Origin of the sequence: Xanthomonas sp. D-99 (genome assembly GCF_017746145.1) — a bacterium.
In the GTDB taxonomy this organism is placed as follows: Bacteria; Pseudomonadota; Gammaproteobacteria; order Xanthomonadales; family Xanthomonadaceae; genus Xanthomonas; species Xanthomonas cissicola.
The window spans coordinates 1-56105 of the sequence record NZ_JAGHWU010000007.1 but is presented as its reverse complement, the minus strand read 5'-3'; the positions used below and the strand labels follow the sequence as shown (position 1 = coordinate 56105).

General features: G+C 65.0%; 53 protein-coding genes and 1 pseudogene. 30 read left to right on the top strand and 24 right to left on the bottom strand.

What is annotated here, in order from left to right:
* Nucleotides 1-159: 159 nt before the first annotated feature.
* The gene (locus J7360_RS03930; RefSeq protein ID WP_057659139.1) at nucleotides 160-441 is read right to left on the bottom strand and encodes a hypothetical protein; all 282 of its coding nucleotides are present in this window, start codon (nucleotides 439-441) and stop codon (nucleotides 160-162) included.
* 535 nt (nucleotides 442-976) lie between these two features.
* On the opposite strand from J7360_RS03930, the gene J7360_RS03925 reads away from it, so the two are divergent.
* Complete coding sequence (locus J7360_RS03925; RefSeq protein WP_033481013.1) at nucleotides 977-2260, top strand: sigma-54 dependent transcriptional regulator; 1284 nt, start codon at nucleotides 977-979, stop codon at nucleotides 2258-2260.
* Nucleotides 2257-2499 carry a hypothetical protein gene (locus J7360_RS03920; RefSeq protein ID WP_042805821.1) on the top strand — a complete coding sequence of 81 codons (243 nt, stop codon included), beginning with the start codon at nucleotides 2257-2259 and terminating at the stop codon, nucleotides 2497-2499. The genes J7360_RS03925 and J7360_RS03920 overlap by 4 nt, the downstream gene beginning before the upstream one ends.
* Here the strand turns inward: J7360_RS03920 and J7360_RS03915 are convergent.
* Nucleotides 2493-2873, bottom strand: a complete 381-nt coding sequence (locus J7360_RS03915; protein WP_007965127.1) for a response regulator — start codon at nucleotides 2871-2873, stop codon at nucleotides 2493-2495. The two genes, J7360_RS03920 and J7360_RS03915, sit on opposite strands and share 7 nt — an antisense overlap.
* Nucleotides 2874-3082: 209 nt before the next feature.
* Between J7360_RS03915 and J7360_RS03910 the strand changes: the two genes are divergently transcribed.
* The 3 genes and pseudogenes from J7360_RS03910 to J7360_RS03900 all read left to right on the top strand — a co-directional run bounded on the left by J7360_RS03910 (nucleotide 3083) and on the right by J7360_RS03900 (nucleotide 7649).
* Nucleotides 3083-6625, top strand: coding sequence for a CheR family methyltransferase (locus J7360_RS03910; protein WP_209033301.1), 3543 nt, complete (start codon nucleotides 3083-3085; stop codon nucleotides 6623-6625).
* Between the two features lie 222 nt (nucleotides 6626-6847).
* Nucleotides 6848-7046: pseudogene (locus tag J7360_RS03905) on the top strand (hypothetical protein).
* 30 nt (nucleotides 7047-7076) lie between these two features.
* Entirely contained in the window at nucleotides 7077-7649 is a 573-nt protein-coding gene (locus J7360_RS03900; RefSeq protein WP_057659142.1) for a hypothetical protein, read from the top strand.
* 138 nt (nucleotides 7650-7787) lie between these two features.
* On the opposite strand, the gene J7360_RS03895 is transcribed toward J7360_RS03900, so the two are convergent.
* The 3 genes from J7360_RS03895 to J7360_RS03885 all read right to left on the bottom strand — a co-directional run bounded on the left by J7360_RS03895 (nucleotide 7788) and on the right by J7360_RS03885 (nucleotide 9753).
* Nucleotides 7788-8126: a hypothetical protein gene (locus J7360_RS03895; protein WP_057659144.1), complete on the bottom strand. Its 339-nt coding sequence runs from the start codon at nucleotides 8124-8126 to the stop codon at nucleotides 7788-7790.
* 82 nt (nucleotides 8127-8208) lie between these two features.
* The gene (locus J7360_RS03890; RefSeq protein WP_042805823.1) at nucleotides 8209-9108 is read right to left on the bottom strand and encodes a manganese catalase family protein; all 900 of its coding nucleotides are present in this window, start codon (nucleotides 9106-9108) and stop codon (nucleotides 8209-8211) included.
* A gap of 138 nt (nucleotides 9109-9246) precedes the next feature.
* Nucleotides 9247-9753 carry a ferritin-like domain-containing protein gene (locus tag J7360_RS03885; protein ID WP_007972952.1) on the bottom strand — a complete coding sequence of 169 codons (507 nt, stop codon included), beginning with the start codon at nucleotides 9751-9753 and terminating at the stop codon, nucleotides 9247-9249.
* A 483-nt stretch (nucleotides 9754-10236) separates the two neighbouring features.
* Here J7360_RS03885 and J7360_RS03880 point away from each other — a divergent pair, with 483 nt between their 5' ends.
* A complete protein-coding gene (locus J7360_RS03880; protein ID WP_022560070.1) occupies nucleotides 10237-10431 on the top strand; it encodes a hypothetical protein in 195 nt (64 codons plus the stop codon).
* Nucleotides 10432-10746: 315 nt separating this feature from the next.
* On the opposite strand, the gene J7360_RS03875 is transcribed toward J7360_RS03880, so the two are convergent.
* A complete protein-coding gene (locus J7360_RS03875) occupies nucleotides 10747-11961 on the bottom strand; it encodes an FAD-dependent oxidoreductase (protein WP_057659147.1) in 1215 nt (404 codons plus the stop codon).
* Between the two features lie 306 nt (nucleotides 11962-12267).
* Between J7360_RS03875 and J7360_RS03870 the strand changes: the two genes are divergently transcribed.
* From J7360_RS03870 to J7360_RS03855, 4 genes are all read left to right on the top strand, one after another.
* A complete protein-coding gene (locus tag J7360_RS03870) occupies nucleotides 12268-13572 on the top strand; it encodes a histidine kinase (protein WP_057659149.1) in 1305 nt (434 codons plus the stop codon).
* Nucleotides 13569-14345 (top strand): LytTR family DNA-binding domain-containing protein, encoded by a 777-nt coding sequence (locus J7360_RS03865; protein WP_209033299.1) that lies wholly within the window; start codon nucleotides 13569-13571, stop codon nucleotides 14343-14345. Before J7360_RS03870 ends, J7360_RS03865 begins: the two co-directional genes overlap by 4 nt.
* Nucleotides 14346-14522: 177 nt before the next feature.
* Entirely contained in the window at nucleotides 14523-14894 is a 372-nt protein-coding gene (locus J7360_RS03860; RefSeq protein WP_005926727.1) for a hypothetical protein, read from the top strand.
* 308 nt (nucleotides 14895-15202) lie between these two features.
* Nucleotides 15203-16798 carry an APC family permease gene (locus J7360_RS03855; protein WP_057659154.1) on the top strand — a complete coding sequence of 532 codons (1596 nt, stop codon included), beginning with the start codon at nucleotides 15203-15205 and terminating at the stop codon, nucleotides 16796-16798.
* A gap of 183 nt (nucleotides 16799-16981) precedes the next feature.
* Here J7360_RS03855 and J7360_RS03850 read toward each other — a convergent pair whose 3' ends face one another.
* Nucleotides 16982-17656, bottom strand: a complete 675-nt coding sequence (locus tag J7360_RS03850) for a hypothetical protein (RefSeq protein ID WP_209033307.1) — start codon at nucleotides 17654-17656, stop codon at nucleotides 16982-16984.
* A gap of 410 nt (nucleotides 17657-18066) precedes the next feature.
* On the opposite strand from J7360_RS03850, the gene J7360_RS03845 reads away from it, so the two are divergent.
* Nucleotides 18067-19050 (top strand): oxygenase MpaB family protein, encoded by a 984-nt coding sequence (locus J7360_RS03845; protein WP_176215055.1) that lies wholly within the window; start codon nucleotides 18067-18069, stop codon nucleotides 19048-19050.
* A gap of 200 nt (nucleotides 19051-19250) precedes the next feature.
* Here J7360_RS03845 and J7360_RS03840 read toward each other — a convergent pair whose 3' ends face one another.
* From J7360_RS03840 to J7360_RS03820, 5 genes are all read right to left on the bottom strand, one after another.
* Nucleotides 19251-21320, bottom strand: coding sequence for a M13 family metallopeptidase (locus J7360_RS03840; RefSeq protein ID WP_209033305.1), 2070 nt, complete (start codon nucleotides 21318-21320; stop codon nucleotides 19251-19253).
* A gap of 148 nt (nucleotides 21321-21468) precedes the next feature.
* Nucleotides 21469-22164 (bottom strand): glycosyltransferase, encoded by a 696-nt coding sequence (locus J7360_RS03835; RefSeq protein ID WP_057659161.1) that lies wholly within the window; start codon nucleotides 22162-22164, stop codon nucleotides 21469-21471.
* Nucleotides 22165-22535: 371 nt separating this feature from the next.
* A complete protein-coding gene (locus tag J7360_RS03830) occupies nucleotides 22536-23531 on the bottom strand; it encodes an aldo/keto reductase (RefSeq protein ID WP_022560061.1) in 996 nt (331 codons plus the stop codon).
* 139 nt (nucleotides 23532-23670) lie between these two features.
* Nucleotides 23671-24240: a flavodoxin family protein gene (locus tag J7360_RS03825; RefSeq protein ID WP_007972966.1), complete on the bottom strand. Its 570-nt coding sequence runs from the start codon at nucleotides 24238-24240 to the stop codon at nucleotides 23671-23673.
* Between the two features lie 296 nt (nucleotides 24241-24536).
* Nucleotides 24537-25433: a LysR family transcriptional regulator gene (locus tag J7360_RS03820; RefSeq protein WP_007965151.1), complete on the bottom strand. Its 897-nt coding sequence runs from the start codon at nucleotides 25431-25433 to the stop codon at nucleotides 24537-24539.
* A gap of 106 nt (nucleotides 25434-25539) precedes the next feature.
* Between J7360_RS03820 and J7360_RS03815 the strand changes: the two genes are divergently transcribed.
* From J7360_RS03815 to J7360_RS03800, 4 genes are all read left to right on the top strand, one after another.
* Entirely contained in the window at nucleotides 25540-25950 is a 411-nt protein-coding gene (locus J7360_RS03815; protein ID WP_022560059.1) for a DoxX family protein, read from the top strand.
* Between the two features lie 28 nt (nucleotides 25951-25978).
* Nucleotides 25979-26797 carry a class III extradiol ring-cleavage dioxygenase gene (locus J7360_RS03810; protein WP_057659162.1) on the top strand — a complete coding sequence of 273 codons (819 nt, stop codon included), beginning with the start codon at nucleotides 25979-25981 and terminating at the stop codon, nucleotides 26795-26797.
* A gap of 207 nt (nucleotides 26798-27004) precedes the next feature.
* Entirely contained in the window at nucleotides 27005-28249 is a 1245-nt protein-coding gene (locus J7360_RS03805) for a putative DNA modification/repair radical SAM protein (RefSeq protein ID WP_003489593.1), read from the top strand.
* A 297-nt stretch (nucleotides 28250-28546) separates the two neighbouring features.
* Nucleotides 28547-29983: a UdgX family uracil-DNA binding protein gene (locus tag J7360_RS03800; RefSeq protein ID WP_209033297.1), complete on the top strand. Its 1437-nt coding sequence runs from the start codon at nucleotides 28547-28549 to the stop codon at nucleotides 29981-29983.
* 502 nt (nucleotides 29984-30485) lie between these two features.
* On the opposite strand, the gene J7360_RS03795 is transcribed toward J7360_RS03800, so the two are convergent.
* Nucleotides 30486-31043 carry a fasciclin domain-containing protein gene (locus J7360_RS03795; RefSeq protein WP_005922001.1) on the bottom strand — a complete coding sequence of 186 codons (558 nt, stop codon included), beginning with the start codon at nucleotides 31041-31043 and terminating at the stop codon, nucleotides 30486-30488.
* A 696-nt stretch (nucleotides 31044-31739) separates the two neighbouring features.
* Between J7360_RS03795 and J7360_RS03790 the strand changes: the two genes are divergently transcribed.
* The 3 genes from J7360_RS03790 to J7360_RS03780 all read left to right on the top strand — a co-directional run bounded on the left by J7360_RS03790 (nucleotide 31740) and on the right by J7360_RS03780 (nucleotide 35378).
* Complete coding sequence (locus J7360_RS03790; protein ID WP_057659189.1) at nucleotides 31740-33377, top strand: Na+/H+ antiporter; 1638 nt, start codon at nucleotides 31740-31742, stop codon at nucleotides 33375-33377.
* Between the two features lie 298 nt (nucleotides 33378-33675).
* Nucleotides 33676-34620 carry an ABC transporter ATP-binding protein gene (locus tag J7360_RS03785; RefSeq protein ID WP_046832524.1) on the top strand — a complete coding sequence of 315 codons (945 nt, stop codon included), beginning with the start codon at nucleotides 33676-33678 and terminating at the stop codon, nucleotides 34618-34620.
* Nucleotides 34617-35378 carry an ABC transporter permease gene (locus tag J7360_RS03780; RefSeq protein WP_007963059.1) on the top strand — a complete coding sequence of 254 codons (762 nt, stop codon included), beginning with the start codon at nucleotides 34617-34619 and terminating at the stop codon, nucleotides 35376-35378. Before J7360_RS03785 ends, J7360_RS03780 begins: the two co-directional genes overlap by 4 nt.
* 416 nt (nucleotides 35379-35794) lie before the next feature.
* Here J7360_RS03780 and J7360_RS03775 read toward each other — a convergent pair whose 3' ends face one another.
* Nucleotides 35795-36058 (bottom strand): DUF3297 family protein, encoded by a 264-nt coding sequence (locus J7360_RS03775; protein ID WP_022560054.1) that lies wholly within the window; start codon nucleotides 36056-36058, stop codon nucleotides 35795-35797.
* Between the two features lie 165 nt (nucleotides 36059-36223).
* Between J7360_RS03775 and J7360_RS03770 the strand changes: the two genes are divergently transcribed.
* Nucleotides 36224-36775, top strand: a complete 552-nt coding sequence (locus J7360_RS03770) for a hypothetical protein (RefSeq protein WP_007963056.1) — start codon at nucleotides 36224-36226, stop codon at nucleotides 36773-36775.
* Nucleotides 36776-37068: 293 nt separating this feature from the next.
* Here the strand turns inward: J7360_RS03770 and J7360_RS03765 are convergent, their stop codons facing one another.
* The 6 genes from J7360_RS03765 to msrB all read right to left on the bottom strand — a co-directional run bounded on the left by J7360_RS03765 (nucleotide 37069) and on the right by msrB (nucleotide 41604).
* Nucleotides 37069-37353 carry a DUF4031 domain-containing protein gene (locus J7360_RS03765; protein WP_057659166.1) on the bottom strand — a complete coding sequence of 95 codons (285 nt, stop codon included), beginning with the start codon at nucleotides 37351-37353 and terminating at the stop codon, nucleotides 37069-37071.
* An 8-nt stretch (nucleotides 37354-37361) separates the two neighbouring features.
* Complete coding sequence (locus tag J7360_RS03760; RefSeq protein WP_057659191.1) at nucleotides 37362-37946, bottom strand: hypothetical protein; 585 nt, start codon at nucleotides 37944-37946, stop codon at nucleotides 37362-37364.
* Nucleotides 37947-38182: 236 nt separating this feature from the next.
* Nucleotides 38183-39340, bottom strand: a complete 1158-nt coding sequence (gene motB / locus J7360_RS03755; RefSeq protein ID WP_057659168.1) for a flagellar motor protein MotB — start codon at nucleotides 39338-39340, stop codon at nucleotides 38183-38185.
* A gap of 10 nt (nucleotides 39341-39350) precedes the next feature.
* Nucleotides 39351-40205 carry a flagellar motor stator protein MotA gene (motA, locus tag J7360_RS03750; protein ID WP_003489127.1) on the bottom strand — a complete coding sequence of 285 codons (855 nt, stop codon included), beginning with the start codon at nucleotides 40203-40205 and terminating at the stop codon, nucleotides 39351-39353.
* A gap of 97 nt (nucleotides 40206-40302) precedes the next feature.
* Complete coding sequence (locus tag J7360_RS03745; protein ID WP_022560050.1) at nucleotides 40303-40791, bottom strand: MliC family protein; 489 nt, start codon at nucleotides 40789-40791, stop codon at nucleotides 40303-40305.
* Between the two features lie 348 nt (nucleotides 40792-41139).
* Nucleotides 41140-41604, bottom strand: coding sequence for a peptide-methionine (R)-S-oxide reductase MsrB (gene msrB, locus J7360_RS03740; protein ID WP_057659193.1), 465 nt, complete (start codon nucleotides 41602-41604; stop codon nucleotides 41140-41142).
* Nucleotides 41605-41835: 231 nt separating this feature from the next.
* On the opposite strand from msrB, the gene J7360_RS03735 reads away from it, so the two are divergent.
* Nucleotides 41836-42264: a hypothetical protein gene (locus J7360_RS03735; protein WP_057659170.1), complete on the top strand. Its 429-nt coding sequence runs from the start codon at nucleotides 41836-41838 to the stop codon at nucleotides 42262-42264.
* Nucleotides 42265-42327: 63 nt separating this feature from the next.
* On the opposite strand, the gene J7360_RS03730 is transcribed toward J7360_RS03735, so the two are convergent.
* Nucleotides 42328-42807, bottom strand: coding sequence for an Lrp/AsnC ligand binding domain-containing protein (locus J7360_RS03730; protein WP_007963043.1), 480 nt, complete (start codon nucleotides 42805-42807; stop codon nucleotides 42328-42330).
* Nucleotides 42808-42955: 148 nt separating this feature from the next.
* Here J7360_RS03730 and J7360_RS03725 point away from each other — a divergent pair, with 148 nt between their 5' ends.
* Together J7360_RS03725 and alr are read left to right on the top strand one after the other, a co-directional pair.
* Nucleotides 42956-44245: a D-amino acid dehydrogenase gene (locus J7360_RS03725; protein ID WP_057659171.1), complete on the top strand. Its 1290-nt coding sequence runs from the start codon at nucleotides 42956-42958 to the stop codon at nucleotides 44243-44245.
* On the top strand, nucleotides 44245-45345 hold the full coding sequence (gene alr / locus J7360_RS03720; RefSeq protein ID WP_209033295.1) for an alanine racemase: 1101 nt from the start codon (nucleotides 44245-44247) through the stop codon (nucleotides 45343-45345). The genes J7360_RS03725 and alr overlap by 1 nt, the downstream gene beginning before the upstream one ends.
* A 325-nt stretch (nucleotides 45346-45670) precedes the next feature.
* On the opposite strand, the gene J7360_RS03715 is transcribed toward alr, so the two are convergent.
* Complete coding sequence (locus tag J7360_RS03715) at nucleotides 45671-46246, bottom strand: DUF3016 domain-containing protein (RefSeq protein ID WP_057659176.1); 576 nt, start codon at nucleotides 46244-46246, stop codon at nucleotides 45671-45673.
* 248 nt (nucleotides 46247-46494) lie between these two features.
* Between J7360_RS03715 and J7360_RS03710 the strand changes: the two genes are divergently transcribed.
* The 5 genes from J7360_RS03710 (at nucleotide 46495) to J7360_RS03690 (ending at nucleotide 51424) form a co-directional block, all read left to right on the top strand.
* Nucleotides 46495-46941, top strand: coding sequence for a hypothetical protein (locus tag J7360_RS03710; protein WP_057659178.1), 447 nt, complete (start codon nucleotides 46495-46497; stop codon nucleotides 46939-46941).
* Nucleotides 46928-47218: a hypothetical protein gene (locus J7360_RS03705; RefSeq protein ID WP_057659180.1), complete on the top strand. Its 291-nt coding sequence runs from the start codon at nucleotides 46928-46930 to the stop codon at nucleotides 47216-47218. Before J7360_RS03710 ends, J7360_RS03705 begins: the two co-directional genes overlap by 14 nt.
* Before the next feature lie 105 nt (nucleotides 47219-47323).
* Complete coding sequence (locus tag J7360_RS03700; protein WP_209033293.1) at nucleotides 47324-49360, top strand: ATP-binding protein; 2037 nt, start codon at nucleotides 47324-47326, stop codon at nucleotides 49358-49360.
* 329 nt (nucleotides 49361-49689) lie between these two features.
* A complete protein-coding gene (locus tag J7360_RS03695) occupies nucleotides 49690-49998 on the top strand; it encodes a DUF3247 family protein (protein WP_022560040.1) in 309 nt (102 codons plus the stop codon).
* An 88-nt stretch (nucleotides 49999-50086) separates the two neighbouring features.
* Nucleotides 50087-51424 (top strand): sorbosone dehydrogenase family protein, encoded by a 1338-nt coding sequence (locus J7360_RS03690; protein WP_057659184.1) that lies wholly within the window; start codon nucleotides 50087-50089, stop codon nucleotides 51422-51424.
* 437 nt (nucleotides 51425-51861) lie between these two features.
* Here the strand turns inward: J7360_RS03690 and J7360_RS03685 are convergent, their stop codons facing one another.
* Nucleotides 51862-52122 carry a hypothetical protein gene (locus tag J7360_RS03685; protein ID WP_074053337.1) on the bottom strand — a complete coding sequence of 87 codons (261 nt, stop codon included), beginning with the start codon at nucleotides 52120-52122 and terminating at the stop codon, nucleotides 51862-51864.
* Between the two features lie 280 nt (nucleotides 52123-52402).
* Nucleotides 52403-52921, bottom strand: a complete 519-nt coding sequence (locus tag J7360_RS03680; protein ID WP_244667752.1) for a hypothetical protein — start codon at nucleotides 52919-52921, stop codon at nucleotides 52403-52405.
* A 286-nt stretch (nucleotides 52922-53207) separates the two neighbouring features.
* Here J7360_RS03680 and J7360_RS03675 point away from each other — a divergent pair, with 286 nt between their 5' ends.
* The 3 genes from J7360_RS03675 to J7360_RS03665 all read left to right on the top strand — a co-directional run bounded on the left by J7360_RS03675 (nucleotide 53208) and on the right by J7360_RS03665 (nucleotide 56024).
* Nucleotides 53208-54275 carry a class I SAM-dependent methyltransferase gene (locus J7360_RS03675; RefSeq protein ID WP_209033291.1) on the top strand — a complete coding sequence of 356 codons (1068 nt, stop codon included), beginning with the start codon at nucleotides 53208-53210 and terminating at the stop codon, nucleotides 54273-54275.
* Nucleotides 54272-54988: a pseudouridine synthase gene (locus tag J7360_RS03670; RefSeq protein WP_057663019.1), complete on the top strand. Its 717-nt coding sequence runs from the start codon at nucleotides 54272-54274 to the stop codon at nucleotides 54986-54988. Before J7360_RS03675 ends, J7360_RS03670 begins: the two co-directional genes overlap by 4 nt.
* A gap of 232 nt (nucleotides 54989-55220) precedes the next feature.
* Nucleotides 55221-56024, top strand: coding sequence for a hypothetical protein (locus J7360_RS03665; RefSeq protein WP_244667751.1), 804 nt, complete (start codon nucleotides 55221-55223; stop codon nucleotides 56022-56024).
* The last annotated feature ends 81 nt before the right edge of the window (nucleotides 56025-56105 follow it).

Here is a 56105-nt window from a genome sequence, read left to right as displayed (position 1 = left end):
CGCGTGCCGGCACGTGTTGCCAACAACAAGCGTGCGCCCATCACGCGCGGAAAAGATTGACCTAGCGCACCGTGGGACATCTTGCCTTTCCCTAGAACCCCGCCGCGATCACGGCAGGCGTGCACCGCACCAATCAAGCGAGCCCAACCTATGGGCACATCATCTTTGGCGTAGGTGACGCAGGCAACGCGGCGCCAGCCAATCGGCGAGCACGGCATTCATCGAGCCAGGGGTGAGGCACAGCGCATCGCGCACGGCCTTGATCGCGTCTGCATCGGTCAGGTTGGGGCGCGCGTTGTATGCCGCGCAGACTGCCCGGATCGTGCCTTCGGGAACGCCGTCGAATGCGTAATAGCCAAGTTGGCCTCGGCGGTGCTCGCCACGCCAGTAATCCAATTCGGTTTGCACATCGGCCTGCACGGGCGCCGAGATTGCGTGCATGGGACACCTCACTCGCTGGATCGGGCGAGTGTTCGCCGCACCCTGGAAGGAAGGCGTGAGCGCGTTGTGCACGCCCTCTCCACGGGCGGTGCGTAGGCTGTGGGTAACCCAGCAGGCCCAATGCGGCTTCCTGACGGGTTCATGCGGCGCCATGGTGGCGTCGGCTTACGTCAGCCCCGGCTGATATCCTGGCCCCGATGCAGGCACGCAAGCGAGCTCAGCCAGCGCTCGATCGAGACGGCACCCGTCGTTGGACTGGCGCGACTGCCGCGGCAAACCTTGCACTCCTTGGCGTTTCGACATTCTCGATACGGCGACCCACCCAGAGCGTGACGCTTGGCACTGGCGCAATCGAGCGCTTCCATGCGTACTTCGCCCACAGCCATCAGGGCGGGCTCGACTGGGGGAAGAGCGCCGCACCATTCACAGAGCGTGACAGCAGCAGGCAATTTCCGATGTGGTGTGTCATCGCATTTCGCGCGGCCGTCACAATTCTCAACTGAACATGTATCAGTCATTGCGGACAGAAGCGCTCATGGACCGTCTTTCCTGCGCCATCATCGACGACGACGTGGAGTTCTGCGATCAGGTGGTTGAACTTGCCACCGATAGCGGCTTCCATGCCAAGGGCATTCACACCCTTGGCGAAGCCAGCCGCTGGCTGGACAGCAACTTTCCCGACCTGTTGGTGGTGGATGTTGGCCTGCCAGACGGCAGCGGCTTCGATCTGATCGAACGGCTCGACCCGGACCACACCCCGCAGATCGTTGTGGTCTCGGGCGATTACGCGCGCGAAACCCAGGGCCGCGCGCAGCAGTTCGGGGTTAGCGAATTCTTGACCAAGCCGTTCGCGCCCGAACGCCTGGAGCGGGTGCTCGGGGGACTGCGCGAAGCGCAACAGGGCAACCTGGGCATCGTCGGCAACAGCGACAGCATCGTGATGCTGCGCAAGGACATCGTGCGCGTGGCGCCGACCGATCTGAATGTACTGGTGACCGGCGAAACCGGCACCGGCAAGGATCTGGTGGCGCGCGCCATCCACCGTGTGTCCGGTCGCCGCGGCCGCTTCGTACCGGTCAATTGCGGGGCCATTCCGGAAGAGTTGCTGGCCAGCCAGTTGTTCGGCCACGAGCGCGGTAGCTTCACCGGCGCCGACCGTCGGCATGCCGGGTTCCTGGAGCAGGCCGCAGGCGGCACGCTGTTCCTGGATGAGATCGGCGAGATGCCCAAGCGGCTGCAGGTGTATCTGCTGCGGGCGATCGAATCGCGCAGCTTCATGCGCGTGGGCGGCAACGAGGAAATCGCACTGGATGCGCGCGTGGTGGCAGCCACCCATCAGCACGTGCAGCGCGAGCAGGCGGTGCTGCGCGAAGACCTGTTCTACCGTCTCAACGAATACCCGATCCAGGTGCCGCCGCTGCGCGAGCGCCGCGGCGATGCGCGCCTGCTTGGCTTGCGCGTGATCGACGAGCTCAACGCCAAATACGGCAGACGCAAGTTGCCGACCAAATCGCTGCTGCGCTACCTGGCCTACCACGCCTGGCCGGGCAACGTGCGCGAGCTGCGCTCGTTTATCCACTATCTGTATCTGCGCTCCGATGGCGATCTGTTGAGCGCTCCGGAGGTGGAGCAGACCGTGCCGCAGGCCGATCAGGACGGCTTGCTCATTCCTGCCGGCTGGACCATGCGCCAGGCGGAAGACGCGATGATCGAATCGGCACTGGCGCGTACGCGCTTCAACAAAAAGGCCGCCGCGCGCGAACTGGGCATCAGCGTGCGCACCTTGCATAACCGGCTCAGCGACAAGGATGCGGAGTGAGCGACGCACCGCGTGGGCAGCGGCGCGAGTTGCTGCACCAATTGCGCAACCGTCTCAACGTGATGGGCTTTGCCTTGTATGCGTTGCGCAACGAAACGTCCAAGCCACTGGAAACGCTGCGCACGGCGCATCAGTCCGCCGTCGAACTGCTCAACCAGCTTGGCGAGCAAGAGCGCGCCCTGCAGCAGCCCGGCGTGGAACCGGGCGATAACGCCCAGCCCGCCTGCGCCGATCAGTGACTGGCCGTCTCGCTCTGGTGGCTGAGCAAGCTGGTGATCGTGCGCGGGTTATAGGGCTTCATGCAGTACGACAAATGCGCAAAGCGCTGCGGCAGCGTATAGCGGTCGTAGCCGGAGCAGAACGAAAACGGCACGCCGCGCTCCATCAATGCATCGGCGACCGGAAACACCGCCTGGCCGCGCACGTTGACATCCAGCAAGGCGCCATCGATGGCCTGACCCGACGCGACCAGCGAGAGCGCGTCGGGTACATTGCCGACCGGTCCAACGACGCTGACGCCGGCTTCCACCAACAAGTCGTTGAGCGATTCGGCCAGCAGGTAATCGTCCTCGACAACAAGAATGCGGCGGCCGATGAGTGCAGTGTCGTACATGACAGGCTCCAGAGCAGCGGCGTTTCAGACAGCGCGCGCAAGCATGGTGCTCGCAAGGCAGGTTAACGCGGCGCGTAAGCAGACGCTTCCAAGACCGGTCTCTGCAATGTGCGCACGTGAGGGGAGTGCGTGCCGCATGGCAGTCCGCCGTGCTTTACGCGATCATTGCCGATTGCGCTTGAACCCGGCGCTGCGACGATAGTGCCGCCATGACCGACGACGAAACCTCCACCAACGACATCGCCACGGATGCGAACACGCAGCCGCCCTTATTCGTGCTCGGCGTGGGCGCCGCCGGCATGGACGCCGATCGCCTGGCAGAATTGCTCGATGCGATTGCTGGCGCTTCGAATCTGGCCATCATGCTGCTGCTGCGCGACCGCCAGTTATTGGACCAGGCGCGTCTGCGCGAACTGCTTGGCAGGCAGGCCACCCTGCTGTCGGTGCCCGGTGATGGCGACCGGCTGCAACCGGGGCGCTTCTATCTGCCGCCGGCCGATACGGTCGTCACGCTGGAAGAAGGCCGCATCCGCCTGCGCGCCTTGCCGGGGGGCGAGAGCGACCACGGGCTGATCGACAGCTTCTTCGTCTCGATGGCGCACGATCAGGACGGCAATGTGATCGGCCTGATCATGGGGCGCTTCGATGGCGACGGCACGCTGGGGACCGCGGCGATCCGCGAGTGCGGCGGTCTGGCGCTGGCCGTGGACGATGCCGCACTGCATGGGCTGGACCTGCGCAGCGCCAGCAACCCGGCCGCCATCACCGACGACATCCTGCCGCTGCCACAAGTCGCTGCGCGTATCGCCGCGCACATGCAACGCCACCATGGCTTCGGTCACCCGGAGCCAAAGGGTGTGCGCAATGGCAACGAGAGCGACAAGCTCAGCCAGGTCGCCGCCATCCTGCGCAATACCACCGGCCACGATTTTCATGGCTACAAACGCGCCACCTTCCTGCGCCGCGTGCAACGACGCATGCAGGTCGCGCAGGTGGAAACGCTGGAGCAGTATCTGGAGGTGTTGCGCAATCGTTTCGACGAGCCGTTGCAGCTGTTCAACGACCTGCTGATCGGCGTGACCAAGTTCTTTCGCGACCGTCGCGAGTTCGAATTCCTCGAGCAACAGGTGATTCCGCGGCTATTTCAGGGCAAGCACACCGGGGACAGCCTGCGGGTGTGGGTGCTGGGCTGCTCGACGGGCGAAGAGGCCTATTCGCTGGCGATGCTGCTGCGCGAACACGCCGAAACCCTGGACACCGCGCCACGTATCCAGATCTTCGCCAGCGATATCGACGGGCGCGCACTGGCCACTGCGCGGGTGGGGCGCTATGCCTCCAGCATCGTCGGTGAAGTTGCGCCCGAACGGCTGCGGCGCTGGTTCGTCAAGGAAGGCGACACCTATGTGGTGAGCAAGGAGTTGCGCGAGCTGTGCGTGTTTTCCCAGCACAGCATCGTCAAGGATCCGCCATTTTCGCGGCTGGATATGGTGTCGTGCCGCAATCTGCTGATCTATCTGGATGCCGAATTGCAGAATCGGGTCATCCCGATCTTTCATTTCGCCATCCGTCCGGGCGGTTATCTGTTCCTGGGCAATGCCGAAAACGTCTCGCGGCACGCGCAATTGTTTACCCCGGTGGAGCGGAGCTTTCGGGTCTTCCAACGCATCGATGCCGACAGCAACGTGCACGCAACCTTTCCGACCATGCAAATTGCAGTTGCCGGCAGGGCGCCTGCCCCGCCGGTACAGCAGCGTAGCCCCAGCAACGCACTGGTACGCGCTGGGGAGCGCATCGCCGACCGTTACGCGCCAGCGTATGCGGTGCTGGACGAGCAATTCGAGGTGCTGCATTTCTCCTCGCAGGCCGGGCGCTTCATCCGCCCTGGCGGCGGCACGCCCAGTCTCAACCTGCTCAACCTGATCCATCGCGATTTGCGCCTGGACTTGCGCAGCGCGCTCAGCCGCGCCGAACGCGACCGCTCGCCGGTGCACGTCAAGGGCATCCAGGTGCACGAAGACGCGGCGACCTGGGCGGTGAACCTGTTCGTCGAACCGACCGCCGACTCGGAAGTGCCGCGCGGCTACGTGGTGCTGTTCCAGGAAGTGGAAGCGCGCGAACCGGTGGAGCTACCCGCACCAGACGACAGCGTGCACGACGATGGTCATGTGCAGGTGCTGGAGAACGAGCTGCGCATCACCCGCGAGCGCCTGCAATCGATGATCGAAGAGCTGGAGAGCACCAACGAAGAGCTCAAGTCTTCCAACGAGGAATACCAGTCGCTCAACGAAGAACTGCAGAGCGCCAACGAGGAGCTGGAAACCTCCAAGGAAGAGCTGCAATCGGTCAACGAGGAAGTGACCACCGTCAACGGCGAACTGGCCCATCGCGTGCAAGAGCTGGCGCATGCCAACAGCGATCTGAAAAACCTGCTGGAAAGTACCCAGATCGCCACCATCTTCCTCGACAACGAATTGCGCGTCACCAATTTCACCCCGGCCGTCACCGACATCCTGCCGCTGGTGGAAAGCGACATCCAGCGCCCGATCAGCCACATCAAGCTGCATGTGGATTACGACGAACTGCAGGATGATGCGCGGCGGGTGATCCGCACCCTGGCGGTGCTCGATCGCGAGGTCGAAAACCCCACCACGCGTGCGCGCTACATGGTGCGCGTGCTGCCGTATCGCACCGTGGACAATTTCATCGGTGGCGCGGTGCTGACCTTCATGGACGTCACCCCGCTCACGCGCGCCGAGCGTGCGCTACGCGGTAGCGAGCAACGCCTGCGCACCTTGATGGAAGGCATCCCGCAGCTGGTGTGGCGCTCGCTCGATGGCGGCCGCTGGACCTGGTCCAGCCCGCAATGGTCCAGCTACACCAGCCAGAGCGATGCCGATAGCCTGGAGCTGGGCTGGTTGCAGGCGGTGCACCCGGACGATCGCGAGCTAACCATGAATGCCTGGCTGGGGAGTGCGTCCAGCGGCGGGCTGGATATCGAACACCGCCTGTTCAATGCGGCCGAACAAGGCTATCGCTGGTTTCATACCCGCAGCGCTCCGGTACGCGACGAACGCGGCCAGGTGCTGGAATGGCTGGGCACCTGCACCGAATCGGACAACCTGCGTCGCCTGCAGGAAGAACAGCGCGTCTTGGTGGCCGAATTGCAGCACCGCACGCGCAACCTGATCACGGTGGTGCAGTCGGTGGCCAGACAGACCGTGCAGACCACCCAGAGCATGCCCGAGTTCGCAGTCAAGTTCGACGACCGGCTCGCGGCGTTGTCGCGGGTGCAGGTGCTGCTGTCGCAATCGGACAATATGCCCACCACCATCGGCGCCTTGCTGCGTATGGAGCTGGATGCGTTGGGGGCAGAGCCGGATCAAAAACGCATCGTGGTGGAAGGCCCGAACGTGGCGCTGCGCAAATCCACCGTGCAGACGCTGGCATTGGCGCTGCACGAACTGGCGACCAACGCACTCAAGCACGGCGCCCTGGCGGTGGACACCGGCACCTTGTCGATCCGCTGGGAGGTCGTCTCCGGCAGCGATACGCCTGCGCGCCTCAAGCTGTTGTGGATCGAAGAAGGCGGCAGTAATCAGCTGCACAACGACCGTGATGACGTCAGCGGCTTCGGCCGCCGGCTGATCGAAAAGGCGTTGCCGTACAGCCATGGCGCGCAGACGCGCTACGAGCTCAGCGATACGCGCCTGGAATGCGAAATCCAGCTGCCGCTCAATCCGGAGAACGGGTGAGTTGGATCGCAAGGCGTTGGGGCTGCAGGGACATGGCCGTTGGAGCGCAGTGTGTGCACATGCACAGCCCGACACACGCTGCGATGCGCAGGTCTGAGTGCCGGGCATGCGGCCTGAGCGACGATGAAGACGTGCGCAACCATCCAGACCGCTAGTGAAAGAGCGCTGTACCGCATGCAAGACGCGTGTGCATTGCGTGCGGTTCTCTCACAGCAAACTCTGCTGCACGTACTTGTGCATCTGACAAACTCGCGTTGCGCTATACACGCACAGCCCACGGAAAATACTGCGCGATGGTGCAGATCCTGCGGCCTATTCGGCTTTCGCCGTGCGTGTTGCGCAACTGAAGCTGCGTGAAACTCTTGCAGCGCCGACCTTTGCCAAAGTCAAAAAGTTGGCGCGCATTGTGCGTAACCACTGAGGTCATCGAGATGCACACAGTGGAGTAGTCATGATTACGCGCATTCTTCAGTTGTCCGCCCGCGTGGCGAGCAATGCCTGGGTCGAGGTCGGCGTGGGCGCCGATGCCGACATCCTGGTCGCCGACCGTGGCGGCAAACGCGAGGAGCGCGCGACTTTCGGTCGCCGCGCACCGGGGCAGCAGCGCTCGATCCATTTGCAGGAGCCCGGGGGATTGGGTGGCGTGGATCTGGCCATCTGGGAAACCCAACGCTGCGCCATTCCGCTGTGCGGTTTCGTCTGCACTGCATCGGCAGACGGCACCACTGCCGCGACCTGGTTGAGCCAGGATGGCAGTGCGGTGCATGCCGCCGGATTGCGCAACGTGATGGACATCGGCGGACGCCTGCAGATGGGGTTCTCGTTGCTCGTTGCCTCATCGGCGGCTATGCCCACCTACCGGCCGCTGTGTCTCGACGCCGACCTGAGCAAGTGGCTGCACATGGGCGGCGCAGAAGCCATGCGCCATCTCATGCCCTGGCGGCTGGAACGCTGCGCCGCTGCAGCAGGCGTGCGGCCGGAGTGGGCGAGCGAAGCGGCCTCGGCGCGGATCGCACGGGTGTGAGCGCGCGCGTCACGCAGCCAAAAAGAAGGGGCCCAGCGGGCCCCTTCATCGTTTCGGTAGTGCTGATGGATCGGGATTGCCGCTTGGTGGCCAGCACGCCACGAACAGATCATAGACCGCCGGCAAGTACGCGATCGCTCAATTGTTCTGGGTGTCCTCAGCGCTGTCATCCAGCGCGCGTTGCTGCGCGTCGATGTGCTGCTGCTTGCCGTAAGTGCCGCTCTGGCCGAAGTTGGGTTGGGTGCTGCCATCGCGTTCCGGGTGACCGTCGGGTTCGCCTTCGCCCAAGCTGCCGCCGCGGCCATGACCGCGTTGATGCAACGCTTCCGGCGCGCCGTCACGCGGCGGCTGTGCGTCGTGGGTCTGGACCGCCGATGGATCGTTGCGGCCCCGGCCATCCACCGATGCGTCTGGACCGTTGCCGCGATAAGCGGATTGACGTTCATCGTGCGTGTCGAGTCTGGATTTTTCGTTCATGCCAACTCCTGTGCAGTGCAATGAAAAAGCCCGGAGCGTGATGGCCCCGGGCTGGTGACGGGTGCAACTGCACCCATCGGGTTTAACGCTGGATATCGCCGGTAGTGGAACCGGCACCCGGGCCTGCACCCAGATCCGCACCGGTGACGCGGTCCAGCTCGGGATTGGAGAGCAGGCGTTCGGACATGGCATCCAATGCCGCGGTCTGCGTAGCATCCAGCGCAACCGTGGCAGAGCCGTCGCCACCATCGACGGCGGCCTGCGCCTCGCGGTCTGCCACCACCTCCCACTGCTCGCCGGCATTCCAGGGGCCGATCGTGTCGCCCTCGCCCTGCGAGGTGTTGTAGTACTTGTCGGTGAAGCGCGGGTCGCCCGGCAACTTGCCCGGCGGGAAGTTCGGCCCGATCGAGTACAAGGCTTTTTCGAACGATTTCTGGTGCGCCACTTCGCGCGTCATCAAGAAACGCAGCGCATCCACGATGCCCGGATCGTCTGTGACGTTGATCAGGCGCTCATACACCAGCTTCGCACGCGCTTCGGCCGCGATGTTGGAGCGCATGTCGGCCGTCGGGCAGCCAATGCTGTCGACGTACGCCGCCGTCCACGGCACGCCGCTGGAATTGACCAATGCCGGGCCGCCGCCATACAGAATCTGCTGGGTATGGCTGGTGCTGTTCTGGGTCATGTTGCGCATCTCCATGGCTTCTTCCATGCCCTCGGAGAGCACCGCCTTGGGCCCCTTGTTGAGCATGGCGATGATCGAGCCGATGATTTCGAGATGGCTGATCTCTTCGGTGGCGATGTCGAACAGCAGATCCTTGCGGCCCGGATCGTCTTCGCCCAGTGCCTGAGTGAAATAGCGCATTGCAGCGGCGAGTTCGCCCTGCGGTCCGCCGAACTGTTCCAGCATCAACGTCGCCAGATCCGGATTGGGCTGGGCGACGCGAACGGTGTACATCAAACGCTTGTTGTGCATGAACATGGGTGGTGCTCCATGGCTGGTGCCCGGCAACTACGACCACTCAGGGAGCGGGCAGAAACGTGGGGCTTTGGCTTTCGGGGGGATGCCCGCAGGGATATGCAAGCGACGCAGGACAACGGTGCCGTCCTGCGCAGTGACTCAGGCGGCCTTGCTGGCCTTGGATGCCTTCTGGTTGCCGCCTTGCTCGGCGAGCAGGGTCAGCTTTTCGTCGGTGGCCTTTTCTTCTTCCAGCGTGGCAAGCAGCAGCGGCAATGCATCGGCATAACCGAGTTGCTTGGCGATGGCGGCAATGGTGCCGTACGAGGCGATTTCGTAATGCTCCACCTTCTGCGCGCCGCCGATCAGTGCCGCATCGCGCACCGGGCCGGCCTCGATTTCATCGATGACCTCGCGGCTTTCTTCCACCAGGCCTTCCATCGCAGCGCATTTGATGCGCTTGAGCTTGATGCCCAGAATCTCGACGACCTGGTCGATGCGTTCGATCTGGCCTTGGGTTTCTTCCAGGTGAGTTTCGAAGGCCTGCTTCAGTTTCGGCTCGGTGGCCGCACGCGCAAGACGCGGCAGCGACTTGGTCAGCTGCTTCTCGGCGCTGTAGATGTCCGACAGTTCGTGGATGAAAAGGTCTTCGACAGTCTTGATCGCCATGTGTGGCTCCTTTGGTTGGTCAGAGGGTGGGTCGCTGCGGTTCGCCGTGTCGGTGGAGATGCCTTGATGAGCTCGCGTTGCACGCCTGCGAACAAACGTGCCGATGCATCACGTACCACGACTTCGAAAACGCCAAGCTGCGGCTTGCTCTTCCGCGGAGCGGAATTGCGAGCACTTCACCTGACCTTTCAAAATGCGCCGTTTCCATCGCTTCGATCTCCAGGCGGTACCGCGTGGTCGCTACGCTAATCCCGCGAGTGTTAGCGGGATTGGTGGAAACGGTGATCCCGATGCGATGGCGACCTGTGCCGTGATGCAGGCCGCGCTCGCTGCGTGCGCGATGAAAGGCGATTCAATTGGCGCGCCTACTACAGCGATTGCATGTGCACGAATGTGGCGGCGCATCTGCATCGCTGCGCCTCCTGCACCGACTCACGTCGATGCGGTACAACGGTGATCGATTTTTTTTGCGAGGCCCGTGCGATGACGCCGCTGGACAAACCCTTACGTCGCCAACTGCAGATCGGCGAGCAGGCATATACCCTGATCATCGATCCGCAAGGTTTGAAGTTGGTCGAGAAAGGCAAGCGCAAGGGCGTGGCCTTGCGCTGGGAGGAGCTGGTCAGCGGCGACGCCGCGCTGGCCAGTGCATTGCAGGCTTCGCTTGAAGATCGTTAGGGTGGCGATGCCGAGCAGCGTCTGGAGCGGCGAATGCAACGAGTGCGTGCATCGCCTGGCGGGCGCGGCTGGTGCTCGGTGCGCTCGCGCATACGCTGCGGTCCGCTTGCGCCGTCCACGCCGACCTGAAGCGTGCTTGATAGGTTGTTGACGCTGCCTGGGCGCCGATCGATCTTCCCTCGAGCAGAACACGTGCGATGGTTGGCCCGGTACGACCACCTGCAGTGCTGGCCTTCGGTAGCGGCCACTGCACACCACTGCCAGCACAGATGCCCTCTGCAATCGGCACGCAGGCCACTATCGCGCGCGCATCGCTCAGCGTGTGGCGAACAGCCGCGCCAGTTCGCGCACCGCCGCTTCCGATGCGGCGCGGTCGGGCGTGCCGTCGGCATTATTGAAGTCGTGTGCGCCCTGCGCCTGCACCAACAATCCGTCGCGTCGCGGCACGACGTTGAGATTGTGGCCGCGCCAGACCAGACCATAGGTGACTTCCGGTTGCGGGATCAGGCGCGCGGTCTGCCCGCGCACCGGAATCACGCTGTCGTCGCCCAGCAAGGCACGCGCACCGTAGCCAGTGGCGTTGATCAGGATCTTCTCGCGCAGATCGCCGAATTGGCGCGGATGCTCGAACTCGCGCGTGTAGAGCTCGCCACCTGCCTGCAGAAAGTCATCCATCAACAACCGCGCATAGGCGCTGAGGTTGAAGGTGAGCTGGCTGTAGCGGCGCACGAACGGCACCGGAAATGGATGACCACCGGGCGCCACCGGCTGCGAGCGCGGGCCCAGATCATCGAGCAGTTCGCGCTCCAGCGGCGGATAGTCCGGCTCATGCGCTTCGGCAGAGGCGATAGGTTGATCGAAGGGCACATCCGAGAGCACATAGCCATCGCGCCATTCAATCGGCTCGCCGGGCAGGCCCAGCAAGGTCTGATAGCGGCGAAACGACGTGCGCGCCATCGCTTCCCAGCGCGTCTTGAAGTCTGCGGTGGCGTACTCGCTGGTGCACACGCGCGAATCCGGCGACCACACGCCGGTGGCATAGAACGAGCGCACATCCGGCAGGCGCTCGCGCGCGTAGATGCGCACACGCAAGCCGGCGCGCTGCGCCACCAGGGCGGTGGTCAAGCCGATTGCGCCACAGCCGATCACCGCCAGCTCGCGCGCAGCCGGGTCGGCCGCACGCACCAACCGTAATGCCTGTTCGGCGGCACCCCACGAGAGCGACCACCCGCTGCCGCCATGCCCGTAGTTGTGCACCACCGTCTTGCGCCCGAGACGCTCGGCTTCGATCCGCGGCCCCTGCGCGCGGAACGGCCGCGTGCAGCCGTTGATGGCGATGATGCGATCGACCGAAGCGCGCATCGGTGCCAATGGCGGGGTCGCCGCGAACGGCGCAGGCAGACCGTCCGGTGGCGCCGCCGGCAGCGTCGTGGGCGGCATGGCGAGCGTCTTGTCGGTTGCTGCCCAGCTGGCGGTGGAGGCTGCCGCCAGCGCAACGCCTGCGCTGCGTAGAAAATGACGACGATGCATGCAACTCCCTTAGGTGGTGTGGTGGGTGATGTGGTCGCCATGATGCGGCTCGCCACCCCTGCGGATGCACGCTGCGGCCATCCACATGTGCTGTCTGCCCGGGCGGCAACCGAGCGCGGCCTGCGCAGGGCCGGCATGCGTCCAGCATAGCGCGCGCATCTGCCACGGCCGTGGCCCAGCACCATGGTTTCGCACCGCAATCCTGGCGCTTGATGCCGCGCTGACGGCCATTCGTCGCCCGGGGCTTTCGCAGTGGCGTGCGCCGGCTATGCTCGCTCCCGTCCCATCCCAACGAGCTGCCTGCCTGTGTCTGCCAGTGTTTTCCTGATCGTACGCATCGTGTTCGCCTGGGCCGCCGCGTTGGTGGTGGCAGGGATCATGTGGACGCAGTTGTTCGGGTCCATCGGCCCGATCTTCGCGTTGGCCTGTATGGTCTTGCTGACGCTGGCGTTGATGAGTTCGGTCACCCATGTGCGGCGTGTGCGCCTGATCGCCGATCGTCTGGACCACACCACCTTGTCCACCCGCCAGCGCCGCCAGATCGAAGTGCCGCTGGATGTACAGGCCAGCTTCGCGGTGATGGAAGAGGCGGTGCGTGCGCTACCGCGTGTGCAGGACATCGAATGCGCGCCGGGCAGCCTGCTGATTCGTGCCAAGGTGCGCCGCATCGACCCGTACGCAGGTCGCCAGCCGTCGCGCTGGAACCTGTTCGCGCGCTTTGCCATCACCCACAACCAGATCCTGGCGACGATCGCGCCGGGGCAGGGCACCAGCAGCGTCACCGTGTTGTGCGAGCCCGACGCTGGCGCCTGGGTGGATCTGTTCGCGGTGGACGAAGGCAGCAATTACGAAAACGCCGAAGCGATCAATCGCGCGGTGGTGCGCCGGGTCGGCGAGCAGCGTCGCGACGAACAGGCCGCCGCCGAGCAATCGGTCATGGAAAAGGAACTGGCCGTGGCGCGCCTGAATCTGCTGCATGCGCAGGTCGAGCCGCACTTTCTCTACAACACCCTGGCCAGCGCACAGGTGCTGGCGCGCACCGACCCGCCGCGCGCCGAGATCATGATCGGCCATCTGATCCAGTACCTGCGCAGCTCGCTGCCCAGCGCCGACGGCGCCATCGCCACCCTGGGCGAAGAACTCGAACGCACCCAGGCCTACCTGGAGATCCTGCGCATCCGCATGGGCACGCGGCTGGCCTTGCAGGTGGAAGTTCCCTACGAACTACGGGCGCTACCGCTGCCGTCGATGATGTTGCAGACGTTGGTGGAAAATGCGATCAAGCACGGGCTGGAAGCCAAGCCCGGTGGCGGCACCGTATGGATCCTGGCGCGTCGCCACGATGACCATGTCACGCTCACCGTGGCCGACGACGGCCAGGGCTTCAACACGCACAGCCACGGCACCGGCATCGGCTTGAAGAACCTGCGCGAGCGCTTGCAGCTGATCTATGCCGGCAAGGCGAGCTTTGCCATCGTGTCCAACTTCCCCAGCGGTGTGGCGGCCACCTTGAGCCTGCCGCTGCCGACGCAGTTTGGTGCCGCGCCATCCCCACCACCGTTGCCCACTGCGGCCGCAAACGCCGCAAACGCCTCACGGGTGCGGGCATGAGCGCGCTGCGCGCCGTGGTTGCCGAAGACGAGGCCTTGCTGCGGCAGTCGTTGCTGACGCTGCTGGCCGAGGTGTGTCCGCAGCTGCAGATCGTGGGCTATTGCGAGGACGGCGCCAGCGCGCTGGAGACCATCGCCGCGCAGCAGCCGGACGTGGTGTTCCTGGATATCCGCATGCCCGGCCTCACCGGCATCGAGGTGGCGCGTGCGATGCGCGAGGTCAGCCCGCGCAGCCAGGTGGTGTTCGTCACCGCCTACGACCAGTACGCCATCGATGCGTTCGAACACGGCGCGGTGGACTATCTGCTCAAGCCCATCGGCCGCGAGCGCCTCCAGGCCGCCTGGCAGCGGGTGCAACAGCGCGCCGCCGCCGGCCAGCCGGACGGCGCGCTGGTGGAGGCCTTGCTGCAGCGGTTGTCGGCACGCCCGGCTGCTGCCCGTCACACGCCGCCGCTCGCCTGGCTGACCGCCAGCAGCGGACGCGAGACGCGCCTGATCGCGCTGGACGAGGTGGCGTATTTCCAGGCCGATCAGAAGTACACCACGGTGATGACTGCCGCCGGCGAAGCGGTGTTGCGCACGCCATTGCGCGAACTGCTGGATGTGCTGGATCCGCAGGTGTTCAAGCAGATCCACCGCTCCACCATCGTCAACATGAAAGCGGTTGCCTCGGTGGTGCGCGAGGACACCGGCAAGGGCCGGCTGGCGCTACGCGGCCGCAGCGAAACGCTCACCGTCAGCCAGCCGTTCATGAGCCTGTTCCGCGGCATGTAAGTGCGGCGAGCAACACGTTGCGTGCAGCCGTCATGCCGATCAGAGCGGCGCGCGCTGAACTGGCGTGCGCGCGCGAGTGCGACACCCGATTTCGAACACCGTCCGTACCGCCCGAACCTGCACGGTTTGCTGGACGCGCTGACTCCCCCGATTGCATCGACTGAAAGGACTTCCTCCATGCGCCTGATCGCCTCCCTGGTGTACTGCCTGCTCGCCCTGGCCGGCTGCCACGAACGCAATGGCACCACCTCGATCACCCGCGCCACCGACGATGGCCGCGATGTGATCTTCAGCAAGACGCTGACCACCGCGACCGCCACCAACGTGCAGTGCCTGGCCAGCAACTCCGGCCACTGCTACTACCTGATCTACGAAGAACAGTGCGCGACCGGCGGCGCCGACGACACCGCCAGCGCACCGACCTGCACCCGCAAGACCCTGGATAGGTTTGCGCTGACGCCGGGGCAGGTGCGCGAACTCCATGGCGTCTCGGGGCAGACGCATACCTGCGTGGATACCGCCGCACCACGTGCCGATTGCCACGGTTGAGGCCAGCCGACAAACCGTGGCGGGCAGGCGTCGGGTGAGCGCAGGCGGCACAAGGGGCCGGAGTGCATGAGCGGTAGGTGCCAATGCCAAGCACCGGCCGTGCCCGCGTGGCGGTGAGTGCAGCCTTTTGTCCGTTTCCTCGGGCGGCGCGGCTAAGATGCGCGCACCTGCCCTGCGCCATCGCGCCGGCGAGTGACGCCTGACCAAAAACTCCGGCAATCCTGAATACGCACTGACGGCAAGCGGTCGCTTCTGCGATCATTGCCGGCTTGTTGCCGGTTCACGGCGTCCTCACTGCCAGGCTTCTCATGTCCGAACACTCGCTACGCCGCGACGTTGGCCCCTTCGCCCTCATGCTTACCGGCCTGGGCTCGATCATTGGCTCTGGTTGGTTGTTCGGCGCCTGGCGCGCGGCCGGCCTGGCCGGCCCTGGTGCGATCTGGGCCTGGGTGCTGGGCGCAGCGATCATCACCACCATCGCGCTGTCGTATGCCGAGCTGGGCGCCATGTTCCCCGAATCCGGCGGCATGGTGCGCTACAGCCACTATTCGCACGGATCGCTGGTGGGCTTTATTGCCGGCTGGGCCAACTGGATCGCCATCGTCTCGGTGATCCCGGTCGAGGCCGAGGCCTCGGTGCAGTACATGGCGTCCTGGCCATGGGCCTGGGCGCAGGGCTTGTATGTGCAGGCGCCCGGAGGGGCAGGTGAGCTCTCGGTGCCCGGCCTGCTGATTTCGGCGGTGCTGGTGCTGGTGTATTTCTTCCTGAATTTCTGGAGCGTCAAGCTGTTCGCGCGCTCCAATACGCTGATCACGGTGTTCAAGCTCGTGGTGCCCGCGGCGACCGGCGTGGCGCTGATCGCCAGCGGCTTCCACAGCGAGAACTTCGGCGTCGGCATCCACGGCGATGCGCACGTGCTCGACCTGGCCGCGGTGCTCACCGCAGTGGCCACCGCCGGCATCGTCTTCAGCTTCAACGGCTTCCAGAGCCCGGTGAATCTGGCTGGCGAAGCGCGTAACCCCGGGCGCAGCATTCCGTTCGCCGTCTTGGGTTCGATCGCGCTGGCCACGGTGGTGTACGTGATCCTGCAGGTGGCCTACATCGGCGCCGTGCCGCCGGATCTGCTGGCCAAGGCCGGCTGGCACGGCATCGATTTCCGCTCGCCGTTCGCCGAACTGGCCATCATCGTCAACCTGCATTGGTTGGCGATGCTGCTGTACATCGATGCATTCGTCAGCCCCAGCGGCACCGGTATCACCTATACCGCGACCACTGCACGCATGGTCTACGGCATGGAAAAGAACGGAACCATGCCGGCCGTGCTGGGCAAGCTGCACCCGGTCTGGGGCGTGCCGCGCATGGCGATGTTCTTCAACCTGGCCGTGTCGTTCGTGTTCCTGTTCTTCTTCCGCGGCTGGGGCACGCTGGCGGCGGTGATCTCGGTGGCCACCATCATTTCCTACCTCACCGGTCCGATCAGCGCGATGGCGCTGCGTCGCCATGCACCGGAGCTGCATCGCCCGCTGCGCATCGCTGCGCTGCCAGTACTGGCTGGCGTGGCCTTCGTGATGGCCACCGAACTGCTGTACTGGGCGCGCTGGCCGCTGACCGGCGAGATCATCCTGCTGATGGTCGTGGCGCTGCCGGTGTACTGCTATTACCAGGCCAAGCAGGGCTGGCCGGACCTGCGCCGCAACCTCAAGGGCGCGGCCTGGATGATCTGCTACCTGCCCACCATCGCCCTTGTCTCGTGGGCCGGCAGCACCGATTTCGGTGGCCACGGCTACCTCAGCTACGGCACCGATCTGGTCGTGGTCGCCGTAGTGGGCGCGGTGTTCTACGTCTGGGGCGTGCGCAGCGGCTGGCGGACTCCCTCGGTGGAGAAGGCGGTTGCGCAGGCGTGAATGGTCACCGTGTCGGGCGCGCTGCCAGGCGCCGGCGCCCGTCAACCGGCTGGCAGTGATCGCTGGGAATCAACAACAACGGCCGGTGCAGTGCGCACCGGCCGTTGTTGTTTGCAGCGGAATCAGTGCTGCAGGCAACGCGTTTCCGTCAACGGCGTCGCTGCATCGCCACGGCGGCCCTGGTCAGGAATTGACCACCAGCCGTGGCGCGCCATCGAAGCGGTCGAGGTCGCGCAGCAGTTCGGTATAGCGGCGCAGGCGGCCCATTTCGCGCATGTTGACGATGTCCTCGTGGCGCAACTCGCGCTTGGAGGTGACCTCCTGCTTGTAGCGCAGCACCTCCGGATAGCGGCGCGTCATGTCCAGCGCGTCGGCAACGCACTCGACCGAGTCTGCATCCGGCGTCACCCGTGCGCGGCTGTTGAAGGCGCGTAGCCAGCGCTCGAAACCGGCGCTGTGGTCGAACAGATCGGCGATGTACCACATCACGAACAGGATCGACGCCCAGGAGGTGAAGATGATCACCACCCGGCTGAAGGTCAGGTGGTAGTCGTTCTGCCACAGCTGGTGCGTGATCACGCCCAGCAATATCAGCGAAATCGCCTGCCAGCCGATGATCGAGGCGATCACCCACTGCTTTTTGGCCACCTTGAGCAACGAAAGCTCTTCGTCGAGCTGCGCGTCGGTCTTGTCGCGCCAGTGAGCCACCTGCTCGTCGAAGGAGAGCCGATGGAGTGCGTTGTCCTGCAATAGCAGGCCTAAACCCTGGAACAAAGCGATCATGACAAGCTCCTGACGGATGGCTGGTACGAACGACTTGCTGCACTGGCCGTGGCCGGTGCCCTGGAGCGTCCGCAACGTGCTGGCCAAGCAGTGCGTCGACGGACGGTCTTAGTTCTAGCACTTTCGCTGTGCATGGCAATGCCCCAAGCCAAGCGCCGGCCGCGCAATTCTGCGCAGACGCGCACAAATTGCTGAATTCAGGCGGATTTGCTGCAATGCCGCCACCGCGTGCCTGCGCTGGGCCTTCGATCTTGCTGCACTGCACACTCGGCGCTGCGGTAATTGCCGGGTTCACGGGGGATGGCAGGCTGGCTTGCCGGACACGTTCGGAAGGTAGGCGTTGGGGCGACGCCGGGCCCGCTTGTAGAAAGATCAGGGGGGACTGCCCGAGTGGTCAGTACCCACCCAGATGCCAGGTCGCCCTCTTCCGGCGCCGCGGTCACGATGCCCGTCCGCATCTGGTCGCCGTCGCGACTCATGAGTGGATGCTGGTTTGCGCGACGCTGATCTGGCGTTGCAGATGCGCTGCGTATCATGGCCGCATGTCAGCCGTCCTGCGCACTCTCACCGCCCCCGCCGCCAAACAGATCCATCGCTGGGTGCTCGATGCGTTTCCGCGTGGCCAGAGCACCATCGAATACGACCAGCCGCTGGGCGACCCGGGCATCTTCGGGCCCGACAGCATCACCTGGCGCATCCATTCCGAATTTCCGGGCATGTTGTCCGGCGGCCTGTGCGCATTGATGTTGCAGTTGTTGCATCCGCGCGCGCTGGCCGGGGTCTACGACCATTCCAACTTCCGCACCGATTTGATCGGGCGGCTGCGGCGCACCACCAACTTCGTCGCCGGCACCACCTACGCACCACGTGCGGAAGCCGAACAACTGATTGCGCGCGTGCGCAAGATCCACTCGCATATCCGCGGCCACACCGCCGACGGCGTGCCTTATGAGGCCAACGACCCGCAGTTGCTCACCTGGGTGCATGTCACCGAGGCCTACGGGTTTTTGCAGGGATGCCGGCGTTATTGCCGCCAGGTACCTGCTGCCATCGCCGATCGCTATTACGACGAAGCGCGACGCGTGGCTGAAGCGCTGGGCGCTGCCGATGTGCCGGCCAGCGAGGCGCAGGTGGATGCATATTTCGCATCGGTCCTGGGAGAGTTACGCATGGACGCGCGCTCGCGCGAGGTGCTCGACATCCTCACCAGCATCCAGCTGCCAGTGCCCGCCGCGGGCCTGTCGCGCGGGGTATTTCTCGGCGCTGGCACGGCCTTGTTGCCCGGCTGGGCCAGCGACATGCTCGGCCGCACCGCCGCCCAACGCGCGCAGGCGCGCGCATCGGCACGGTTGCTGCGCAGCCTGTCGCCGCTGTTCCGCACCGCCTTGCGCGACGGACTGTCTGCGCGGGCATGCAGGCGCATGCAATTACCGCCGGCAATGCTGCTGGAGTGGCCTGACAGCGTGTAATGGTGGTGGGCCGGGTTGAGCGGGTGTTCTGACGTGCGCGCTGGTAGCGCGCGATAGGCAATCGCTCATCGCGCCGTTTCTTCAACGTCGCCCACGAGATGGGTGCACTTCGCCACAACCCGGCATGCACTACCGCGTGCCGCGACAAACAGCGCCGCAGACACCAGCTCCACTGGCGCTGCATCGACCACGACCCGCACCTACCAGATCTTGACCCGCTGCTCCGGCGCCAGATACAGCTGCTGATCCTGTGTCACATCGAAGGCCGGGTACCACGCATCCAGGTTACGCACGGTTTGCGCGCGGAAGCGGCCAGGCGCATGCACGTCGGTGAGCAGAGCATTGCGCAGTGCCGCGTCGCGGTACTTGCCGCGCCAGGCCTGCGCAAAGCCCAGGAAAAAGCGCTGATCCGGGCTAAAACCATCCAGGGTCTGGGGCTGCTTGCCCTGCAGCGACAACTGGTAGGCATCGTAGGCAGTGGCCAGGCCGGCAACGTCGGCGATGTTTTCGCCCAGCGTCAGCTTGCCGTTGACCGACAAATCGTCGAACGGTTGGTAGGCGCTGAACTGCGCAGCCAAGGCATTGCCGGCGTTCTCGAATTTTTTCAGGTCTTGCGGCGTCCACCAGTTATGCAGCTCGCCGTGTTCGTCGAACAGCGCGCCCATGTTGTCGAAGCTGTGGCTGATCTCGTGCCCGATCACCGCGCCGATCGCGCCATAGTTCACCGCATCGTCGGCGGCGGGGTCGAAGAAGGGCGGTTGCAGGATCGCCGCCGGGAAGATCAGGCGGTTTTCCAGTGGCACGTTCAGTGCGTTGACCTCCTGCGGCAGCATGTACCACTCGCGATGATCGACCGCCTTGCCCAGCTTGGCCAGGTTGCGGCGGTATTCGAATACCTCGGCGCGCTGCACATTGCCAAGCGCATCATCGCGGCGCACGTCCAGCCCGCTGTAGTCGCGCCAGGTGTCCGGGTAGCCGACCGCCACCGTCAAGCCGGCGATTTTCGCCTTGGCATGCTGCTTGGTTTGGGCACTCATCCACTCCAGTGCGTCGATGCGTTTGCCGAACGCGGTGAGGATGTTCTTGACCATCTCTTCGGCACGCGTCCTGGTCTGCGCGCTGACGTACTTCTGCACGTAGCGCTTGCCGACCGCCTCGCCCAATGCGGCGTTGGTCGCGTCGATGCCGCGTTTCCAGCGCTGGCGCTGCTGCGGGGTGCCTTCCAGCGTGGTGCCGTAAAACGCGAAGCGCTCGTCGGCGAAGGCTTTGGACAGATACGGCGAGGCGCGGTCCAGCGCGCGGAAGCTCAGATAATCCTTCCAGGTCTGCAGTGGCTCGGACTGCACCAACGCCGACAACCCGCTCACCGCGCGCGGCTGCCATACGATGAAATCCTGCTGTGCGTTGAGCCCGGCTGCCTCGAAGAACACCGCCCAGTCCAGGCCTGGCGCGTTGCGCGCAAAATCGGACTGCTTCCAGGCATTGGCGCCAGCCTGCACATTGTTGGTTTGCTCAGGGGTCGCGTGCACGCGCGCCATGGCGACCTCCAGTGCCAAGATGCGCTCGGACCTGGCGGGCGCATCATCGATGCCGGCCAGCTCCAGCAACGCGACGATGTGCGCGCGGTAGGCCCCGCGCAGCTGCGCCATGCGCCCGCCGTCCAGGTAGAAACTGCGCTCGGGCATGCCCAGACCGCCTTGCACCAGATAGGGCACGTAGCGGCCTGGATGATGCAGGTCCTGCGATACCCACAGGCCGAACAGCCGGTCGGTATGGAAATTGGTGGCGTTGAGCAGATCGACATCGGCACGCAACTGGCCGCCCAAGGTGCGCGCCAGGGCCTGCTTGTCGTCGAGCTGGGCGATCGCCTCCAGTTCCGGTTGCACCGGGCGCACGCCCTTGGCCTCGATGCTGGCTTCGTCCATGTAGGCGGCGTAGTAGTCGCCGATCTGCTTGTCTTCGCCGGTGACGCGGTCGTTGGCGGCAGCGCCTTCGATGATGTCGCGGCTATGCCGCTCGGTCTCGATGGCGATGGAAACGAAACTGTTGAAGCTGGAGCGATCTTCCGGAATCTGCGTGCGCTTGACCCAGTTGCCGCTGGCGTAATCGAAGAAGTCGTCGCCCGGCGCCACGCTGCGATCCATACCGGTCACATCGAAGCCGAAATCGCCGAGCTTGGGCTTGCTGGGGGGCAGCGCTGGGTGCGTGCTCTCGGCCGGTGTCGCGCCATCGCGGTGGCATGCGGCGGCGGTCAGCAGCGCGGCAGACATGGCGGCGATCAGGACGGGGCGATGCAAAGAAGCCATGCGGCGCAACTCGTATACCTAAACAGACAGCACAGTGTAGTGGCCTGCGGTGTCAGGTGCCGCTTCGAGGACGGGTTCCACCACCGATCGCGGCGGTGCGGACACGCTCGGTTCAGCGCCGGCGCTGATACCAGAAGCCGAGCGCGTCGCGGGTCTGCAGCATGCGCCGCCCGCGCCACAGAAACCGCAACAGCAGGCCGAGGTGCTCGCGCTTGGAAAAGCTGCGCAGCTTGCGGTCGGAGGTGTGCACGGTCTGGCGCAGGATCACAAAGCGTCCGCAGCGCGCCAGTGCGCGACTCAGTGCCACATCTTCGCCAGCGTAGTAACGCGTGTCGAAGCCCCCTGCACTGACGAAGGCCGCCCGCGTGCAGAACAGGAAACACCCGGGCGCAATGCCGGAAACGCGGAAAAACCAGCCAAAAAACGCCTGCGCCACGCGCTCGGACCACACCCGCTTGCCTTGCAGATGCACCCGCGCACCGCCGCCTACCGCACCGGCATCGAGCGCAGCCAATGCTGCGCCAACGACGTGCGGGTTGATCGAGGTATCGGCATCCAGAAACAGCAGGCGCTCGCCTTGCGCGGCCTGTGCGCCGGCATTACGCGTTGCGGCGATGTGGCGCAACTGCACCTCCAGCACCTGCGCGCCATGGCCGCGTGCGATGGCCGCCGTGGCGTCTTCGCAGGCATCGGCCACCACGATCACTTCATAGTCCAGCTGCATGGCCTGCGCGCAGGCATGCAGGCACTGCAGCGTGTCGCCGATCACGGCAGCCTCGTCATGGGCGGGAATTACGAAGGACAGCATGGGGCACGATGCGTGTGAGCTGCAGCCAGTGTGCAAGGGGCAGCGAAGCGGGAGTGTGAGCAGGGGCGCTCGGCATCCAGTCTGCGCGATCGAACGAGCACTGCGGGACAGACACGCAGTGATCCACCGCAGGTATGACACCTGGATGGCCGCAGTGGCGCGTAGCAAGCTCCACGGGTGGCGACGCATTGCCGCAACGCTGGCTGCGGCACTGGGAAGGCCAACGGCAGACCGCAAGGCGATTGCGCTCACCGCCATGCGGACGCGGCCGTGCCCGGAATCGGCATGTGCCACGTGCGTACACTCCGGTTCCGAGCGCGCCGTCCGCGCTCACCTGGCAGCGCCCGCTGCCGAAGGCCGGGCAGCACGGCTCAGCGGTTGACCGCGCCCATCATCGCTTCCGGGTAGCGCGTGCCAGCCGCAGCCTGCGGCGGGAAGATGGCATCGATGCGGGCCAGCTCGTCGGGCATCAGGGCCACATCCAGCGCAGCGATGTTTTCTTCCAGATAGGCCAACCGCTTGGTGCCGGGGATCGGAACCAGGTCCTGGCCCTGCGCCAGCACCCAGGCCAGCGCCAGTTGCCCGGGCGTGATGCCCTTGTCGGCAGCAATGGCCTTGACCTGTTCCACCAGCTGCAGGTTGCGGGTGAAGTTATCGCCCTGAAAACGCGGCGAATGGCGGCGGTAATCGTCGGCGTCGAAATCGTCCGGCGACGAAAACGCGCCGGTCAGAAAACCGCGCCCCAGCGGCGAGTACGGCACGAACCCGATGCCGAGTTCGCGCACCGCGGCGAACACGCCGTTGTCTTCCGGCTCGCGCGACCACAGCGAATATTCGGTCTGCACCGCGGTGATGGGATGCACGGCATGCGCGCGGCGAATGGTGGCTGCGGCCGCTTCCGACAAACCGAGGAAGCGCACCTTGCCTTGTTCGACCAGGCGCGCCATCGCCCCCACGGTGTCTTCGATGGGCACATTGGGGTCGACGCGGTGTTGGTAATACAGGTCGATATGCTCCACGCCCAGCCGGCGCAGGCTGGCTTCGCATGCGGACTGCACATACGCCGGACTGCCGTCGATGCCGCGCACCGACGGGTCGTTGGGGTCGAGCTTGATGCCGAATTTGGTGGCCAGAAACACTTCATGCCGGCGCGAGGCAATCGCCTTGCCGACCAGCACTTCATTGGTGTGCGGGCCGTACATGTCGGCGGTGTCGAGCAAGCTGATGCCACGATCGAGCGCGCGGTGGATCACCGCGATCGAGGCGGCCTCGTCGCTGCGGTCGCCATAGAACGCGCTCATTCCCATGCAGCCAAGGCCCAGGGCCGAAACGGTGGGGCCGGAACGGCCAAGCGTGCGGGTTTGCATGGTGGGGGACTCCGTGCAGCAAAAGGTCGGGGAACAATGGCGTGAAAGGCGTTAGCGCGATGTGGCCCACGCGCTAACGCACAGCCCGCGCAGATCGGCAGGCCATGCTGCGATCTGCTCGGGCTGGTGTGCGGTGCAATCAGCCCTTGAGCTTGGCGGCCACTTCGGCCACGCGCTTGCCGAACAGCTTGGCCGTTTCCAGGTCGCCGCTACGCGGCGCTTCGTCCGGCGAGGCATCCGATGGCGAGATGGCCAGCGCACCACCCCAACCGCCAGTCCAGTTCACGTCCTGCGGACCATGCGCCTTGGTGTTGGCTGGCGGCAGCCCGGTGCCCACCCAGATCTGGCCATGCTGTTGCGACAGGGTCCACAGATACTGGATGGTGGCGGCCTTGTCGCCGTTTGCCGATGCCGAATTGGTGAAACCGGCGGCGACCTTGTCCTTCCAGGCCTGCGCAAACCACGGCTTTGAGCTGGCATCGGCAAATTTCTTGAACTGCCACGCCGGGCCGCCCATGTAGGTGGGGCTGCCATAGATGATGGCGTCGGCGGCACCGATGGCGTCCCAGGCATCGTCGGGCAGGTTGCCGTCCTGGTCGATGCGGTACAGCGTGGCTTGGCCAACGCTGGCTGCGCCTGCATGCACGGCTTCGGCCTGCTTGACGGTGTGGCCGTAGCCGCTGAAATACACAATGGCGATCTTGCTCATGGGCACTCCTGTTGAACGGGGAGCCGGATTGTGCGCACACCGGTCGCGACAGCAGAATGACCACGCACGGGACGAACTGTTGCCGCGGTCGTTGCTGAGGCCTGCTGGAGCTTATGCCCCTGTCGACGTGTTGAGTGGGGGTCAGCGCGCGTGGCTGCCTCATGTAGCCCAGATCCAGTTGTGATGTCGGTGTCTGGAGACAGGTGTCGGCCTGCGCAGACTGAACCCGAATCCCGAATCCCGAATGTGTGCACGCGCAGCTGGAGCGAGGTATTTCCTCGCCTCGCCCTCAACCTTCAACCAGCCCCCGGCGCGGGCATGTTTTCGACCAGGTAATCGATAAAGCTGCGCACCTTCGGCGCCAGATGGCTGCGGCTGGTATAGACCGCAAAGATGCCGATCTCGCCGAGTGCGTATTCGGGAAGAATGCGTACCAGACGCCCTGCGGCGATGTGCGGTTCGGCCAGAAAATCCGGCTGCATCACGATGCCTTGCCCGGCCAGCGCGGCAGCGTTCAACACATGCCCGTTGTTGGCGCGCAGGCCGCCGTGCAGGCGCACGTCGATATCGCCGTCCGGCCCCTGGAAACGCGCGTCATCGCCGTTGGGCGAGTAGTGATAGAGCAGGCATTCGTGGCCAGCCAGATCGGATGGGTGCTGGGGTGTCCCGGCACGCGCCAGATAGGCCGGCGATGCACATGCCAGGATGCGGACCTTGCCCAGCTGCCGGGCGATCAACATCGGCGCCGGCTGGCGGGTGATGCGGATGGCGACGTCGAAGCCTTCTTCGACCATGTCGACCAGACGGTCGGACAGCGACAGGTCCAGTTCCACCTGCGGGTAGCGTGCGCGAAAGCCCGGCAGCAATGCGCCCAGACGCTCGATGCCGTAGCTCACCGGGGCGTTCACCCGCAGCATGCCGGCCGGCTCCAGCGCTTGCGCGCCAATGGTGGCTTCCAGGTCGTCCAGATCGGCCAGCAGCTGCAGGCAGCGCTGGTAGTAGGCGCTACCGGCACTGGTCAGGCTGACCCGGCGGGTGGTGCGGTTGAGCAGGCGGGTGCCGAGCCGCTGTTCAAGCGCGGCAACCTGGCGGGTAACGCTGGCAGTGGAGCGGTCCAATGCATCGGCGGCGGCGCTGAAGCCGCTGCGCTCGGCCACGGCAGTGAACACGCGCATCGCATCGAGGGTATCCATGGCGGCTCCGATTGTTTCTTTTGCCGAAATAAATTATCTGAAGCACGCGTATTTATCAGATTTGTGTAAGGAATAGGCTGTAGCGGTCCTCAACGGAGCCCGTCGCATGGCAACTGCCCCCGCATCTCCACGCACCGCCGCCTATGGCACCGCCTTGCTGCGCATCAGCCTGGGCGTGCTGTTCCTGGTGCATGGCCTGACCAAACTGCTGGTGTTCACTCCAGCCGGCACCGTGGCGTACTTCCAGTCGCTCGGCCTGCCCGGCGCATTGGCCTACGTCAGCATGGCGCTGGAGCTCGGCCTTGGCGTTTCGCTGCTGTTGGGCCTCTATGCGCGCTGGGTAGCCCTGCTGGGCGTGCCGCTGTTGCTGGGCACGATTGTCAGCGTGCATGGTGCCAACGGGTTCGGTTTTTCCAATCCGGGCGGCGGCTGGGAATACCCGGCGTTATGGGCGGTGCTGCTGATCGTGCAGGCGCTGCTCGGCGACGGCGCGTTCGCGTTGAAGCCATCGCGCTGAGCCTGTCTTCATCCATCAAGGAGCGTCGATGACCCGCTTGCCCTCCCTGTATATCTCGCACGGTTCGCCGATGACTGCGCTGCAGCCGGGGCAGGTCGGCGAGCGCCTGGCCGACCTGCGGCACGCGTTGCCGCGGCCGCGCGCCATTGTGGTGGCGAGCGCGCACTGGCTGGGCCGTCGCCCGCTGGTCAGCGGTGCGCTACGGCCGCCCACCATTCACGACTTCGGCGGCTTCCCGGCGCCGTTGTATGCGCTGGAGTATCCGGCGCCCGGCGCGCCGGCATTGGCGCAGCAGATCGTGCGCCGGCTGGAGCAGGCCGGCCTGCATCCGCAGCTGGACCCGCAGCGCGGCTTCGATCACGGTGTCTGGGTGCCGCTGCGCCTGCTGTATCCGGATGCCGACATCCCGGTGGTGTCGCTGTCGATCCAGCCCGAGCTGGGACCGGCGCACCAGTTCGCGGTGGGCCGTGCGCTGGCGCCGTTGCGCGATGACGGCGTGCTGGTGATCGGCTCGGGCAGCATCACCCACAACCTCCACGACTTCCGCCACGGCTACAGCAGCGAGCGCGAAGCGCCATACGTGCGGCCCTTCATCGAGTGGACCGAACGCAAGCTGCTGCACGACGACATCCCCGCGCTGCTGGACTACCGCCGCCAGGCGCCGCATGCCGCACGCGCGCATCCCAGCGACGAGCACTGGCTGCCGCTGTACGTGGCGATGGGCGCGGCCGGCGACGACCGGCTCGGTGCGCAGCGCATCGACGCCGGTATCGATGCCGGCTTTCTGGCCATGGATCTGTATCGCTTCGACGGCCCTGCAGCGGCGGCGGACCCGGTCGCGGCATAGCGCCGGGTGCGGACGTGGGCGCATCGGCATGTTTCAGCCAAGAGCTGCAGTGCCGATTGGGAAGGTTGTAGGCGCAGGTTCGGTAGCAGCGGGTTCGCATGCAGTCGCGCGCTGCCGGATCGTGCCAACCCGCAGCGCTCTGAAGCATTCACGATCAGGTGCAGGCGAGTCTCATAGGCTGAGACGCCCCCGCTGCATGCTGCCCGCGTGAAAATCCTCGACAAGCTTGCCGTCCTCGCCGACGCCGCCAAATACGATGCCTCCTGTGCTTCCAGTGGCGCCAACAAGCGCAACTCGCTGGGCACCGGCGGCATCGGCAGCACCGAGGGCATGGGCATCTGCCACTCGTACACGCCCGACGGCAGATGCGTGTCGCTGTTGAAGATCCTGCTGACCAATTTTTGCATCTTCGACTGCGCGTACTGCGTCAATCGCGTGTCCAGCAATGTACGCCGTGCGCGCTTCACGCCGGAAGAAGTGGTCACGCTCACGCTGGACTTCTACAAGCGCAACTACATCGAAGGCCTGTTCCTGTCCAGCGGCATCATCCGCAACTCCGACTACACCATGGAGCAACTGGTGGAAGTGGCGCGGCAGTTGCGCGAGGTGCACCATTTCGCCGGCTACATCCATCTCAAGACCATCCCGGATGCGGCCCCGGAGTTGCTGGCGGCGGCCGGACGCTATGCCGATCGCTTGAGCATCAATGTGGAGTTGCCCACCGAACAGGGCCTGACGTTGCTGGCGCCGGAAAAAAGCGTGGGCGGCATTCGCTCGGCGATGGGCGAGCTGCGCTGGCGCATCGAAGAAAACCAGCTCGAACGCAAGGCTGAAACGGTGCGCCGTGCCAAGCCGCCACGCTTCGCGCCGGCCGGGCAGAGCACGCAGATGATTGTCGGCGCCGACAATGCCAACGACCGCAGCATCCTGGACACCAGCCACAACCTCTACGGCAATTACCGCATGCGTCGGGTGTACTACTCGGCCTTCAGCCCCATCCCGGATGCCTCGTCCAAGCTGCCGCTGCAGGCACCGCCCCTGCAGCGCGAGCACCGGCTGTACCAGGCCGACTGGTTGCTGCGTTTCTACGAGTTCAGCGTGGAAGAAATTGCGCCGGCGCAGTCCAGCGGCATGCTCGACCTGGACGTGGACCCCAAGCTGGCCTGGGCATTGCGCAACCCCGAGCGCTTCCCGGTGGACTTGAATGCGGCACCGCGCGAAATGCTGCTGCGCGTACCGGGCCTGGGCACGCGCAACGTGGAGCGCTTGTTGTTGTCGCGCCGGCATGCGCGCTTGCGCGTTGGCGACCTGGCGCGGCTGCGCGTACCGATGAAAAAGCTGTTGCCGTTCGTGAGCGTGCTCGATCACCATCCGCGTCAGCGCCTGGACGATCCGGTCAGGCTGCGTGCGCAGTTGGCGCCTGCGCCACGGCAGGCGAGTCTGTTCGACTGAGCATTTCCCGCCCGCAACGATGCCGCGTCCTTCTTCCACTGGCACGGTGTCCTTCTTCATGCAGCAGAAGGGCCAGAAGCGCGGATGACGGCGCGCGGGCGCCGCGCGGTGGTACCGATAAACGTCGCTGTTGACGCGAGCCAATGCCAGCGTTCGCAAATCCCCAATCCCAATCCCAATCTCCGCTCAATCGCATCTGACCCCGCCAGCGCAGGTACCGTGCATGCTGGTAACGGCATTGCGCGGCCATACGGTTCCGAAGCGCATGTCGGCACCCCTACAGGAGCAAGGCAGACGATGTTCAGCGCCGAGGTGGAACCCGCGTGGAGTTTTGAAGCATGGCGTGCATTGGCGCGGGCAGGCTGGTGTGCGCAGGTGGAGCCGGACGATGTGGCCTGGAATGGCGGGGCGCAGGGCGGCTTGTTGATGGGGCAGGGACTGTTGGCATTGCCGGCCGTGGTGCCACCACCGCGGGTCTCTGCAGATTTCATGCAGTTGGCGGCCTCGGTGCTGTGTCACCGCGACCCGCAACGGCACGCCGTGTTGTATCGCTTGCTGTGGCGCGTTGCCTCTGGGGAAAAAGCCTTGCTGGAGCGCGCCACCGATGTGGATGTGCACCGGCTACGGCAATGGCAAAAAGCGGTGCAGCGCGATGCCCACAAGATGAAGGCCTTCGTGCGCTTTCGTCGCCTGCCCGGGGAAGAAGAAGACTTCGTGTCCTGGTTCGAGCCCGAGCACTGGATCGTGGATCGCGTGGCGCCGTTTTTTGCGCGCCGGTTTGCCGGCATGCGCTGGGCGATCCTGACCCCGTACCGCAGCGTGCGATGGGATGGGCAGGCGTTGACCTTCGGCGAAGGCGCGGTGCGCACCCAGGTACCCGCCGACGATGCGCAGGAGACGCTCTGGCGCACGTACTACGCGCATATCTTCAACCCGGCGCGGCTCAACCCGACCATGATGCGGCAGGAAATGCCGCAGAAATACTGGAAGAACCTGCCCGAAGCCACGCTGTTGCCGGAGCTGATCCGCGATGCCGGCGTGCGTGTGCGCGAGATGGCCGAACGCGCGCCCGAGCCGGTACGGCGACGGGTGCCGGCGGCACCTGCGCCATTGCCTGAAGTGGCAACCCAAAGCCTGGCGCAGTTGCGCACTGCCGCACGCGATTGCCGGCGTTGCGAACTGTGGCAGCCGGCAACGCAAACGGTGTTCGGCGAAGGACCCGACGATGCGTCGGTGATGGTGATCGGCGAGCAGCCGGGCGATGAAGAGGACTTGAGCGGTCGTCCGTTCGTCGGACCCGCCGGGCGCCTGTTCAACATGGCGTTGGGCGAGCTGGGTGTGGACCGCGAGAAGTTCTATGTCACCAATGCGGTCAAGCATTTTCGTTTCGAGCAGCGCGGCAAACGGCGGCTGCATCGCAATCCGGAGCGCACCCATGTGCAGGCCTGCAGCGGGTGGTTGCAGGCCGAGCGGGCGCAATTGCGTCCGGCGCAGATCGTCTGCCTGGGCGCGACTGCGGCGCAAGCCGTGTTGGGAAGCCGCTTCCGATTGATGCAGCAACGCGGGCAATGGCAGCGTCTGGACGACGGCACGCCGGTATTGACCACGGTGCACCCGTCCTGGGTATTGCGCCAGCCATCGACGGATGCGCGCGAAGAAGGGTATCGTGGATTTGTCGAAGATCTCCGTCGGTTGCTGGATCCACCGCCGCCGTCCAGCGATCAGTCGAGATAGGGAAATAGCGCGCCACACGGGCAAAAAAATACGCGTGCAAGGGCACGCGCACGGTGTCGGAGAATCGGGACACCAAGCGGAGCCACCGGCAGGCCGGTCACTCCCTCACCGCCGTTTGGCGGTTTGATTGCGACCGCTGGAGGCTGGCTCGCGCGACGTACAGCATGATCGAACCACGCCTTGCCTGTGCTGGTGCGCTCGCAGATCAACGGCCATCCACTGCAGATCCGTGACATGGCATTGCTGATCAACTAGCGACAAACAGAACCGACCGGACAGTCGTCAGGCGCTGCCTCCTGGTAGGCAACGTGTGTGTCGATGCCGAGCAATGTCTGCGTTTGACAAGCGCTCGCCGCGTCGACGGCCAATGTCTTCAAAAATAGCGCCTCCCATGCCTTGACGCGCTGCATGAAAGCGCTGCGCCATCGGCGGAAAAATCGCATTCCGCCGATGGCAGTGTGCGTGCGTCAGCAACGACGCGTCGCGGTGCGACTGCAGGCCATTACGGCATCAGCACCTTGTCCACCACGTGGATCACGCCATTGCTCTGGATCACATCGGCGATGGTGACGTTGGCGGTGTTGCCCTTGACGTCGGTGATGGTGACCTTCTTGCCATTGAGCTTGGCGGTCAGCGGCTCGCCCTGCACGGTGGTCAGCGTGGCGCTACCGCCACCGGCCTTGATCTTGGCGATCAGCGAGGCCGCATCCACCTTGCCCGGCACCACGTGATAGGTGAGCACCTTGGTCAGGGTCGGCTTGGATTCGGGCTTCAGCAAGGTGTCGACGGTGCCGGCCGGCAGTGCCGAAAACGCCGCATTGGTCGGTGCGAATACGGTGAACGGGCCCGGACCCTTCAGCGTCTCGACCAGGCCGGCCGCTTTGACGGCAGCCACCAACGTCGTGTGGTCCTTAGAGTTGACCGCGTTGTCGACGATGTCCTTGGTCACCAGCATCGGCGCGCCGCCAACGGTCGGATTGGACGCAGCATAGGCGGGGGCCAGGGCGCTGGTCAGGGCAATGGCGGTGGCAACGGCAAGCGACTGGAATGAAGTCTTCATGAGGCATCGATCCTTTTGGGTTGGCGATCGCCTGGATGGCAACCGTAGCGTCAATACGCGCCTGCGAAACCGCCGGATGCATCACGCTGTTTTGACATTCATCACCGCGTTCGGCGTGGTGACGGTGGCGTCACAGGGGAGTGCAAGCGCCGGTGCACGAGTGAGGCCAGGACCGGCGCGATACGACGCCGATCGCTGCGTCCCGCTCGCGCATCACCTGTGGCCATAGCGCGATGGCGAGGACCGCTCCAAGGAAACAGCGGCACACCGCAACGTCCCATGCATGCTCTCGGGTCGACCGGATCGACTGTTCACGCACGCTCCGGCCGGCGTAGACGGACCTGTGTCAAGGGTGTCGGCGGCGATTGCGAAACACCCGTGCATACGTTGTTGCATCGTCCTTCCCTGCTTCCGCCGCAGCCGCTCTCCATCGCGTCGATGCGCGACCGGTCTGCCGCAGCATACGCGCTTGGACATCGTCATTGCGCCTGCCTCCATTTGCCAGCGTATCGGGCACCGGCCAATTGAACCGAACCGCAACAACCCTGCCGCATCGCCCCACATGCCAAGGTGCGGGGCAATGCTGCGGTTTTCATCACCGGGTGCAACACGGTATGGTCCGGTAGGTGCGTTGTTGTGCGTCGCAATATGCGATGCCGCATGTGCGGCCGCTTTTTTTTTCATTCCGGGTTCTTCATGCATTCGATCGATGTCGTCCTCGCCATGTTGCTGGCGGTCGCGGCCAGCGGTTACCTCATCCGCATCCTGCCGTTTTCGCTGCCGTTGCCGTTGGTCCAGATCGCGCTGGGCGCGGTAGTCTCCGGCGTTTTCGATGCAGGGCACGAGCTGGAACCGGAGCTGTTCTTCCTGTTGTTCCTGCCGCCCCTGTTGTTCCTGGATGGCTGGCGCATTCCCAAGCAAGGCTTGTTCCGCGACAAGGCGGCCATTCTGGAACTGGCGTTGGGGCTGGTCATCTTCACCGTGATTGGCGCCGGCTTCTTCATTCATTGGCTGATACCGGCAATGCCGCTGGCCGTGGCATTCGCGCTGGCGGCGATCATTTCGCCGACCGATCCGGTGGCGGTGTCCTCGATCGCCTCCAAGGTGCCGATTCCCAAGCGCCTGATGCACATCCTGGAAGGCGAGTCGCTGCTCAACGACGCCTCGGGCCTGGTGTGTTTCCAGTTCGCGGTGGCGGCGGTGCTGACCGGGACCTTCTCGGTGGCGGCCGCTTCGCTGACCTTTCTGTGGGTGGCGCTGGCCGGCCTGGCCCTGGGCGTGGCGACGACCTTTGGGTTGAGCCGCATCCAGGCCTGGATCTGGCGGCATTTCGGCGAGGAGCCCGGTTCGGCGATCCTGGTCAACCTGCTCACCCCATTTGCAGCGTATCTGCTGGCCGAAGCCTTCCACGCCTCCGGCATCCTGGCCGCAGTGGCCGCCGGCATCACCATGAGCTACGTGGAAATGGCCGGCAATGCACCGGGCAATATGCGCCTGCAGCGTTCGGCGGTGTGGGACACGGTGCAGTTCACCTTCAACGGCATCATCTTCGTGCTGCTGGGCGAGCAGTTGCCGGGCATCCTGGACGGTGCGGTGCGCAGCGTGCAGGAAGCCGGCCACCTCAATCCATGGTGGCTGGCGGTGTACGTGGCCACCATCAGTCTCAGCTTGATGGCGTTGCGTTTTGTGTGGGTGTTCCTGTCGTTGCGCTGGAACATCTTCAAGGCGCAGCGGCGTGGCGAAGCGCATGTCAGCCCGCCGTGGCGCATCGTGGTGGCGGTGTCGCTGGCCGGCGTGCGCGGTGCGATCACCCTGGCTGGCGTGCTCACGCTGCCGTTGATGCTGGAAGATGGCTCACCCTTCCCGGCCCGCCAGTTGGCGATCTTTCTGGCGGCCGCGGTCATTCTGGTGTCGTTGCTGGTGGCCAGCGTCGCGTTGCCGCGGCTGTTGCGTGGGCTGGAGCTGCCCGAAGAAGAAGACGAGCAGCTCAAGGAAGATCTGGCCGTGAAAGCCGCTTCGCAGGCAGCGCTGGATGCCGTGGAAAAGCTGCGCCAGCGGCTGGTGGAAGACAGCAAGCATGCCGAGCGCTACAACGCGGCGGCCAACCAGGTGAGCCAGCGCTATCAGCGCAAGCTCGGCGCGGTGGACATGGCCGAGACCGATCCGGAAGAGGCGGTTGCCTACGAAAAGGCGCTGCGCCAGTTTCGCCATGCGGCATTGGTGGCCGAGCGCAATGAGTTGTTCAAGCTTGCGCGACGACGCGAGATTTCCGACGACCTGTCGCGACGGCTGGTGCGCAACCTGGATCTGATCGAGTCGCGCAAGCGCGCTTGAGCGCGCTGATGTGCGCGTGAATCGGGAGTCGGGATTGGGGAATCGCAAGAGCCACGGCGGTTGCCGTGTTTGGGTAGGAGCGCACCTGGGCGCGATGGGGCGTTGGTGGGAAAGCCCCATCGCGCTCAGGCGCGCTCCTACATAGAGATACGCCAACACCGAGATGCAGCGTGCGTGCGCAGCACGGTTCGTTCACGCTCCTGCGCGCGTGTCGGGAGACACCATCCCACCCGCACTGCTGCCATTTTCATGGCGCACCGCCTACCCTGTGGCGCTTATCGTCATTCGCGTCGGACCCATGACTTCGATCGTTTCCATCCAGGGCTTGAGCAAGACCTACGCCGGCGGTTTCCAGGCGCTCAAACAGGTGGATCTTGAGATCCGGCGTGGCGAGATCTTCGCGCTGCTCGGCCCCAACGGCGCTGGCAAGACCACCTTGATCAGCATCATCTGCGGCTTGATCAACCCCAGCACCGGCAGTGTGCTGGCCGACGGGCACGACATCGTGCGCGACTACCGCGCCGCGCGTGCCAGCATCGGCCTGGTACCGCAGGAACTGGCCACCGATGCGTTCGAGACGGTGTGGGCCACGGTACGTTTCAGTCGCGGGCTGTTCGGCAAGCCGGCCAATCCGCGATATCTGGAAACCATCCTGCGCGAGCTGTCGCTGTGGGAGAAACGCAACAACAAGATTTCCACGCTCTCCGGCGGCATGAAGCGGCGTGTGCTGATCGCCAAGGCGCTTGCCCACGAGCCGCGCATTCTGTTCCTGGACGAGCCCACGGCCGGTGTGGACGTGGAGCTGCGTCACGACATGTGGCAGATGGTGCGGCGGCTGCGCGAGCAGGGCACCACCATCATCCTGACCACCCACTACATCGAAGAGGCCGAAGACATGGCCGACCGCGTCGGTGTCATCAATCGCGGCGAGCTGGTGCTGGTGGAAGACAAGCACACGCTGATGCGCAAGCTGGGCAAGAAGCAGCTCACGCTGAGCCTGCAGGCGCCGTTGCAGGCGTTGCCCGCCGCGCTGGCCGATCTGCCGCTGGAGCTGTCGGCCGACGGCAATAACCTGATCTACACCTTCGACACCCAGGCCGAGCAGACCGGCATCGGTGCCTTGCTGCGCCGGCTCAACGAGCAGGGCATCGATTTCAAAGACCTGCATTCCAGCGAAAGTTCGTTGGAAGAGATCTTCGTCAACCTGGTGCATGGCGCACGTCAGCAGGAGGTGCGCGCATGAACCTGCATGCGATTGCAGCGATCTACCGCTTCGAAATGGCGCGCGCTTTCCGCACGCTCACCCAGTCGATCGCCTCGCCGGTATTGTCGACCTCGCTGTACTTCGTGGTGTTCGGGGCCGCGATCGGTTCGCGCATGGGCGATATCGACGGCATCAGCTACGGCGCCTTCATCATTCCCGGCCTGGTGATGCTGTCGCTGCTCAACGAGAGCATTTCCAACGCCTCGTTCGGCATCTACATGCCGCGCTGGGCCGGCACCATCTACGAGGTACTGTCCGCGCCGGTGGCGTGGTGGGAGATCGTGATCGGCTACGTGGGCGCGGCGGCGACCAAGTCGGTGATGCTGGGGTTGTTGATCCTGCTGACCGCACGGCTGTTCGTGCCGTATGAGATCGCGCACCCGGTGTGGATGCTGGGCTTTCTGGTGCTCACCGCGCTGACCTTCAGCCTGTTCGGTTTCATCATCGGCATCTGGGCCGATGGTTTCGAAAAACTGCAGGTGATTCCGCTGATGGTGGTGACGCCGTTGACCTTCCTGGGCGGCAGTTTCTATTCGATCAACATGCTGCCGCCGTTGTGGCAGAAGGTCACGCTGTTCAACCCGGTGGTGTATCTGATCAGCGGCTTCCGCTGGAGTTTTTACGGCAAGGCCGATGTGCATATCGCAGTGAGCACCGGCATGACGTTCCTGTTCCTGCTGGTGTGCCTGGGCATCGTGGCGGCGATCTTCCGCAGCGGTTACCGGCTCAAGGCGTGAGTGAGGGATGCAATGGTTTGGTTGGCCGCATCCTGGTGGACGCCGGCAGGTGTCCAGGTAAGGCGCTGAGTGGGTCGAATGCGCGGTGCCCTCACCGTTCGCGGGACACGCCGTAACCCCGTTCCGTAGGGGCTCGATGGCGGTATCCATCATGCCGCCAACGGTCCCGCAATCGGCAAGGACATCGCACCAGACAGTTCCTGGCGGCTTTATGGAAAGCATCGCGCACCGACCAACTTGACTGGTCCTTGCCCGCCCACCGTCGCGGGACACTTGGCGGCATGGATGCCGCTACGGAGCTTACAAGGACCTACTTTCAGCGTGTCCGGCGACGGTGGGCTGCGAGGGCCCTGCGGCCAGGGCACAGATCAGCCGACCTGCAGCAGCGTTGTGCGAAGTCGTGTTGTCCGCTGTTTTTACTCGGCAGCCTTGGCGCCGTCCTTGGTGTCCAGGTAATAGGCCACCACTTCGCCCTTGATCTTCATCGTCATCGGGTTGCCGCGACGGTCGCGCGCCTTGCCGACCTGCACCTTGATCCAGCCTTCGCTGACCGAGTATTCCTCCACGTTGTCGCGTTCGACACCGTTGAAGCGCACGCCGACGCCGCGGTTGAGGGCATCGGCATTATGGAACGGGCTGCGTGCGTCGATGGCCAGGTGATCGGGAGGGGTATCGCTCATGGGAAAGGCGTCATGGCGGCCGGGATAGCCGTCTTCGGCCGCACAGGATACGGGCCTGCGCCGGGAAGACCAGCCCCGGCGACGCGGTGACGTGCGCCAATCGGTTTGCTTGCGCGCCGTCAGGCCTCACACTTCCGCCCCTGCACTCCAGCAAACGAGACCGCAATGCCTGACAACAGTGCCGACTACGAAGACGACGAAGGCCTGCAGCCCGAGGGCGACGAAGACGATGTGGATGACCATCCGGCGCGGGTGTGGAACCTGCTGATGCTGATCAACCCCGGCGACGAGGACACCGCGTTGGCCCAGTTCGACGCCTGGCGCGAAACGCAGGCCGAGGCCGATCACGACGCAGGCGACGACGCCTGGTTGTGGGCGCTGAAGGACGCGATCGACTGGCGCTCTGGCTTTTATGTGGACTGGAAGGACGCCGATGCGTTCATCGCCGCCATCGACGAGCTCAGTGCGCGCTGGAACCTGCGCATCGACTGGGGCGGCGACCTAGACGACGAAGATTTCGCTGGCAACCTGGAGGTCCCCGATCTGATGGCGGTGGCATTCGATCGCCTGCGCGAGCACGGCTACTCGCTGTGGAACTGGAACACCGGTGGCGATGCCTACGCCGGCTGGATTGCGCTCAGCCGCGACGACGACGCCATGCTGGCGCTGACCTCGTTGCTGGGGGTGGAAGTGCGGCTGGGGAATGAGGCGTTTTGAAGGCTGGGATTGGGGATTCGGGATTCGCAGGAGCGGTCTGTGGGTGTGTAGGGCGTGTCGAGCCGTGGTGGTGCGCGCTCCTCGGCAGCACGCCCAGCGCGTGCTGCCGGTAGGGTCGGCCGCGCAGGCATGGTCCACGGCCCGGCGATTGCCACGTAGCAGCGTGCCTGCGCGCGACGGGCGTTACCGGGATGGCTGCTCGCGCTCGGGCGCGCTCCTACAACGGCGAGCCGCCAATCAGGCTGCGGCCACCGCCGTTGCGACTCCCTCATCCCCACTCTCCAATCCCCGCCTCACGGCATCTCGCCCCGCGCCTGCGCACGCGCATTGGCGATCAAGGCCTTGAGCAGTGCGCGGTCGGTGTGGCGGGAGATGGGAATGGCGCCGTGGGCAATGGCCTCAAGGCGGAGCGGTGCGGGCACGTCGTAGTGCGCACCGCTGAGTTTGTTCTGGAAGGCGCGGCGGGGAATGCCCAGCCGCGCCGCCATCGTATGCAGCTCGTCCAGCGTATCGCCGAGCAGGTGCGCCCAGCGCTGATCGCGCCACAGGTGCACCGCATCGTCGACATAGACGGCCACCGGCCGGGTCAGGCCTTCTTGGACTTCTTCGGCTTCTTGCCGTCGCTGGCGCCGTCGGGCTCGTCCGCCGCAGTGTCGGAAGCCTCGTCGCTGGCGTCTGCCGCAGTGTCGGTGGCGCTGGCAGTGTCGTCTTCAGCCACGTCGTCAGCACCGGCCTCGGTGCCGGCGTCCTCTGCTGCGTCTTCCGCGTCGCCGTCTTCATCCGCATCGGCGTTCTGGAACTCGGACACCAGCTTGGTCAGGTATTCCTCGGCGGTCTGGCCTTCGTCGGCGGCCAGGTCGTCGATCATCTGCTGCAGCTGGGTCGAATATTCCAGCGAAATGGTCTTGCCTTCGGCTTCCTGCAGGTTGGCCAGGTGCTTGAGCATGGCCAGCATCGGGACCGGGTTGTCGGCGCTGCCCATGGTCTGGCCGCCGATCGACAACATCCACTCGCTGCCACCCTGCAGGCCGATCGCGGCGACCACGCGGCCATCGGCGTCCTGCAGCACGGCATGGTTGGTGACCTGGGGCGCCTGGCCCAGACGGACGAAAGGGCGCTTGGGCTGCTGCTTCTTACGCTTGTCGCGCTTGGCTTTGGAATTGCGGGACACGGTGTTCTCGACGCTGGGAATGGCCGGCCATTCTAGAGCGTGCGCCGCACGATGCGATGCGTAGCGGAGTTGGCCCGTGGATGCGGCCGGGCGGCCGGGACGCACCGTCTTCGCAGGCACCGACCGAGGAGCCACCACCAGTACGCCAAGCCCGAACAACCGCAGGCCATGTTCCCGGGGGCGATTTCCTGGCGAATCCCAATCGCCGCCTGCGCCTCCAGGCCCCCCGCCCCGCGTTACTGCTTCTCCACCGCCGCTTCTGCCGCTTTGGCGAGCGCCGTGGCAGAGGCCACCTGCGCGCTGGAAGACATGCGTGGTCCTGCCGGACGCGCAGCAGCAGTTCCTGCCGATGCCAGGGCCGGAGCCGGGGTCGCAGCTGCGGCAGCGGCAACGGGCGGGGCCGTGGCTGGTTTTGCGCCTTCGGCAGGCGTCCCCACGGTGGCGGTGCCGGTGGCCGCGGCGCCGCTCAGATCCGGCACCTGGGTGTCGGCATCGTGCAGCGATTTGCCCAGGGCCACGCCTTGTCCGGCGCCGGCCAGGGCCGCGTTTTCGGCGTCCTGGGTCATCACCACGATACTGATGCGGCGGTTGATCGGGTTCTGCGGATCGGTCTTGTCGAACAGCACCGACGAGGACAGCCCCACCACGCGCGTCACCTTGGCATCGGACATGCCCCCGGCCACCAGGGCGCGGCGCGCGGCATTGGCGCGGTCGGCGCTGAGTTCCCAATTGGTGTAGCCGGCATCGCTGCTGTAGGCGGTGGTGTCGGTATGACCGGTGATGCTGATGTGGTTGGGTACCTGATTGATGAAGCTGGACAGCTCGCGCAGGATCGCCATCGTATACGGCTTGAGTTGGTCGCGGCCGATGTCGAACATGGGGCGGTTCTGCTTGTCCACGATCTGGATGCGCAGGCCATCGGGCGTGAGGTCCAGCAGCAACTGGTCCTTGAACGGCTCCAGCGCCTGGCTCTTGTCGATGGCCTCCTTCAGATCCTGCATCAGCGCTTCCAGGCGCTTCTTGTCCTTGGCGCGGCTGTCCACGTCGGTATCGGCCGCGTTGTCGCGCTTGCGGCCCATTTCGTCTTTCTGCCCCTTGGCCATGTCGGCGGTACCGCCGAGCTTGATCATCGAGGTGCTGGCGCCGCCGGGTCCGTTCATGCCGGGCGAAGGCGCCGGCGATTTGCCGGACAGCGGGCTGGGGTTGCGGAAGTATTCGGAGATCGCCGCGCGCTGTTCCTTGGTGGTGGCCGCCATCAGCCACAGCACCAGGAAGAAGGCCATCATCGCGGTCACGAAGTCGGCAAACGCCACCTTCCAGGCGCCGCCATGATGGCCGCCGCCCTGTACCTTCTTGACCCGTCGGATGATGACGGTGGATTTGGCCTCGGCCATGACCGTGGCCCTACTTGATCGTCTTCAGGTGCGTTTCGAAATCGCCGAAGCTCGGACGCACATTGGAGGGCAGGGTCTTGCGCGCGAATTCCAGCGCAATCTTCGGGTTGTAGCCACGCAGGCAGGCCAGCAGCGCGGTCTTGACCGCTTCGTAGATGCGCCCGTCCTGCTCGGCACGCGCTTCCATCGCCGCCGACAACGGCGAGACGAAGCCATAGGCCAGCAGGATGCCGAGGAAGGTGCCCACCAGCGCGGCGCCGACATGGTGGCCGATCTCTTCGATCGGCCCGCCGATCGAGCCCATGGTGATCACGATGCCGAGCACCGCCGCCACGATGCCGAAGCCGGGCAGGCCGTCGGACACCTTGCTCAGCGCATGCGACGGCGCCAGGGCTTCGTGATGGTGTTTTTCCAGTTCCAGTTCGAGCAGCGGTTCCAGCTCGTGCGGCTCGATGTTGCTGCCGATCATCAGGCGCAGGCAGTCGGTGATGAAATCCAGCAGGTGATGGTCGGCCACTACCTTGGGGTAGTTACCGAAGATGGTGCTGTCCTGCGGCTTTTCGACATGGTCTTCCAGCGCCATGAAGCCGTCGCGGCGCGCCTTGTTCAACAGCTCGTAGATCAGGCTCAGGGTGTCCTTGTAGTCGTCGGACTTGTACTGCGGGCCCTTGAACACGCCCATGATGCCGCTGAGGGTTTCCTTGACGATCTTGCCCGGCGTGCTGACCAGGAAGGCGCCCAATGCCGCGCCACCGATGATCATCAACTCGTACGGCTGCCACAGCGCGCCCAGCTTTCCGTGCGACAGCACGTAGCCGCCGAGGACGCTGACGATGACGACGATGAAGCCAACGATGATGAGCATGGCGCAGCCGGAAGCAAACTGGGGTTGCTAGTGGTTTCGGCTTGCGCGGCCGATTCTTGAAGCGCACCGCGTGAAGACGTGCGCTGTAGCTGAATGTCTAGCCGATTGTGGTGGCGGTCTCATGCACGCATTTGAGCGCCTCGCCGCCTGCCAGCGACAGCGTCGCTTCGCCGGCGTGTTCCCACCATTGGTTGCCCTGCGCATCGGCAAAGCGCGCCCCGGATGCCGCCTGGGCACTGAGCAGGATCAGCGTGCGGCCTTCGAGGGTCAGCCGCAGGGTATCGGTGGCCGCGTCGAAGCGTGTCGCGATCGTGCGTGGGCCACAGCGCCAGGCCACCGTCTGCGCGGGACGCGCGGGGTCGGCAGCCGCCGCGGCCGGGGCGGGCGTCTTGGCCGGACGCGGCAGCGGGCCGGTCACGCTGGCGTCGGTGCCTGTGGCAAGCGGGCGGGCATCGGCCTGGATGCCGGCTGGCTGCGCTTGTGCAGGCTTGGCGTCCTGCGCTGCAGAGGGCGGGCGACCTGCGTTGCAGCCGGCGAGGGCGGCGGCCAGCAGGCCGGTAAGCAGCAGGGATGAGGACATATGCATCTGCGGACTCCTGCCTGGTTGGGATCGCCGCCGGGTTGCGGCGGCTGGACGTGGAGTGCTGGGTTCCGGCGCCGCCCAAGCGGGTGCATCTTGCGCGCCGGAGCCGGGAAGGCCTGCCCACGACTGAACACGCGGCCGCTTCACGGCTGGGACGTAGCCTGCGTGTGGCCGCCCGGACGGAAATCAAGCCGTGTCTGGAGTTCTCGCGCCGCAACCGATTTTCACAGCGCTAGTGCCGGCTCGAATCACCCGCGAGCGGTGCTGGCCTCGGCGCACAAAAGCGCAGGGAGGCCTTGTCGAGCGCCTCCAGACACTGCAATGGCCGTGGCCTCGCAGGTAGGCGGGCCGTCAGTCCGTCTGCGCTTCGGCGCCTTGGCGATCCAGGGGGTTCGGCAGGGCCTGGCCGTTTTCGGTGAAGCCCAGCGAGACCGAGTTCAGGCAGTGGCGCTCGCCCGTGGGGGGCGGGCCGTCCGGGAACACATGTCCCAGGTGGCTGTCGCAGCGCGCGCACACGATTTCTGTGCGGATCATGCCGTAGCTGGTGTCGCGGATCTCGCGCACATGGGCAGGGTCGTAGGGCGCAAAGAAGCTCGGCCAGCCGGTGCCGGAGTCGAATTTGGCGCTGGAACGGAACAACGGCAGGCCGCACAGCCGGCAGGTATAGACACCGTCCAGCTTGTTGTCCAGGAACACCCCGCAGAATGGCGCCTCGGTGCCATGGTGCAGCAGCACGCGCTGTTCCTCGTCGCTGAGCCCGGCGATCAGGGCATCGCGTTGGGCGGGGGAGGGAGGGGTCAGATCGAACTGGCTCATGAGGCTCTCGCATGCGCTCGCCAGCGGGGTGCCGGCGCCTGCTTCCGTGATGTGGGCATTGTCGGGGTGGTTCAACCGTTGAGACGCAGCCAACGGCCGGCCACTACGGTGGAAGTCTTCGCACCGCAACCACCTTGCGAAAGCGTTCATCCCCCGGCCGGTCGCATGCATTGCCGCAGCGTCCTTGCGCCCCAATCACTGCATTACCCTCAAACACGCAAGGTGCCTGTCATGGCGATCCACTCATCAAGCCGCCGCGTTCTGCTGTGCGTTCTACTGACGATGACCAGCGCGGTGGCGGCGCAGTCGGCCACCACCACGCGCTCGTCCACGACCTTGCAGCCCATTACCACGCCGACGCCCGTCCAGCCCACGGTGACGCCGCCGCGCACGCTGCAGCCGGCGCCTTCCGCCGCACCGGTGCCCTCGCAGCTGGGGCAACGCCCGGTCGCGCCGAGCATCCCCACGCACGGGCCGGCACAAACGCCGATCGCGCCTGCGGGCAGCCAGGTGGCGCCGACCAAGCCGATGGTCTACGACCGCAATGGCCGCTTGCTGCAGGGCATGCAGCCGGCCGGCGCCAACCGGGTGCTGGATACCAAGACCGGCCGCTACTATGACGCGGTACCGGCGGGCGATGGCATGCGCGTGGTGCGCTGACAGCAGCGGCGCGATCTGCCGATGCCAACCGTCAACCGCCAACCGCCAATCCCGAATCCCGGCTCAATCGGCGATCGGCAACGCCAGCGTCTCCTTGACCTCTTCCATCACAATATAGCTCTTGGATTCACGCACATGCGGCATGGTCAGCAAGGTGCTGCCGAGCAACTTGCGATAGGACGCCATCTCGCTGATGCGCGCCTTGAGCAGGTAGTCGAAGTCGCCGGAGACCAGATGGCATTCCAGCACGTTGGGCAGCTTTAGCGCGGCGCGGCGGAATTCTTCGAAGATGTCGCCGGATTTGTAGGCCAGGCTGATCTCCACGAACACCAGCAGGCTGGCCTTGAGGTAGTGCGGGTCCAGCCGCGCGTAATAGCCGGTGATTGCGCCGTCGCGCTCCAGCCGTCGCACGCGCTCGGTGCATGGCGTGGTCGACAGGCCGACCCGCTCGCCCAGTTCGGTAAACGAAATCCGCCCCTCCTGCTGCAGGATGCGCAGGATCTTGCGGTCGATCTTGTCCAGCTCGCGGGCGCGGGTGCTCATGGGGTTTGTCTCGGCAAGGTTTGGCAGGAAGTTTCACTGCAAAGCCGTGCCGATTCCAGAAATGGCACTGCCTGGCTCGCAATATACTGCGTCTAACTGTCCCCCTCTGTGCGTAGTTGTGGGGGAATGCCCTTTCCAGGAGAACGACATGCGTGTGCTCATTCTCGGTAGCGGCGTCATCGGCGTGACCAGTGCGTGGTACCTGGCACAGGCCGGTTGCGAAGTGACCGTGGTCGACCGCCAGCCGGCGGCGGCGCTGGAGACCAGCTACGCCAACGCCGGCCAGCTGTCGTTTGGCTACACCTCCCCCTGGGCCGCACCCGGCGTGCCTGGCAAGGCGGTGAAGTGGCTGTTCGAGCAGCACGCGCCGCTGTCGATCCGCCCCACCCGCGACCTGCGCCAGCTGGCCTGGCTGAGCCAGATGCTGCGCAACTGCACCGCCGAGCGCTATGCGGTGAACAAGGCGCGCATGGTGCGCATGTCCGACTACAGCCGTGATTGCCTCAACGCCTTGCGCGCCGAGACCGGCATCGAATTCGAAGGCCGCCAGCTGGGCACCACGCAGTTGTTCCGCACCCAGCAGCAGCTGGATGCGGCCGCGCAGGACATCGAAGTACTGGCCCAGTACGGCGTGCCGTACGAGCTGCTGGGCCCTGAGCAGATTGCGCAGTTCGAACCTGGACTGGCCGGCGGCGGCGCGCAGATGGCTGGCGCGTTGCGCCTGCCCGAAGACCAGACCGGCGACTGCCGCCTGTTTACCCAACGCCTGGCCGAACTGGCCGCGCAGGCAGGTGTCACGTTCCGCTACGGGCAGCAGATCGAGCGGCTGGAGCATGCCGGCGGCCAAATCACTGGCGTGCAGATCGATGGCCGCATCGAGACCGCCGACCGCTACGTGCTGGCGCTGGGCAGCTATTCGGCCGATTTGCTGCTCTCGCTCGGCCTGCATCTGCCGGTGTACCCGCTCAAGGGCTATTCGTTGACCATCCCGATCGTCGATGCGCAGCGCGCGCCGACCTCTACGGTGCTGGACGAGAGCTACAAGATCGCGCTCACCCGTTTCGACGACCGTATCCGCGTCGGCGGCATGGCCGAGGTGGCCGGCTTCGACATGTCCTTGAATCCGCGTCGTCGCGCCACCCTGGAAATGGTGGTCAACGACCTGTTCCCCGGTGGCGGCGATCTGGCCCAGGCCGAGTTCTGGACCGGCCTGCGCCCGGCCACCCCGGATGGCACCCCGGTGGTCGGCGCTACCCCGTATGCCAACCTGTTCCTCAACACCGGGCACGGCACGCTGGGCTGGACCATGGCCTGCGGCTCCGGGCGCTACCTGGCCGACCTCATGCAGGGCCGCACGCCCGACATCGATACCGAAGGCCTGGATGTGTTCCGCTACCTGTCGCCACGCAGCGCGCGTCCGCAGCGGGAGGCTGCGTAGTGCGTCCTGCGCAAGCGTCGATCGATCTGGAGGCGTTGCGGCACAACTACCGCCTGGCCAAGCGCCTGGGCGGCAGCAAGGCGCTGGCGGTGGTCAAGGCCGACGCGTACGGGCATGGCGCAGTGAGCTGCGCGCAGGCGCTGGAGCCGGAAGCCGATGGCTTCGCAGTGGCCTGCATCGAAGAGGCGCTGGAACTGCGCCAGGCCGGTATCGGTGCGCCGATCCTGTTGCTGGAAGGATTCTTCGAACACGACGAGCTGCGCCTGATCGCCGAGCACGATCTGTGGACGGTGGCGGCCACGCCGCAGCAGGTGCGCGCGCTGGCCGAGTTCCAGAGCCCGCGGCCGTTGCGGGTGTGGTTGAAGATGGACAGCGGCATGCATCGGCTGGGCCTGTCGCCGGAAGACTTCCGCGCCGCCTGGCTGCGCCTGCGCGGGCTGCCGCAGATCGCCTCGCTGGTGCTGATGACCCATCTGGCGCGCGCCGACGAACTGGACTGCAGCCGCACCGACGAACAGGCGGTGGCCTTTGCGCTGACCGCCGGCGGCATGCGCGCGGAAACCAGCCTGCGCAATTCGCCCGGCCTGCTTGGCTGGCCGGCACTGCGCAACGACTGGTCGCGCCCTGGGCTGATGTTGTACGGCGCCAACCCGTTCCCGGAGCACACCGCGCACACCGCGCAACTGCGTCCGGTGATGACGCTGCGCTCGCGCATCATTTCGGTCCGCGATCTGCCGGCCGGCGAGCCGGTGGGCTATGGCGCCCGCTTCGTTGCCGAACGACCCACGCGCGTCGGCGTGGTGGCGATGGGCTATGCCGACGGCTACCCGCAGTTCGCACCCAACGGCACCCCGGTGCTGGTGGACGGCCAGGTCTGCCCGTTGATCGGTCGCGTCTCGATGGACATGCTCACCGTGGACCTCACCGACCACCCGCAGGCCGACATCGGCACGCCGGTGCAGCTGTGGGGTGATGCGCCGCAGGTCGGCGCGCTGGCCGCCCAATGCAACGTCAGCGCGTACCAGCTGCTGTGCGGGCTCAAGCGGGTGCCGCGGGTGTATATGGGCGAGGCTGCAGCGAGCGAGGGAGTCACGCGGTGAGGTGTCCCTTCTCCCACCGGGGCATTGTCCTCCTTCGTGGGGAGAAGGTGCCCCGAAGAGGCGCATGAGGGGGACGTGCGAAGCCACATGCACTTCGAACAACAAGTGGGCTTCGCTCGTACCTTCAGCCCAACCCCCGCTCCGCGCCCCGGCCCGCGCTAGCAGCGCGGGCGCTCCAAGGCACGCGCGCCAGTGGCGCGCAAGCAGTGCCTTTCCGCCCGACGGGAGGGGGCTCTAGCGCGCCCACAGACAAAAACGGCGCGTTGCCACGCGCCGTTGTCTTTCAAGGCCGAGTTGCTTTCCCGGCGCCGTCGGCACCGACCAATCACAACCCAGCCGTACTGCGATCAGTGCGGAACTGCTTGCGCACCCAGTCGTCGATCATCGCCTTCTCAAAGCGCAGCGGGTCGCTGTCGGTCAGGCGCGGTCCGCTCATCAGGAAGGCCGAATCCACCAGCTTGCGTTCGCCCTGGTCGATCACGCGGCCATCGGCGCCGGTGAGCGTGTAGGTGAAGCTCAGGCGCGGCGGGTAGATGTCCTTGACCACGCGCACGTCCTGCATGCGCGGCCCGTGCCAGGGCTCGTACTGGCCGGCGCGGCGGATGTCGGTGATGGTCACGCTCAGGTGCTGGCCGTCGGGCAACTGGCGCGCTGCGCTCTGCTGGAAGTGGGTGGCCAGCTGGGTCACCCAATCGCCGCGTTGCGCCTCCCAACGGTTGCCGCTGAAGCGCACCTCGGAGAACTGCGCAGGGTCGGTCCAGCGCACATCCACCTTGCCATCGCTGCTGAGCGCGCGCGGCGCATCGGGGTCGGTGACGTTGCGCACCCCGGCCTGCACGCCGGTCGCCGCAAGCAAGCCAGCCAGCAGCAGGCTGGCGCCGGAAAGAGTGGAACGTTTCATCGAAAGCCTCCAAGCGGAAGGTACGGTGTGTACCGGCTGTTCCCGCAGTGTGGGGGTGGCTCCGAGGGCCCGCAACGCGCAGCACACCTGGGTCCGCGACCACGTTGCCGCGCGGTTAATCTGCACTGTAAAGCCATGACGGCGGGTTCACTGCGCCTGCGCCCGCGCTTCACGGCACAGCCCGGAAGATCGCCAGCATGGACACCCACTCTTTCCGCACAAAATCAGCGTCTTCGGCGCCGGCACACATGCCGTCGGACGTGCGTCTGCAGTTCATCGACTGGGCCAAGCAGCACGGTCACAACCCCGCTTCCGGTGCGGCCGCCTTCGTGGCACTGCAGAGCGAGGTCGACCTGGACCTGGCAACGCGCGCATTGCAGCTGGAGCCGGGTGCCGATCCGCGTGATGCGCTCCGCGAGCATCTGGCAGCGTTGGCGCGCCAGGTGGATGTGGCCGTGCAGTTCCCGCCGGTCTACACCTACACCGCGGCCGATGGCCTGGACTATCGCTACTCGCTGATGCTGGTCATTGCCGAAGATTGCGTGGAGTGGACCGGCCGGGTCTGGCACCACCTGGACTACCAGGGGATGCTCACCGGCCGTGGACAGGGTCCGCGTGCTAACTACACCCAGCTGGCGCGCATGGCGCTGGAACACGAGCTTGATCAGGAGCGTCCCCGTTATGTCCAGGCATGAACTCGAACTGCAACTGCCGGTGGGCGCGGAGATTGCCAGTGGGGAAGACGGCTTCAGCCAGCGCTGCCGCGTCGAATGCGCACAGATGGGGGTGGCGCGGGTGCGCCTGTTGCTGCTGGACTCCGATTACACGCGGTCCACCGCCTGGCGCGAGGAAGCGCAGCGCTGGATGGACGAACAGCTGCGCCGCGAGGGGGAATGGGTCTTTCGCGGCGTGATCGCCGGCATCGTGGTGCTGGCAACCTGCATCGGCTTCGCTGCCACCACCTTGTGGTAAACCCGGGACTTGGCAACGAAAACGTGAACTTTGCCAGCCTGGCGTGCACCCGCTGACGACATCGGGCATGGTTTCATCTGCCCGTCATCCGCTCCGGCAGCATCCGTGGTTTCCGATTTGAGCACTCCTTCTTCCAGCCCTACGCTGGCTGCCGCACTGCCGGCCGCCATCGCCGAGCCGTTTCTGGACCCGGCGATGTATCACGAGATTTTCCACAACATCGACGCCGGATTCTGCGTCATCGACATGGTGTTCGACGGCGAGCAGGCGGTGGACTATGTGATCCGCACCACCAATGGCGCCTTCGAGCGCTATACAGGTCTGTCGCCCCACGCACTGAACGTCTCCATCCGCAACCTGCTCCCCGAGCACGAGCAGGAATGGTTCGACCGCTATGGTCACGTTGCGCGCACCGGCAACCGCATCCACTTCGAAATGCAGGCCAAGGCGCTCAAGCGCTGGTATTCGGTGGATGCGTTCCGGGTCGGGCAGCCGGAGCAGGCGCGGGTGGCGATCCTGTTCATGGACATCACCGAGCGCAAACGCGTCGAGCGCGAGCTGGCCGAAAGCGAGGCGCGTTTCAGTGCGCTGGCCGACGGCTTGCCGATGCCGGTGTGGGTACTGGACGCGCAGGGCGTGGTGCGCTTCGTCAACAGCGCGTATGGCGAATTTTTCGGCCTGGATATTTCCAGCGGTACGGTGTCGGCGTGGAGCGAACTGCTGCATCCGGACGACTTGCCGACCTTCCAGTTCGAGCTGGCGGCATCGCTGCAGGAACAGCGCGGCCTGCGCGCGCTGGTGCGCGCGCGCCGCCATGATGGGCAGTGGCGCTGGATCGAAATGACCGCCACGCCGCGCTATTCGGCCGACGGCCGTTTCATCGGCCTGGCCGGCAGCAGCCCGGACGTGACCGAGCAGCGCGAGATCGAACTGGCGCGCGAGCAATTGCTGGAATCCGAGCGCAGCGCGCGCAACGAGGCCGAAAGCATGGCGCGGCTGAAGGACGAGTTCCTGGCCACGCTGTCGCACGAACTGCGCACCCCGCTGACCACCATCCTGGGCTGGAGCGAGTTGCTGCTGCAGCGGGTGGAAGAAGGCCAGCCGTATTACAAGGGGCTGTCGGTGATCGCCAGCAGCGCACGTGCGCAGAAGCGGCTGATTTCCGACATGCTCGATCTCAGCAGCATGTTGCTGGGCAAGGTGCAGCTGGAAGTCGAATCGCTGGATCTGGTCGAGCAGGTGCGCGAAGCCTTGAATACCCAGGAGCTGGCTGCCGAAGGCAAGGACCAGGTGCTGGAGCTGCACGTGCCGCCCACGCCATGCCTGGTGCTTGGCGATGCCACGCGCCTGCAGCAGGTGTTGTGGAATCTGCTGTCCAACGCCATCAAGTTCACCCCGGCACATGGCCGTATCGACGTCAAAATCGAGCGCGACGACGGGCATCTGGGGGTGTCGGTCTGCGACTCCGGCGATGGCATTGCAGCGGAATTTCTGCCGCATCTGTTCGGCCGTTTCCGCCAGGCCGACGGCACCACCACGCGCCAGCATGGCGGCCTTGGTCTGGGCCTGGCCATCGTGCAGCAGCTGGTGGAAATGCACGGCGGCCAGGTCGGTGCCACCAGTGGTGGGCGTGGCAAGGGCGCGACCTTCACCGTGCGGCTGCCGGAACATATTCCCGATCAGGCCAAGCGCCCACGCCGCGAATTGCGGCGGCGTCTGATGTCCGAACAGATCGTCGAAGCGCGCGCGCTCAACGGTCTGCGCCTGCTGGCGGTCGAAGACCAACCGGACATGCTCGATTATCTGCGGCGTCTGCTCGAAGAGCAGGGCGCCGAAGTGGTCACCGCCGGCAGCGCCACCGATGCGCTGGCATTGATCGATCACCGTGGCCACGCGCGCTTCGATCTGATGCTGACCGATATCGGCATGCCGGGCATGGACGGTTACGGCTTGATCCGCACGGTGCGCGAAAACCTCGGGCTGGATGCCACCGCGTTGCCGGCCGTGGCAGTCACCGCCCTGGCCCGCGAAGACGACCGCAAGCGCGCGCTGGAGTCCGGGTTTCAGGAACATCTGGCCAAACCCTACAGCGTGGCGCAACTGGTCACGGCCGTGCGTGCCGCGCGCCAGGCGGTGGAGTGACGGCGCGTAGCGCACAGCCGCGCAGCGGGTCACCGCAAGGTGGTGAGGCGACGCGTTGGATGCGCAGTAGCGTGCGTGTTGCTTGCGTACCCGGCGTCTTTCCATGAGGCGCCGATCTACCCCGAACAACCGATCGTCATGCGACGCACAGGTCGTTTCATGGATGAGCCTTTCACCACCGTTGCAGCATGGCCGCGCTAGAAGACGGATGCGTGCGCATGCGTGGCGACAACGCCGCGCCAATGCCGACCAAGGGCGCCCAGTACGTTTTCTGCCTCTTTCACGCATGCTGGCCTAGCTTGACGCGCTCAGCCCATGGAGATCGCGCAATGCCCAAGTACGCCCCGCACGTGTATTCCGAACAGGTCCAGATCGCCACGCTCGAACATTGGGTGTCCCTGCTCGATGGTCAGGAGCGTGTACGGATCGAGCTCGACGACGGCAGCATGATCAGCGGCACGGTCGCCGTGCGCCCCAGCCTGCAGACCTATCTGGACGACCACGACAACGAAGGAGTGAACGGTCAGCTGCGACTTGACCAGCTGGATGCATCGCAGGAGCCGCAATGGATCTGGATGGACCGGATCGTGGCGGTGCATCCGTTGTTGCTGGGCGCCGATCCGCAAGTCATGCCGTGACGGCGGTGTGTTGACGGTGTGTTTACTTCTCACCGTCGCATTGGCGGCATGATCACTGGCTGACGCAACCGTCCAGGATTTGCCCGCAATGAATGCATCCCGATTGAAGTTCGCTCGCTGGCCGCTGTCGTTGATGGCGCTTGCCGTGCTCGCCGCGTGCGGCGATACGGCAACGTTGGCGATCGAACAGGGGACCGGGCCGGACCCGCAATTGCCCGAGCCGGTGAAGCGTCTGATTCCCACCGTCAAAGTGGCGCCGGTCAAACGCTGGGCAGCCAATGCCAGGCCCATGGCGGCCGACGATCTGCAGGTTGCAGCGTTTGCGCGCGATCTGGATCACCCGCGCTGGATCTACGTGCTGCCCAACGGCGATGTGTTGGTGGCCGAAACGGCCGAGCCGCCCAAGCCCGAAGATGCCGAAGCCGGCGGCGGGCTGCGCAAGAAAGTGCAGGGCGCGATGATGAAAAAGGCCGGCGCGGCGGTGGCGAGCGCCAATCGCATTACGTTGCTGCGCGATGCCGATGGCGACGGCGTGGCAGAGGTGCGTACGCAGTTCGTCAGCGGCCTGTTTTCGCCGTTCGGCATGGCGCTGATCGGCGACCGCTTTTATGTCGCCAATGCCGATGCGCTGGTGAGTTTTCCGTACAAGGCCGGCGACACGCATCTCACCGCCAAGCCGACCTTCGTTGCCAATCTGCCCGGCGGAATCAACCACCATTGGACCAAGTCGCTGCTGGCCAGCCCGGACGGTAGCAAGCTCTATGTCGGCGTCGGCTCAAACAGCAACGTAGCCGAAAATGGCATGGAAGCCGAGCTCAATCGTGCGGCGATCCTGGAGATCGACCCGGCCACCGGCACCAGCCGCGTCTTCGCTGGCGGCTTGCGTAACCCGGTGGGCACCGCGTGGGAGCCGCAGAGCAAATCGCTGTGGGGGGTGGTTAACGAGCGCGACGAAATCGGCAGCGACCTGGTGCCGGACTACCTGACCTCGGTGCGCGACGGCGGTTTTTACGGCTGGCCATACAGCTATTACGGCCAGCACGTGGACGAGCGGGTCAAACCGCAGAATGCCGAACTGGTGGCCAAGGCGATCAAGCCCGATTACGCGCTCGGCCCGCACACAGCATCACTTGGCCTGAGCTTCGCCAGCGGCAGCCTGCTGCCCGAGCGTTTCCGCCAGGGCGCCTTCATCGGCCAGCACGGCTCGTGGAATCGCGACCCGCCCAGCGGCTACAAGGTGCTGTTTGTCCCGTTCGCCGACGGCAAGCCCAACGGCCCGCCGATCACGGTGCTGGACGGATTCCTGGATGCCGAAGGCAATGCACAGGGCCGCCCGGTGGGCGTGGCGCCGGACAGTCGCGGCGCATTGTTGGTGGCCGACGATGTAGGCAATGTGATCTGGCGGGTGACGCCGAAGGCGCGCTGAGCCCGCATGCGACCGCTTGCGCAGGAGAGCAGGCAATCCCAGCTGCGATGGGAGACACACCTCTCCCACGAATTATCCTGGGTGTCTTGTAGAGGGGACCCCGAAAGTAGCTGAGGGTGCCGTGCGCAGCCTGCGTTCACCGTGCTGAAAACCACTCAACCGCGCCGCTGCCCTGCGCTGCAGGCTGCAACTCGAAACACGCAGCGTCGGAAGCGCAGCACCGGGGTATTGCCGGAAAGTACGGTTGCCCGCAAGCGAACCCATATCAGTGGTCGGGCTGACCCCATCCGATAGACGCAAAACCGAGCAAGCGTCTGGTCAATTCACGTGCAGCCTGTCGGCAGTGACCTATGCGCGCTTTGATCGAGGGCGCCTGACGCATGCTCCATCGCGTGCGGCAGAGCAGGTTCCAGGCGCCCGCATCGAGTACCTCGCCCTTAACGGGGTGCCTCCGGCGAGGCACTGAAGCGCCGCGCGTAGCCACGCTCTTCGGTAATGCGAGTGATGTCCTCGTCGGCCATTTCCGGGGCGCCATACACCGCGTAGGCCACCGTGCCATCGCCACGTTCGCCAATCTGGTGCAGGCGGTAGCGGGGTCTGCCGGCGCCAGTGTTTTCGGGGTAGTGCATCGGTGGCGGGGTGTCGTCCAGATCCATCTCGCTGTTGTCGACAACTCCTCCTACGAACAAGGCTCGCATCGCGTCTCTCCGCTGTGGGCTTGGATGCCAGCCTAGGCGGGCGAATGTTGCGTGCGCATCAATAACCTGTGTAGACGCGGCGACCAGCAGGCAATATGACCACGGCGCTCCCTGCAATGGCGGGGGAAGCAAGACGGCCGATTTTCAAGTTGCGGAGTTGACTAAAGCGCAGACTCTGGGCGCAATGCTCGACCTCAACTGAGCGTCTGCCAATATCCCCAAGCCCCTCTCTTCAAACAAGCCAGAGGAGCTGGCTGACGATTATGCGGAGTACAAGAAATCAGAAAGGCTGCCGCGGATTGTCGTTGTCGCCTCTACTTGTCGGTGCGCTGAATTGGTAGCCTGTCAGTTGCCATGATCCACCCGACTGACCAGCCCATTCGTAATCCCATTGTTCAAATGCTCCGCCAGGAAATTCGTTGCGGATGGTGATTTTTTCGCCGGGGACGCCGCTGGCGGGCAAAGGAACCGGTGGACCATCCGGCCCGGACTGAATACGCATCAATCCGGTCGAGACGATGCTGCGGGAGACACTCAAGCTACTTGCCGGTAACAGCGGCGGATACTTTGGTGAGTGCTGCTTGATCCAAGCGATGATGGATTGCGATTCGTTAGATCCGGCGCGATATAAACTTTTCTGCGTTGTTGTCATCGAGCTGGATGGCGCCGTCGCCGCACGATAATTCTGACCATGCGCGGATGTCCCCAAAAGTAGTGCCATGGAAAACAGTCCGAAATATTTCCTATATCTCATATCCAGCATTCCTGTTGATGATCGACGGTCTTCCTGCGAGCTCAAGCGTGGGGTTTTGATTTGGCGCTGTCAATGCACTGATTGAAGATGCCTTCCACGCGTCGGTCAGCCATTCGAGCGCAGCCTGTGGGTGAGATTGAATCAGGAGATGCCTATCGCATTATTGCGCTCCGCGCAGCACCATCGTTTGTCAATTGGCATCCAATGGGATTGTTTTGGATGCTTCGCAAAGCTCTCCTTTCAGGCCGGACAGTCAGTACGCAATCCCAGCAGGCGGTGTGATCCCACCGCTCCCTTTACAATGACGGCCTGTCCCTGACCCGATGATCCGATGGCTGGCCCGCACGACGCCCCGCTTCAAGCGCTGTTTCTGCCCTTTGCTCAAGGCGCGCTGCCATGGCCGGAAGGACCGGTCTTGTTCCTGCGCGCGCGCGACGGTTTTCCGCTGCGCGAGCGGGCAACTACCCAGACGCTGACCTGCGAGCAGAGCTTCCGTCCGTTTGCCGAAGCGCTGGAGCGCAACGGGTGGACGGTGCGCGAAGAAAGCGAGAACGAGGCCGACAGCACGCGCTATGCCCTGGTGCTGGTACTGCCCCCGCGGCAGCGCGAAGAGGCGCGTGCGCTGTTCGCACGTGCGGTGGCGTTGACTGCACCCGGTGGCCGCGTGGTCGCCTGCCAGTCCAACAACGAAGGCGCACGCTCGGGGGAAGCGGATCTGCGCCAGCTCACCGGGCTGGCCGGTAGCCTGACCAAGTACCACTGCCGCACCTATTGGAGCGCGCCGCTGCCGGCTGGCACCGATGCCACGCTGCAGGCCCGCTGGGCCGCGCTGGATGCGCCACGCAAGATTCTGGACGGCCGCTTTGTCAGCCGTCCCGGGGTCTTTGCCTGGGATCGCATCGACCCCGCTTCTGCGTTGCTGGTCGAGCATCTGCCCACCACGCTGGCCGGCCATGGCGCCGATCTGGGCGCGGGTTTCGGGTATCTGTCGGCCGAAGTGCTGGCGCGTTGTCCCAAGGTCGCCGCGCTGGATCTGTACGAAGCCGAGGCGCGCGCGTTGACGCTGGCGCGGCGCAATCTGCAGGACATCACGCATCCGGCGCAGCTGCACTACCACTGGCTCGATGTCACGGCCGGGCTGGTGGGGCAATACGATTTCATCGTCAGCAACCCGCCGTTCCATACGCCGTCGCGTGCCGACCGCCCGGACATCGGGCAGCGCTTCATTGCAGTGGCCGCACAGGCGCTGCGCCCGGGCGGGCAACTGCTGCTGGTCGCCAACCGGCATCTACCCTACGAACAGGTGCTCAACGACAGTTTCGGGCAGGTGCGCGTGGCTGCCGAACGCGATGGATTCAAGCTGATCGCGGCGACCCGCGGCCGCGGGGCGCGCCCATGAAGCTGGTCAAACACATCGCCAATCTCGGCTACGGCAGCCGCAAGCAAGTCACCCAGCTGTTCCGGCAGGGCGCGATCACCGATGCGCAAGGCGAGGTGCTGTATGCCGACGACCAGGTGGAGCACGACGCCATCCGCATCGATGGCGAACCGCTCGATCCGCCGGCGGGCTTGAGCCTGTTGCTGCATAAACCCGGCGGCTACACCTGCTCGACCAAGGACACCGGCCGGCTGATCTACGAATTGCTGCCGCCACGTTTCCGCCTGCGTGCGCCGGTGTTGGCGCCGGTGGGGCGGCTGGACCGCGAGACCAGCGGCCTGTTGTTGATGACCGACGACGGCGCGCTGCTGCATCGGATCATTTCGCCCAAATCCGCGCTGGACAAGGTGTACGACATCACCCTGGCCGAGGACCTGCGTGGCGAGGAGGCCACGCTGTTCGCCAGCGGCAGCCTGCTGCTGGAGGGCGAAACCAAGCCGCTGCTGCCGGCCGAACTGGAGGTGCTTGGCCCACGCCAGGCGCGGCTGACCCTGCACGAAGGTCGCTATCACCAGGTGCGGCGCATGTTCGCTGCCGCCGGCAACCATGTGGTCGCGCTGCACCGCAGCCGCATCGGTGGCCTGTCGCTGGAGGGCTTGCCGTCGGGGCAATGGCGTGCGCTGGAAGCTGGCGACCTGGAGATATTGTGTGGCTGGCAACTAGTTCAGCAATAGTGACAGTTCTCGCTCGGGGCGTACAGTTCTGTAATGCCATCTCTGGATGGGTGGTCCAGGGACCAGGTATTTTTTCGATACCCTGCTCCGTTGCTTGCCTATAAAGGCAGTGCGCGAGTATGGCTATGATTTTTATGGTCTTTATCTTTCGTGAGTAATGCCTGTCACCACGTCGATTGAGCCGAGATGACTTTGTTCGACTGATCTGATAATAATTCGCCACCGATACGGCGTGAGTTTCCTTCAGGGGGCCGTGCGGGACCTCAACATTCAGGATCGGGCGGCTATGCAATATGGATTTTGCTGCGCGTCATCGTGGGCGATGCGCATTGGATTGGTATTCGTGGGAATGGTCTTGGGCAGCGTTGCAGGTACCGCCAGGGCGCAAAATGCGATCGAGCCCTATGTCGAGTACGCCAAGCTCGTCAGAGCGACAGAGAAGACGCCCGCGCTGGGCGACGATTTGATGGGAGATAGCGTCAGTCTGTTTGACGGGCAGACTGCGTTTCGCAACGTCGATATCCAGCTGAGAGGCAACGATGCTTTGCCAGTGGAGCTAGCTCGCCGGCTTATCGTCAAGCCCAAACCGCAGGGCGACTTCTCCAAGGAATACGCCGGCTTGGGAAATTGGGAAATAGATGTGCCCTCCATCAGTGGTACGTTCGATGCGGCCTATAAGTGGGACACGGATATCCTGAATCGTCCGAAGGCCCGCTGCTCGGCGGTCTTCTACCCGGCTGTCCGGTCCAGCGTCAAGTATCGCGATGTTTGGCATGGAAACTCGGTACATATTCCCGGGCGTGGCGATCACGAGCTGCTGATTCTCGACGGTTCGCCGCTCGCACCATCTGACGGGGGCGCACATCTGTGGACCACATCGGCCACGGATGCTTTTTCATGCAAAGGCGCCACTGCAAATGGCTATCCCGGCGAGGGCTTCGTGATGACTACTGCAGCCGGCATCAAGTACACCTTCGACGTGGGAGTCGAACGCAGTTCCGGTGTGATTAGGGAAGGTCTGAACAACGAGACCTGACAGGGCGGAAGGTGGCGTCGTTCCGAAGAGTGGCTTTTGGAACTTCGGAATTTCGCCATTTCTGGCGCTTTCCGCGGGAAT

What these genes read in the sequence shown, in the direction of transcription:
- J7360_RS03830 (WP_022560061.1), bottom strand. Translation starts at nt 23,531, where the DNA reads ATGCAAACCCGCACGCTTGGCCGTTCCGGCCCCACCGTTTCGGCCCTG.
- J7360_RS03690 (WP_057659184.1), top strand. Translation starts at nt 50,087, where the DNA reads ATGAATGCATCCCGATTGAAGTTCGCTCGCTGGCCGCTGTCGTTGATG.
- J7360_RS03695 (WP_022560040.1), top strand. Translation starts at nt 49,690, where the DNA reads ATGCCCAAGTACGCCCCGCACGTGTATTCCGAACAGGTCCAGATCGCC.
- motB (WP_057659168.1), bottom strand. Translation starts at nt 39,340, where the DNA reads ATGGCCGAGGCCAAATCCACCGTCATCATCCGACGGGTCAAGAAGGTA.
- J7360_RS03855 (WP_057659154.1), top strand. Translation starts at nt 15,203, where the DNA reads ATGTCCGAACACTCGCTACGCCGCGACGTTGGCCCCTTCGCCCTCATG.
- J7360_RS03685 (WP_074053337.1), bottom strand. Translation starts at nt 52,122, where the DNA reads ATGCGAGCCTTGTTCGTAGGAGGAGTTGTCGACAACAGCGAGATGGAT.
- J7360_RS03835 (WP_057659161.1), bottom strand. Translation starts at nt 22,164, where the DNA reads ATGCTGTCCTTCGTAATTCCCGCCCATGACGAGGCTGCCGTGATCGGC.
- J7360_RS03790 (WP_057659189.1), top strand. Translation starts at nt 31,740, where the DNA reads ATGCATTCGATCGATGTCGTCCTCGCCATGTTGCTGGCGGTCGCGGCC.
- J7360_RS03860 (WP_005926727.1), top strand. Translation starts at nt 14,523, where the DNA reads ATGCGCCTGATCGCCTCCCTGGTGTACTGCCTGCTCGCCCTGGCCGGC.
- J7360_RS03900 (WP_057659142.1), top strand. Translation starts at nt 7,077, where the DNA reads ATGATTACGCGCATTCTTCAGTTGTCCGCCCGCGTGGCGAGCAATGCC.
- J7360_RS03885 (WP_007972952.1), bottom strand. Translation starts at nt 9,753, where the DNA reads ATGGCGATCAAGACTGTCGAAGACCTTTTCATCCACGAACTGTCGGAC.
- J7360_RS03930 (WP_057659139.1), bottom strand. Translation starts at nt 441, where the DNA reads ATGCACGCAATCTCGGCGCCCGTGCAGGCCGATGTGCAAACCGAATTG.
- J7360_RS03715 (WP_057659176.1), bottom strand. Translation starts at nt 46,246, where the DNA reads ATGAAACGTTCCACTCTTTCCGGCGCCAGCCTGCTGCTGGCTGGCTTG.
- J7360_RS03890 (WP_042805823.1), bottom strand. Translation starts at nt 9,108, where the DNA reads ATGTTCATGCACAACAAGCGTTTGATGTACACCGTTCGCGTCGCCCAG.
- J7360_RS03880 (WP_022560070.1), top strand. Translation starts at nt 10,237, where the DNA reads ATGACGCCGCTGGACAAACCCTTACGTCGCCAACTGCAGATCGGCGAG.
- J7360_RS03730 (WP_007963043.1), bottom strand. Translation starts at nt 42,807, where the DNA reads ATGAGCACCCGCGCCCGCGAGCTGGACAAGATCGACCGCAAGATCCTG.
- J7360_RS03735 (WP_057659170.1), top strand. Translation starts at nt 41,836, where the DNA reads ATGGCGATCCACTCATCAAGCCGCCGCGTTCTGCTGTGCGTTCTACTG.
- msrB (WP_057659193.1), bottom strand. Translation starts at nt 41,604, where the DNA reads ATGAGCCAGTTCGATCTGACCCCTCCCTCCCCCGCCCAACGCGATGCC.
- J7360_RS03725 (WP_057659171.1), top strand. Translation starts at nt 42,956, where the DNA reads ATGCGTGTGCTCATTCTCGGTAGCGGCGTCATCGGCGTGACCAGTGCG.
- J7360_RS03775 (WP_022560054.1), bottom strand. Translation starts at nt 36,058, where the DNA reads ATGAGCGATACCCCTCCCGATCACCTGGCCATCGACGCACGCAGCCCG.
- J7360_RS03840 (WP_209033305.1), bottom strand. Translation starts at nt 21,320, where the DNA reads ATGTCTGCCGCGCTGCTGACCGCCGCCGCATGCCACCGCGATGGCGCG.
- J7360_RS03820 (WP_007965151.1), bottom strand. Translation starts at nt 25,433, where the DNA reads ATGGATACCCTCGATGCGATGCGCGTGTTCACTGCCGTGGCCGAGCGC.
- J7360_RS03770 (WP_007963056.1), top strand. Translation starts at nt 36,224, where the DNA reads ATGCCTGACAACAGTGCCGACTACGAAGACGACGAAGGCCTGCAGCCC.
- J7360_RS03710 (WP_057659178.1), top strand. Translation starts at nt 46,495, where the DNA reads ATGCCGTCGGACGTGCGTCTGCAGTTCATCGACTGGGCCAAGCAGCAC.
- J7360_RS03910 (WP_209033301.1), top strand. Translation starts at nt 3,083, where the DNA reads ATGACCGACGACGAAACCTCCACCAACGACATCGCCACGGATGCGAAC.
- J7360_RS03895 (WP_057659144.1), bottom strand. Translation starts at nt 8,126, where the DNA reads ATGAACGAAAAATCCAGACTCGACACGCACGATGAACGTCAATCCGCT.
- J7360_RS03875 (WP_057659147.1), bottom strand. Translation starts at nt 11,961, where the DNA reads ATGCATCGTCGTCATTTTCTACGCAGCGCAGGCGTTGCGCTGGCGGCA.
- J7360_RS03705 (WP_057659180.1), top strand. Translation starts at nt 46,928, where the DNA reads ATGTCCAGGCATGAACTCGAACTGCAACTGCCGGTGGGCGCGGAGATT.
- J7360_RS03845 (WP_176215055.1), top strand. Translation starts at nt 18,067, where the DNA reads ATGCTGGTTTGCGCGACGCTGATCTGGCGTTGCAGATGCGCTGCGTAT.
- J7360_RS03795 (WP_005922001.1), bottom strand. Translation starts at nt 31,043, where the DNA reads ATGAAGACTTCATTCCAGTCGCTTGCCGTTGCCACCGCCATTGCCCTG.
- J7360_RS03925 (WP_033481013.1), top strand. Translation starts at nt 977, where the DNA reads ATGGACCGTCTTTCCTGCGCCATCATCGACGACGACGTGGAGTTCTGC.
- J7360_RS03810 (WP_057659162.1), top strand. Translation starts at nt 25,979, where the DNA reads ATGACCCGCTTGCCCTCCCTGTATATCTCGCACGGTTCGCCGATGACT.
- J7360_RS03915 (WP_007965127.1), bottom strand. Translation starts at nt 2,873, where the DNA reads ATGTACGACACTGCACTCATCGGCCGCCGCATTCTTGTTGTCGAGGAC.
- J7360_RS03800 (WP_209033297.1), top strand. Translation starts at nt 28,547, where the DNA reads ATGTTCAGCGCCGAGGTGGAACCCGCGTGGAGTTTTGAAGCATGGCGT.
- J7360_RS03745 (WP_022560050.1), bottom strand. Translation starts at nt 40,791, where the DNA reads ATGCATATGTCCTCATCCCTGCTGCTTACCGGCCTGCTGGCCGCCGCC.
- J7360_RS03780 (WP_007963059.1), top strand. Translation starts at nt 34,617, where the DNA reads ATGAACCTGCATGCGATTGCAGCGATCTACCGCTTCGAAATGGCGCGC.
- motA (WP_003489127.1), bottom strand. Translation starts at nt 40,205, where the DNA reads ATGCTCATCATCGTTGGCTTCATCGTCGTCATCGTCAGCGTCCTCGGC.
- J7360_RS03815 (WP_022560059.1), top strand. Translation starts at nt 25,540, where the DNA reads ATGGCAACTGCCCCCGCATCTCCACGCACCGCCGCCTATGGCACCGCC.
- J7360_RS03785 (WP_046832524.1), top strand. Translation starts at nt 33,676, where the DNA reads ATGACTTCGATCGTTTCCATCCAGGGCTTGAGCAAGACCTACGCCGGC.
- J7360_RS03675 (WP_209033291.1), top strand. Translation starts at nt 53,208, where the DNA reads ATGGCTGGCCCGCACGACGCCCCGCTTCAAGCGCTGTTTCTGCCCTTT.
- J7360_RS03865 (WP_209033299.1), top strand. Translation starts at nt 13,569, where the DNA reads ATGAGCGCGCTGCGCGCCGTGGTTGCCGAAGACGAGGCCTTGCTGCGG.
- J7360_RS03670 (WP_057663019.1), top strand. Translation starts at nt 54,272, where the DNA reads ATGAAGCTGGTCAAACACATCGCCAATCTCGGCTACGGCAGCCGCAAG.
- J7360_RS03825 (WP_007972966.1), bottom strand. Translation starts at nt 24,240, where the DNA reads ATGAGCAAGATCGCCATTGTGTATTTCAGCGGCTACGGCCACACCGTC.